The 57,671-nt window shown below is 45.1% G+C and carries 42 protein-coding genes and 1 riboswitch (1 of these 43 running past the window's edge); of the genes, 10 read left to right on the top strand and 32 right to left on the bottom strand.

Annotated features, from left to right (window positions below; genetic code table 11):
* On the top strand, nt 1–276 hold the 3' end of the coding sequence (mgtE, locus tag R7P64_RS20850; protein WP_005381121.1) for a magnesium transporter. 1,083 nt of this gene lie to the left of the window's left edge; 276 of the gene's 1,359 nt are visible here — the last part of the coding sequence; the start codon falls outside the window, past its left edge; its stop codon occupies nt 274–276.
* A 64-nt stretch (nt 277–340) separates the two neighbouring features.
* On the opposite strand, the gene pmbA is transcribed toward mgtE, so the two are convergent.
* Nucleotides 341–1,684 (bottom strand): metalloprotease PmbA, encoded by a 1,344-nt coding sequence (gene pmbA, locus R7P64_RS20845; protein ID WP_054577139.1) that lies wholly within the window; start codon nt 1,682–1,684, stop codon nt 341–343.
* A 110-nt stretch (nt 1,685–1,794) separates the two neighbouring features.
* On the opposite strand from pmbA, the gene yjgA reads away from it, so the two are divergent.
* The gene (gene yjgA / locus R7P64_RS20840) at nt 1,795–2,322 is read left to right on the top strand and encodes a ribosome biogenesis factor YjgA (RefSeq protein ID WP_005381124.1); all 528 of its coding nucleotides are present in this window, start codon (nt 1,795–1,797) and stop codon (nt 2,320–2,322) included.
* 89 nt (nt 2,323–2,411) lie between these two features.
* Here the strand turns inward: yjgA and R7P64_RS20835 are convergent, their stop codons facing one another.
* Together R7P64_RS20835 and R7P64_RS20830 are read right to left on the bottom strand one after the other, a co-directional pair.
* On the bottom strand, nt 2,412–3,374 hold the full coding sequence (locus R7P64_RS20835) for a D-2-hydroxyacid dehydrogenase (protein ID WP_149191737.1): 963 nt from the start codon (nt 3,372–3,374) through the stop codon (nt 2,412–2,414).
* A gap of 103 nt (nt 3,375–3,477) precedes the next feature.
* The gene (locus R7P64_RS20830; protein ID WP_206954741.1) at nt 3,478–4,230 is read right to left on the bottom strand and encodes a pseudouridine synthase; all 753 of its coding nucleotides are present in this window, start codon (nt 4,228–4,230) and stop codon (nt 3,478–3,480) included.
* A 342-nt stretch (nt 4,231–4,572) separates the two neighbouring features.
* Between R7P64_RS20830 and R7P64_RS20825 the strand changes: the two genes are divergently transcribed.
* Nucleotides 4,573–5,838 (top strand): NRAMP family divalent metal transporter, encoded by a 1,266-nt coding sequence (locus R7P64_RS20825; protein ID WP_054575321.1) that lies wholly within the window; start codon nt 4,573–4,575, stop codon nt 5,836–5,838.
* Nucleotides 5,839–5,945: 107 nt separating this feature from the next.
* Here R7P64_RS20825 and rapA read toward each other — a convergent pair whose 3' ends face one another.
* Entirely contained in the window at nt 5,946–8,855 is a 2,910-nt protein-coding gene (rapA, locus tag R7P64_RS20820) for an RNA polymerase-associated protein RapA (RefSeq protein ID WP_025767610.1), read from the bottom strand.
* Between the two features lie 561 nt (nt 8,856–9,416).
* Between rapA and R7P64_RS20815 the strand changes: the two genes are divergently transcribed.
* Entirely contained in the window at nt 9,417–10,793 is a 1,377-nt protein-coding gene (locus tag R7P64_RS20815) for a PhoH family protein (RefSeq protein WP_005381133.1), read from the top strand.
* 66 nt (nt 10,794–10,859) lie between these two features.
* On the opposite strand, the gene tldD is transcribed toward R7P64_RS20815, so the two are convergent.
* From tldD to R7P64_RS20685, 26 genes are all read right to left on the bottom strand, one after another.
* Nucleotides 10,860–12,305 carry a metalloprotease TldD gene (gene tldD, locus R7P64_RS20810; RefSeq protein ID WP_025767609.1) on the bottom strand — a complete coding sequence of 482 codons (1,446 nt, stop codon included), beginning with the start codon at nt 12,303–12,305 and terminating at the stop codon, nt 10,860–10,862.
* Nucleotides 12,306–12,316: 11 nt separating this feature from the next.
* Nucleotides 12,317–13,138: a carbon-nitrogen hydrolase family protein gene (locus R7P64_RS20805; protein WP_318123922.1), complete on the bottom strand. Its 822-nt coding sequence runs from the start codon at nt 13,136–13,138 to the stop codon at nt 12,317–12,319.
* Nucleotides 13,139–13,171: 33 nt separating this feature from the next.
* Nucleotides 13,172–17,053, bottom strand: coding sequence for a YhdP family protein (locus R7P64_RS20800; RefSeq protein ID WP_213973530.1), 3,882 nt, complete (start codon nt 17,051–17,053; stop codon nt 13,172–13,174).
* A 12-nt stretch (nt 17,054–17,065) separates the two neighbouring features.
* Nucleotides 17,066–18,535 (bottom strand): ribonuclease G, encoded by a 1,470-nt coding sequence (gene rng, locus R7P64_RS20795; RefSeq protein WP_005381138.1) that lies wholly within the window; start codon nt 18,533–18,535, stop codon nt 17,066–17,068.
* A gap of 18 nt (nt 18,536–18,553) precedes the next feature.
* A complete protein-coding gene (locus tag R7P64_RS20790; protein WP_005381139.1) occupies nt 18,554–19,123 on the bottom strand; it encodes a Maf family protein in 570 nt (189 codons plus the stop codon).
* A gap of 4 nt (nt 19,124–19,127) precedes the next feature.
* Complete coding sequence (gene mreD, locus R7P64_RS20785; RefSeq protein ID WP_005381141.1) at nt 19,128–19,616, bottom strand: rod shape-determining protein MreD; 489 nt, start codon at nt 19,614–19,616, stop codon at nt 19,128–19,130.
* Complete coding sequence (gene mreC, locus R7P64_RS20780; protein ID WP_005381142.1) at nt 19,606–20,502, bottom strand: rod shape-determining protein MreC; 897 nt, start codon at nt 20,500–20,502, stop codon at nt 19,606–19,608. Before mreC ends, mreD begins: the two co-directional genes overlap by 11 nt.
* Nucleotides 20,503–20,652: 150 nt before the next feature.
* Nucleotides 20,653–21,696: a rod shape-determining protein gene (locus R7P64_RS20775; RefSeq protein ID WP_005381144.1), complete on the bottom strand. Its 1,044-nt coding sequence runs from the start codon at nt 21,694–21,696 to the stop codon at nt 20,653–20,655.
* 151 nt (nt 21,697–21,847) lie between these two features.
* On the bottom strand, nt 21,848–25,990 hold the full coding sequence (locus tag R7P64_RS20770; RefSeq protein WP_044129503.1) for a DUF6701 domain-containing protein: 4,143 nt from the start codon (nt 25,988–25,990) through the stop codon (nt 21,848–21,850).
* Nucleotides 25,991–25,994: 4 nt separating this feature from the next.
* Nucleotides 25,995–26,429 carry a hypothetical protein gene (locus R7P64_RS20765; protein WP_025767605.1) on the bottom strand — a complete coding sequence of 145 codons (435 nt, stop codon included), beginning with the start codon at nt 26,427–26,429 and terminating at the stop codon, nt 25,995–25,997.
* A complete protein-coding gene (locus R7P64_RS20760; protein ID WP_154205003.1) occupies nt 26,419–27,132 on the bottom strand; it encodes a PilW family protein in 714 nt (237 codons plus the stop codon). The genes R7P64_RS20765 and R7P64_RS20760 overlap by 11 nt, the downstream gene beginning before the upstream one ends.
* On the bottom strand, nt 27,132–27,713 hold the full coding sequence (locus tag R7P64_RS20755) for a type II secretion system protein (RefSeq protein ID WP_025767603.1): 582 nt from the start codon (nt 27,711–27,713) through the stop codon (nt 27,132–27,134). Before R7P64_RS20755 ends, R7P64_RS20760 begins: the two co-directional genes overlap by 1 nt.
* Nucleotides 27,710–28,258 carry a type II secretion system protein gene (locus R7P64_RS20750; protein ID WP_213912450.1) on the bottom strand — a complete coding sequence of 183 codons (549 nt, stop codon included), beginning with the start codon at nt 28,256–28,258 and terminating at the stop codon, nt 27,710–27,712. The genes R7P64_RS20755 and R7P64_RS20750 overlap by 4 nt, the downstream gene beginning before the upstream one ends.
* A gap of 115 nt (nt 28,259–28,373) precedes the next feature.
* Nucleotides 28,374–28,607 carry a type II secretion system protein gene (locus R7P64_RS20745; RefSeq protein ID WP_005388453.1) on the bottom strand — a complete coding sequence of 78 codons (234 nt, stop codon included), beginning with the start codon at nt 28,605–28,607 and terminating at the stop codon, nt 28,374–28,376.
* Nucleotides 28,608–28,671: 64 nt separating this feature from the next.
* Nucleotides 28,672–29,178, bottom strand: coding sequence for a type II secretion system protein (locus tag R7P64_RS20740; protein WP_064368799.1), 507 nt, complete (start codon nt 29,176–29,178; stop codon nt 28,672–28,674).
* A gap of 291 nt (nt 29,179–29,469) precedes the next feature.
* Nucleotides 29,470–29,931 (bottom strand): hypothetical protein, encoded by a 462-nt coding sequence (locus tag R7P64_RS20735; RefSeq protein ID WP_031781206.1) that lies wholly within the window; start codon nt 29,929–29,931, stop codon nt 29,470–29,472.
* A gap of 3 nt (nt 29,932–29,934) precedes the next feature.
* Nucleotides 29,935–31,158: a type II secretion system F family protein gene (locus R7P64_RS20730; protein WP_005381186.1), complete on the bottom strand. Its 1,224-nt coding sequence runs from the start codon at nt 31,156–31,158 to the stop codon at nt 29,935–29,937.
* An 8-nt stretch (nt 31,159–31,166) separates the two neighbouring features.
* Nucleotides 31,167–32,891, bottom strand: coding sequence for a GspE/PulE family protein (locus R7P64_RS20725; protein WP_005381188.1), 1,725 nt, complete (start codon nt 32,889–32,891; stop codon nt 31,167–31,169).
* Nucleotides 32,888–33,982 (bottom strand): tetratricopeptide repeat protein, encoded by a 1,095-nt coding sequence (locus R7P64_RS20720; RefSeq protein WP_213973531.1) that lies wholly within the window; start codon nt 33,980–33,982, stop codon nt 32,888–32,890. Before R7P64_RS20720 ends, R7P64_RS20725 begins: the two co-directional genes overlap by 4 nt.
* Nucleotides 33,979–34,824, bottom strand: a complete 846-nt coding sequence (locus tag R7P64_RS20715; protein ID WP_033907419.1) for an ExeA family protein — start codon at nt 34,822–34,824, stop codon at nt 33,979–33,981. Before R7P64_RS20715 ends, R7P64_RS20720 begins: the two co-directional genes overlap by 4 nt.
* Nucleotides 34,825–34,868: 44 nt before the next feature.
* The gene (mshL, locus tag R7P64_RS20710; RefSeq protein ID WP_005388471.1) at nt 34,869–36,509 is read right to left on the bottom strand and encodes a pilus (MSHA type) biogenesis protein MshL; all 1,641 of its coding nucleotides are present in this window, start codon (nt 36,507–36,509) and stop codon (nt 34,869–34,871) included.
* 20 nt (nt 36,510–36,529) lie between these two features.
* A complete protein-coding gene (locus R7P64_RS20705; RefSeq protein WP_005381196.1) occupies nt 36,530–36,862 on the bottom strand; it encodes a hypothetical protein in 333 nt (110 codons plus the stop codon).
* Nucleotides 36,855–37,505: a type II secretion system protein GspM gene (gene gspM, locus R7P64_RS20700; protein WP_005381197.1), complete on the bottom strand. Its 651-nt coding sequence runs from the start codon at nt 37,503–37,505 to the stop codon at nt 36,855–36,857. Before gspM ends, R7P64_RS20705 begins: the two co-directional genes overlap by 8 nt.
* Nucleotides 37,502–38,947, bottom strand: coding sequence for a hypothetical protein (locus R7P64_RS20695; RefSeq protein WP_054579427.1), 1,446 nt, complete (start codon nt 38,945–38,947; stop codon nt 37,502–37,504). Before R7P64_RS20695 ends, gspM begins: the two co-directional genes overlap by 4 nt.
* 11 nt (nt 38,948–38,958) lie before the next feature.
* Nucleotides 38,959–40,968: an RNase E specificity factor CsrD gene (csrD, locus tag R7P64_RS20690; protein WP_213973532.1), complete on the bottom strand. Its 2,010-nt coding sequence runs from the start codon at nt 40,966–40,968 to the stop codon at nt 38,959–38,961.
* A gap of 242 nt (nt 40,969–41,210) precedes the next feature.
* Nucleotides 41,211–41,756: a single-stranded DNA-binding protein gene (locus R7P64_RS20685; protein WP_054579428.1), complete on the bottom strand. Its 546-nt coding sequence runs from the start codon at nt 41,754–41,756 to the stop codon at nt 41,211–41,213.
* Between the two features lie 277 nt (nt 41,757–42,033).
* On the opposite strand from R7P64_RS20685, the gene R7P64_RS20680 reads away from it, so the two are divergent.
* The 4 genes from R7P64_RS20680 (at nt 42,034) to R7P64_RS20665 (ending at nt 48,531) form a co-directional block, all read left to right on the top strand.
* The gene (locus R7P64_RS20680; RefSeq protein WP_005381237.1) at nt 42,034–42,678 is read left to right on the top strand and encodes a LuxR C-terminal-related transcriptional regulator; all 645 of its coding nucleotides are present in this window, start codon (nt 42,034–42,036) and stop codon (nt 42,676–42,678) included.
* A gap of 159 nt (nt 42,679–42,837) precedes the next feature.
* Nucleotides 42,838–43,710 carry a UTP--glucose-1-phosphate uridylyltransferase GalU gene (gene galU, locus R7P64_RS20675; RefSeq protein ID WP_005381239.1) on the top strand — a complete coding sequence of 291 codons (873 nt, stop codon included), beginning with the start codon at nt 42,838–42,840 and terminating at the stop codon, nt 43,708–43,710.
* 149 nt (nt 43,711–43,859) lie between these two features.
* Complete coding sequence (gene uvrA / locus R7P64_RS20670) at nt 43,860–46,682, top strand: excinuclease ABC subunit UvrA (protein WP_005381241.1); 2,823 nt, start codon at nt 43,860–43,862, stop codon at nt 46,680–46,682.
* 67 nt (nt 46,683–46,749) lie between these two features.
* Nucleotides 46,750–48,531 carry a PglL family O-oligosaccharyltransferase gene (locus tag R7P64_RS20665; RefSeq protein WP_318119157.1) on the top strand — a complete coding sequence of 594 codons (1,782 nt, stop codon included), beginning with the start codon at nt 46,750–46,752 and terminating at the stop codon, nt 48,529–48,531.
* Nucleotides 48,532–48,590: 59 nt separating this feature from the next.
* Here R7P64_RS20665 and R7P64_RS20660 read toward each other — a convergent pair whose 3' ends face one another.
* Nucleotides 48,591–49,712 carry an alanine--glyoxylate aminotransferase family protein gene (locus R7P64_RS20660; RefSeq protein WP_318119158.1) on the bottom strand — a complete coding sequence of 374 codons (1,122 nt, stop codon included), beginning with the start codon at nt 49,710–49,712 and terminating at the stop codon, nt 48,591–48,593.
* A gap of 220 nt (nt 49,713–49,932) precedes the next feature.
* Nucleotides 49,933–50,111, top strand: a riboswitch (Lysine riboswitch).
* A 101-nt stretch (nt 50,112–50,212) separates the two neighbouring features.
* On the opposite strand from R7P64_RS20660, the gene lysC reads away from it, so the two are divergent.
* Complete coding sequence (gene lysC, locus R7P64_RS20655) at nt 50,213–51,565, top strand: lysine-sensitive aspartokinase 3 (protein ID WP_258480517.1); 1,353 nt, start codon at nt 50,213–50,215, stop codon at nt 51,563–51,565.
* An 86-nt stretch (nt 51,566–51,651) separates the two neighbouring features.
* Here lysC and metH read toward each other — a convergent pair whose 3' ends face one another.
* The gene (metH, locus tag R7P64_RS20650) at nt 51,652–55,332 is read right to left on the bottom strand and encodes a methionine synthase (RefSeq protein WP_318119159.1); all 3,681 of its coding nucleotides are present in this window, start codon (nt 55,330–55,332) and stop codon (nt 51,652–51,654) included.
* 191 nt (nt 55,333–55,523) lie between these two features.
* Between metH and R7P64_RS20645 the strand changes: the two genes are divergently transcribed.
* On the top strand, nt 55,524–56,855 hold the full coding sequence (locus R7P64_RS20645) for a sodium:proton antiporter (RefSeq protein ID WP_318119160.1): 1,332 nt from the start codon (nt 55,524–55,526) through the stop codon (nt 56,853–56,855).
* Nucleotides 56,856–57,671 lie beyond the last annotated feature (816 nt).

The raw sequence follows: 57,671 nt of genomic DNA, 5'->3' as shown, positions 1-57,671 counted from the left end.
GAAGCCTCGATCGGCTTACTCAACGGTATCATGTGGGCGCTGATTATTGGTGGTATTGTTGTTGCTTGGAAAGGTAACTGGATGCTCGGAGGAATCATTTCCGCCGCCATGCTGACCAACTTATTGGTCGCAGGTATTGCAGGAGTAACGATTCCAATCCTATTGAAAAAAATGAACATCGATCCTGCTTTAGCTGGTGGTATGGCATTAACAACGGTGACGGATGTGATTGGTTTATCTGTCTTCTTAGGGCTTGCCACAATACTGATTACCTAACAGAAAAAACGAAAAAGCCTGATGAACACATCAGGCTTTTTTGATTCTGAATTGCTAGAAAAGCTTATTCACCCGCCACTTTCATGGTATCCAGTAGGATAGAGCCCGTTTGGATTTGTGAGCGCGTTTCAATATCACTACCAACCGCCACAATCTTGGTGAACATGTCTTTTAGATTACCTGCGATGGTAATTTCTGATACTGGGTATTGGATTTCGCCATTCTCAACCCAGAAGCCTGCGGCACCGCGAGAGTAATCCCCCGTTACCACGTTCACACCTTGTCCCATGACTTCTGTCACTAGAAGACCAGTACCGAGCTCTTTAAGCATTTGTTCGAAGTTTTGGCCTGTCGACTTCACGTACCAGTTATGAATCCCACCAGCGTGACCTGTCGGCGTCATCTTCATTTTACGTGCGGCATAACTGGTTAACAGATAAGTTGCTAGCACACCGTCGGTAATGATCTCACGGTCTTGAGTGTACACACCTTCACTATCGAATGGACTTGATGCCAAACCACGCAATACATGCGGACGTTCTGAGATATTGAACCATTCAGGAAGCACTTGTTTGCCTAGATGGTCAAGTAAGAAAGAAGATTTTCGGTACAGGTTACCACCGCTGATCGCCATAACGAGATGGCCAATCAAGCCTGTCGCAACATCAGCCGCAAACATGATTGGGTATTGACCTGTTTTTAGACGCTGCGCATCTAAGCGGTTAACCGTATTCTCTGCCGCCTTACGACCCACCGTTTCTGGGGTCCATAAGTCATCACGATGACGTGCCACGGTGTAGCTGTAATCACGTTCCATCTCGCCGTTTTGACCAACGCCAATTACACAACAGCTAGTACTATGGCGGCTAGACGCATAACTAGCTAATAAGCCATGGCTATTGCCATACACTTTCACGCCGTAATGACTATCATAACTCGCGCCATCACTTTGCTTGATTGCATTGTTATAACTTAGCGCCTCTTTTTCTGCTGCAATCGCCACATTGGCAGCATAGTCTGGATCGGGTGCGTCTGGGTGGAAAAGATCAAGCTCAGGGATCTCTTGCACCATGTATTCTTTTGCTGCAGGGCCTGCAAATGGGTCTTCAGATGTGTAATGTGCAATATCTAGCGCCGCTATAACGGTTTGCTCGATTGCAGCTTCACTTAAATCAGACGTGGAAGCACTGCCTTTGCGTTGACCTCGGTAAACGGTAATGCCCAGCGCACCATCGCTGTTGAACTCGACATTTTCTACTTCACCCATACGAGTTGAAACACTTAAACCAGTGCTTTTAGTAATTGCGACTTCGGCGGCGTCAGATTTTGCCGATGCAAGCTTTAAGGCTCTTGCGACGGCTTGCTCTAGCTCGGTACGTTGCTCAGCAACCTGCTGTTTAATATCCATTGTCTTTCACATCTTGTCTTTGATGAACAATAGGATAACAAGAATTTCGCTTTCTCCCCATGATTCTTGTTAAAATAGTCATAATATTAATCAAAACACAGGCAACTGAAATGGCACGTAAGAATCAAAAAGCGCCATGGGAACCAGAAGAAGAGATCATCTGGGTAAGTAAATCCGAGATGAAGCGAGACATGGAAGAACTGCAAAAGCTAGGTGAGGAGCTTGTCGGCCTCAAACCTTCAGTTCTAGAAAAGTTTCCATTGAGCGAAGATTTGCGAGAAGCAATTGCTGACGCGCAACGCTTTAAAAATGAAGCGCGTCGTCGCCAATTACAACGTATCGGTAAATTGATGCGTTACGAAGATCCAGAGCCAATCCAAGCCGCACTGGATAAAATTCGTAATAAGCACTCTCAATTAACGGCGGTATTCCACAAACTTGAAGCGTTGCGTGATCGCGTTGTGGAAGAAGGTGACAAAGCCATTGATGACGTAATGGAAATGTACCCAGAAGCGGATCGTCAGCGTCTACGCCAACTTGCTCGCCAAGCAGCGAAAGAGAAAAAAGCTGGGAAACCAGCAAAAGCGTACCGCGAAATCTTTCAGATCCTTAAAGGTCTAAACGAAGAAGAGTTTTAATTCGACGGCTCAAGCAATGAGCATTCGATTTAAACGCAAAAAGCAGACGTCAATGTCTGCTTTTTTTATCTTTGGTTTTACTGTCAGCGTTACACTAAGCGATTCACGCGGTCTCCGCGCTCGAAAGCGTTAATGTTCTCAATCAAGATTTCCGCTAAACGTTGGATAGATGAGTCGCTGCCCCATGCAACATGCGGTGTAAGTAACAAATTAGGTAAACTCATATTGGCAATCAGCGGATTGCTCTCATCAGCCGGTTCTTGTGTAAAAACATCAAAACCAGCCGCTGCAATTTCTTGCTGTTTTAAGGCATCCACCAGCGCGCTCTCATCCACCAAACCTCCACGCCCTGTATTAATCAAAATGGCGTTGGACTTCATTTGTTTCAACTCTGCTTGACCAATTAAATTCTGAGTATGATCGTTGAGCGGGCAATGCAAAGTCAGCGCATCGGAGCGTTTTAATACTTCCTCAAACGACACATAACCTGGTCTACATTCTGCCGCCCCTTTACGCTCAGAAAACAAGACGGTCATTCCTAACGCTTGAGCCAGATTCGCCGTCGCTTGCCCTAGTGCCCCACTACCAACAACACCTAACGTGCTACCACCAATATCCCCGATTGGGTGAGTAAAAAAACAAAACTGCTGGTTACGCTGCCACTCACCTGCGGCAATATCTTGGTGGTACCCAAATAAATTCCGTCTTAAAGCGAATAACATTGCCATCACGTGCTCGGGCACCGAACGCGTCGCGTAACCACGTACATTAGCAACCGCAATATCATGATTAGCACAGTAGTTCACATCGACGTTGTTAAAACCAGTTGCGGCAACCGCGATCATCCGTAATTTTGGTAGTTGCTCTAATACATGTTGGTCAAGCAGGACTTTATTGCTAATCACGATATCGGCATCGGCTAACCTTTCTATTACCTGCCCAGGCGCAGTTAGGTCGTACTCACGCCAGTGGTGCGGAAAGCTAGGTCGTGGGATCTCAATATGTTCTGGGATGGTCGCTCGATCTAAAAATACGATGCTTGGCAAAGACATAACAACTCCTTGTTCACGGCTGAAAGACAGGATACATCAACCACAGTAACGAAATAGCCAAAAATAGCGAACTAGAAAGAACCGCTGTTGAGTGCAATTGGCATTAAGGGTGTGGCAACGTTTTATAATCAGGCAATCTACGCTCTGGCGAAAAATAGTTAAAGATCATCGCCTCGGCTTCAGAATAAAAGTCACAGGGTACAAAAATACTGCTCAGCTGATCCGTAGCTGGATGATAAAAACTTAGCTCCGCAGCGTGCAACTCTAAACGTTCTGAAAACTGATACGCCTCTTCGCTTGCATAAAACTCATCACCCACAATCGCATGACCAATCGCCATCAAATGCACGCGTAACTGATGCGATCGACCAGTAATGGGGAGTAACCGCACAACGGTCGTATGGGCGCCATCTGGGTGCACTTCACGCTTCACCACTTGGAATAAAGTTTGAGATGGCTTGCCGTCGTCGAAGCATACTTTTTGTCGTGGACGATTTGGCCAATCACAAATTAATGGAAGATCAATATTCCCTTCTTGCGGCTCAACATGCCCCCAAACACGTGCGTAATACACCTTGTGAGTGAGGCGATATTGGAACTGCTTTTTTAATGCTCGCTCCGCGGGTTTGTTTTTCGCCAGCAACATCAACCCTGATGTCGACATATCCAAGCGATGCACAACTTGAATTTCTGGATGCAACTCTTTGAGGCGGCTCCACATGCTGTCGTAATGCTCTGCAAGGCGACCAGGGACAGACAGCAGCCCTGATGGCTTATTCACTGCCAGAATGTCGTCATCCTCAAAAACGATATCAACCCAAGGGTCGGTGGGAGGGGTATATTCAAGCATTGCCATGGGAGATCTCTACAAAATAAAAACGCCGCGATTATATACCCAAATAGCACCCAGATGCAGGATTCTGAAGAAAAGTTCAACCCAATAAAACAAAGTCAATCCTTTAGCATAAAAACTAAAAATAGCACGTTGTAAATTTAGTTTGACAACAAGACGCATAACTGAATAGAGTGCTAGATGCACACAGCATGGTATTCGCAAAGAATACTTAAAATAAATACACCAAAACACAGCATTTAAAAGACATTACCGTTGCGCAGTATAGGGCGATCGCTCAGCTTGTCATGTACTGCGGTATGTATCTCTTTAGAAAGATACATAAGATAAAAAGGACAATAAGCAATGGACTCCGCCGTTATAGATAAACCCCAATCCAAACTTTCCTTATTTTTTCGTTCGCTAGGCCCCGGCATATTAATGGCATCTGCTGCGGTCGGTGGCTCTCACCTCGTGGCATCAACCAAGGCTGGTGCGATTTATGGTTGGCAATTGGCTGCACTGATTCTGCTCGTAAACCTGTTTAAATACCCTTTTTTCCGAGCGGGCGTACAGTACACCATGGGGACAGGGCTGACCTTGGTTGAGGGCTACGCGAAATTAGGTCGGCCTTATCTATGGCTATTTCTATTTCTGAGCGTGGTATCGGCCGTCATCAATACCGCCGCTTTGTTGATGTTTAGCGCTAGCTTGCTGGGCTACTTCATTCCGTTTTCACTATCAATGGCATCACTCAGTATCATTGTGATTGTCACCTGCCTGATTATATTATTTGCTGGCCATTACAAAGCGCTCGATACGCTATCTAAGGTGATCATGTCGGTGTTAACCATCGCGACTTTACTCGCTGTTTCTATCGCCGTTGGTAACCCTGTTGAGCAAGTAGCCAACTTCGAGCCGCCATCACCTTGGTCTATTGCGGCTATTGGTTTTATCGTCGTGACAATGGGGTGGATGCCTGCACCGATTGAGATCTCCTGTTTAACCTCAGCGTGGCTAAAACGCCAATCAAGCCAGCAAGAAGTAACATACCGCTCTGCTCTATTTGACTTTAATGTCGGTTATATTGGCACGGCGTTTCTTGCCATTATCTTTGTATCGCTAGGCTCTTTGATGCTTTATGGATCTGGCGTTGCGCTTGAAAGTTCTGGTGTTGGCTTCTCCCACCAATTGGTTGGCTTATATGCGGCAACGATTGGCGAATGGTCTCGTTACTTGATCGCGGTAATTGCGTTTTTCTGTATCTTTGGCAGCACGATTACCGTTATTGATGGCTATTCGCGCGTTATTTCGGATTCTCAACGCCTACTGCGCTCGCAACCAGACACTAACCCTAAAACCACTTCAGCGATCATGCTGGTAGTCTCCTTACTTGCATTGGGTATTGTGGTTTTCTGGGCTTCTGCGTTATTGCCTATGCTGAACTTTGCGATGATCCTCGCCTTTATGACCACGCCATTCTTTGCTCTGCTAAATTACACCTTAGTGAGCAAAACTGAGTTACCGGAGCCTTTGGCTGTTGGACCTAAACTAAAGTGGTTATCGATTGCGGGCCTGATTTACTTGTTTGGCTTCTTGGCTGTGTTTATCTGGTGGAAGTGGTTGATGTAAATGAGGTAGCTATCAGTGATTAATGCATTCCGCATAAAGAAACTAAACCGTAAATAAAGAAAAAGGTCTTCAACTGAAGACCTTTTTAATGAGCAATAAATACTTACTTAGTTGTGGCTCACCACAATCAAACGCAGCGAGTCGAGCTGAACCTGAGCTTGGTTGATGTAACCAGTGAGCTCTTTAATTTGTGCGTCGATAGCTTCAATTTCTTCGTCACGAATATTTGGGTTCACCGCTTTCAGTGCTTGCAAACGCTCAAGCTCTGCATTCAAACTGTGCTGCATATCTTGATGAGCTTGTTTGCGTACTTCTTCAACCTTCTCTTCAATAAGAACATCACCGGCTTCAATTAAGCGGTGTACATCTTTCTGTACCGACGTAACCAACTTGCTACCTAAGTGACGGTTTACAGGGCTGAGCTGGCGGTTAAAGCTTTCAAACTCCACTTGAGCAGACAAATCATTACCACGCGAGTCCATCATTAAACGGATTGGCGTTTTCGGTAAGAAGCGCGCGATACCACTGCGTTTTGGCGCTTGCGCATCTACCGCGTAAATCAACTCAAGAAGAATAGTCCCGACTGGTAACGCTTTGTTTTTCAATAGAGATACCGCAGACGTCCCCACCCCTTCACTCATAAGAAGATCGATACCACCCTGGATCATTGGGTGTTCCCAACTGATAAAGTGCATATCTTCACGAGATAACGCTGTATCACGATCAAACGTGATCGTCGCTCCTTCGTATGGCAGACCTGGGTAGCTTGGCACCATCATGTGCTCAGATGGGGTCACAATCAGGGCGTTTTCACCTTTATCGTCTTGATTCAAGCCAATCGTGTCAAAAAGAGAAAGTGCGAAGGTGACCAGATTGGTATCGCCGTCAGTTGATTCAATTTTCTCAACGATTTGTTGTGCTTTTTCTCCGCCATTCGAATGCATTTCTAATAGGCGATCACGGCCTTGCTCCAATTGGGATTTCAGCTCTTTATTCATTTTTGCTGACGCTTCAATGATCTCATCTAGCGTGCTGGTATCACCAGAGGCAAGAATTTCAATCAGATCATCGGAGTACTTATCGTAAACAGCACGGCCTGTTGGGCAGGTTTCCGAAAAAGCGTTCAGGCCTTCATCGAACCAACGTGCTAGGATCGCTTGCGATGTGCCTTTCAGGTAAGGAACATGAATGTCGATATCGCGATTTTGACCGATACGGTCCAAACGACCAATACGTTGCTCAAGCAAGTCTGGGTTAAATGGCAAGTCGAACATGACAAGTTGGTTGGCAAACTGGAAGTTACGACCTTCAGAGCCGATTTCGCTACAGATAAGAACTTGTGCTCCACCTTCTTCTTGCGCAAAGTAAGCCGCCGCTTTATCACGTTCAAGAATCGACATACCTTCGTGGAAAACAGTGGCGCGGATACCTTCACGCTCACGCAGTGCTTGCTCCAATTGCAGCGCGGTACTCGCACGAGAAGCAATCACGAGGATTTTCTCGCTGCGCTTCTCTTTTACTTTTTCAAGCAACCAATTCACACGCGAGTCAAACTGCCACCAGCTCGCGTCATCGCCTTCAAATTCTTGGAAAATTTCTTCCGGGTAAAGGTTCTTCATCGCACGTGCTTCAGAACTCATCTTACCGCCAATCATCCCAGCAACACGCATTGATGTAGTGTATTGCGGTGGAATATCCATTGGCATCAGATGCACGTTACGCGTAGGGAAGCCTTTGATGGCCGCGCGCGTGTTACGGAACAGAACACGCCCTGTACCATGGCGATCCATCAAGTTATCGATCAGCTCTTGGCGTGCCGACGCTTTAGCTTCTTCGTCCGCTTCACTTTCGATAATGCGGAAAAGTGGTTCTACGTCTTGTTCAGACAATAACTCAGTGATCTGGTTTTTTGCTTCATTAGGTAGCTTTTCACCGGAAAAGAGTGAAGTAATCGCATCAGCTACGGGCGCGTATTGCTCTTCTTCCTCAACGAATGCTTCGTAATCATAGAAGCGGTCTGGATCCAACAAACGCAGACGAGCAAAGTGACTCTCACGACCAAGCTGCTCTGGCGTTGCAGTCAGTAGCAACACACCTGGAGTACGTTCAGCCAAGCCTTCTACCACTTGGTATTCACGGCTCGGTTTATCTTGGCTCCATTCAAGGTGATGCGCTTCATCGACAACCAGTAGGTCCCATTCACCTTCCAGTGCTTGTTCAAAACGCTTGCGGCTCTTGCGTAGGAAATCCAAAGAACACAGCACATATTGCTGAGTATCAAATGGGTTTTCTGCATCCGCAAAAGCTTCGATACAGCGCTCTTCGTCAAAGATAGAGAAATGCAGATTGAAACGACGCATCATCTCAACCAGCCATTGATGCTGCAGTGTTTCAGGCACCACAATCAAAATGCGTTCGGCACGACCAGACAGAACTTGTTGGTGGATGATCATACCCGCTTCAATGGTTTTACCCAAACCTACCTCATCCGCCAACAAGACGCGTGGCGCGTGACGACGGCCAACTTCGTGCGCGATGTAAAGCTGATGAGGTATCAAACCTGCACGCATACCGCATAGGCCACGCATTGGGCTCTTATGCTGCTCAAACTGGTTGGTTAGCGCACGGTAACGCAGAACAAAGTTGTCCATACGGTCGATTTGACCGGCGTACAACTTATCTTGAGGTTTGTTAAAACGAATTTGGTTGCTAAGGAAAATCTCACGCAGAACAACAGCGGTTTCTTGCGTGTCTTCACGAGTACCGAAATAGGTGTAAAGACCTTCATCTTCCAGTACTTCTTCTACTTTTAGAGACCAACCTTCTTGGCAATCGATGACATCCCCAACATTAAAGGTGACTCGGGTAACAGGTGCATCGTTACGTGCGTAAACTCGGTTTTCCTCTGACGCTGCAAACATCAATGTCACAGTACGAGCATCCATTGCTACAACGGTACCTAAACCTAAATCGCTTTCCGTATCGCTAATCCAGCGCTGCCCCAAAGCAAATGTCATGAATTGACTACCTCGTTATTAGTTCTTGATTCGTATTTCTTGTTGGTCTACTCATGCCCGTGGGCATGGATAATAGTTTAGATCTGATTCTGGCTTCTGCTATGCCGATAGCATTCGTCATTTCAGTATGAACTGAGTATTTTTTAAGCCAGCTCAACATGATAAATCGGACGTAGCCTATACGCAGAAAAAGGTCGCTAATCTTACTTGAAGCTGTGATTTAGGTCACGCCGAAACCGCACCAAGCAGAAACTTTTTTTCCCAAACTCTAAATGCAATCAAATTGTAAAATACTCATGCCAATTATTAAGTTGTAGAACGTAAATATTACGTATACTTCTAATGAGGGGCGTTTAAAACCATTGCATATGATTTAAGCGCGTTAGTACACGATTAGGATCAACACGGGTTTGCAGTAAGTTGTCTTGCTACTCGGTTGCACACTAGCCGACATCAGCCCGACAACCTCTATTGCAAGCAATCAGAGTTAGGTCACTTCACACCTATTTGGAAACGACCTAACAACTCGCATGCAGAGCCGTACTACGGCAAGGAGACGCTATGGGCGATACCGATCGGAAACTGTTTGTACTCGATACCAACATTCTTCTTCATGAACCCTTTGCCATCTTCTCTTTCCAAGAACACGATGTCGTTATCCCCATGACCGTGTTGGAAGAACTCGACCGAATCAAAGACAGCAAGCGCGACGTTGCAAGAGATGCGCGCGTGGCTATTCGCACCTTGGAAGATTTGTTTAAAGAAGCAACGCCAGATGAAATCTCTGAAGGCATTCCTGTTTCTAAAGACAACCCCGACCAAGGTACTATTTCCATTTTGGCGGATTTTGAACTGCAGGAAACCGTCAAAGCCTTCGCCGACAAAGCCGGTGACAACCGTATTCTCAACGCGGTGCTTTATCTGCAAAATAAACGTGCACCACGTGAAGTGGTACTGATCACGAAAGACATCAACATGCGTCTGCGAGCCAAAGGGGCTGGTGTACGCTTTGTTGAGGACTATAGAACCGACCAACTGATTGACGACATTCAATACCTAACCAAAGGCTTTCAATTGCGTGAAGGTGATTTCTGGAGCGGTATTGAGGAAGTAGAAAGCTATGCACTGGGCGGAAAAACTTACCACAAACTCAGTCGCGAACCCTTCGACCCAACCTTTATCAACCAATACGTTATTGATGAAGACAGTGACTTTGCTGGTCGCGTAGAAACCATCAATGAAGACAAGCTAACGCTTCTCGACCTGAGCCGCGAACGCCTAATGCATCGCAAGGCTTGGGACATCACACCTAAAAATATCTACCAGGGAATGGCGTTAGATGCCTTACTCGATCCAGAAATTGACTTGGTGATTCTAACGGGTGCGGCGGGTAGTGGTAAGACATTACTGGCAATGGCTGCAGCATTGGAACAAACCATTGAAAAAAGCATGTTCGATAAAATTATCGTAACACGCAACACGCCAGATATCGGTGAATCCATCGGCTTCTTACCCGGCTCCGAAGAGGAGAAAATGATGCCGTGGTTAGCGGCGGTGACCGATACCTTGGAAGCACTACATAAACACGATCACTGCACTGAAGGCTCATTGAAGTACATCTGCGATAAAGCCAACATTCAATTTAAATCGATCAACTTTATGCGTGGCCGTTCGATTCAAAATGCGTTTGTACTGCTTGATGAGTGTCAAAACCTCACTGCATCACAAATCAAAACCATCATTACCCGCTGTGGCGAAGGAACCAAAATCGTCTGCTCCGGTAACTTGGCGCAGATTGACTCTCATTACCTCACCCCAGTGACATCAGGATTGACGTACATGGTTGAGCGCTTCAAGAACTTTGAAGGCAGCGCAAATATTCACCTCAACGGCGTGGTTCGTAGCCGCTTGGCGGAATTTGCTGAAGAAAACCTGTAATTGACACCGACTCACAAAGCAAAAGAGCGCTCTAATGAGCGCTCTTTTTATAACGATTCGACTGAGTTACTCAGTGCCACCCACTGTCAGTGAGTCCAGCTTCAAGGTCGGCTGACCAACACCAACTGGCACACTTTGACCTGCTTTACCACATACGCCAACGCCCTTGTCGATACTTAGGTCGTTACCGACCATAGAGACTTGCTGCATTGCTTCGATACCTGAGCCAATCAACGTCGCACCTTTAACAGGGCGCGTAATTTTACCGTTTTCAATCAAGTACGCTTCCGATGCAGAGAACACAAACTTACCCGAAGTAATGTCCACCTGGCCGCCACCAAAGTTTGGCGCATACAACCCTTTCTCGACCGTCGAGATAATTTCTTCTGGCGTATGTTCACCTGGAAGCATGTAGGTGTTGGTCATACGAGGCATTGGCAAGTGTGCATACGATTCACGACGACCGTTACCCGTTGGATTTACACCCATTAGCCGCGCGTTTAGCTTGTCTTGCATATAGCCTTTCAGCACACCATTCTCGATAAGCGTGTTGTACTGGCCGTTTACCCCTTCATCATCCACATTCAATGAACCACGAAGGTCTTTTAACGTGCCATCATCGACGATGGTACATAGTGAAGACGTCACTTGTTGACCCATTTTGCCAGAGAAAACCGAAGATTCCTTCCGGTTAAAATCACCTTCTAGGCCATGACCTACCGCTTCGTGTAGCAACACGCCAGGCCAGCCAGAACCCAATACCACTGGCATCATGCCAGCTGGTGCTGCTTCTGCTTCAAGGTTGATTAACGCCATGCGAATCGCTTCGTCTGCGTAATGAAAAGCTTGTTTCACACCATTGCTTTCCGTTAAAAAGAAATCGTAACCGAAACGGCCGCCGCCCCCCGCACTACCGCGTTCACGTCGTTCGCCTTTTTGTGCAAGCACACTAATAGACAAACGCACCAAAGGACGAATGTCGCCTGCATAAGTACCGTCTGTTGCCGCAACAAGCATCTGCTCATGCACACCGCTGATGCTAATCGAAACTTCTTTAATCAATGGTTCTTTAGTGCGGATGTAAGCATCTAGAGATTTGAGCAATTCTGTTTTTTGCTGCTTTTCCCATTCAGCTAGTGGATTCACAGCGGCGTAGTACGCTTGGTTTTCGGTGCGTTTAAACGCTTGGACTTTACCATTCTGCCCTTGCTGAGCAATACCGCGCGCCGCGATTGCACTCTGCTTCAGGCCTTCAGGCTGGATTTGATCAGAGTAGGCAAAGCCGGTTTTCTCGCCAGTTACTGCACGGACACCAACACCACAATCAATGTTAAAAGAGCCATCTTTGATGATGCTGTCTTCTAGAACCAGAGACTCATGCCAGCTGGACTGAAAGTAAATGTCCGCATAATCGATCTGGCGCGTAGCAATGCTGGCAAGCGTGTCAGCAATGTCTTGTTCTGTCAGACCATTTGGGGCAAGGAGTGCCTGTTCTATTTGGTTTGTGCTCATAGTTAGCTCTTTTATTTCCGTCTCAATTCATTTTGAAAGCGACTGTGTTGAGTCAGCGGCATATTCTGCCTTACTTGTTGGCTTTGTGACAAATCTATCTCTGTCACCAATAAGCCTACTTCATCCTGAAGCTGTTTATGGATACGTCCCCAAGGGTCAACGACCATTGAGTGTCCCCATGTTTTTCGTCCACATGGATGCGTTCCAGTTTGTCCGCTTGCCAAAATCCAACATTGTGTCTCAATCGCTCTAGCTCGCAATAGTATTTCCCAGTGAGCTTGCCCCGTCACAGCGGTAAACGCAGCGGGCACCACAATGATATCCGCCCCTTCTTGACGCAATACTTTATAAAGTTCTGGGAAACGTAAATCATAACAAATACTCAATCCAACACTGCCGATATCAGTTTCCGCAACGACTATTTGATTACCCGCCATAAACGTATCCGACTCACGATAACTACCATAACCATCGGCTACGTCGACATCAAACATATGCAGTTTGTCATAGTGAGCAATGCATTTACCGTGCGGCGGCAATACAAGTGTTGTTGTCGTGACACCTTTTGCGGTTTGAATGGGCATGCTTCCGACAATCAGTGTTAACTGGTTCTTTCTTGCGATTTCACAGAGCCGCTGTTGAATCATGCCACTGCTAAGTGGCTCTGCATGTTGATGATAAGCTTCGCGACTGGCAAATAGCACTGTATTTTCAGGAGTAAGGACAAGTTTGGCACCTTGCTTGCTCGCTAAAGCACACTGTTTTTCGATGAAGTCCAAATTCGCGTTAATATCCGGACCCGAAGTCATTTGAATAATGCCAACACGTTCCATGTGTTTCCTCCCTATTCCATTATATTCGGTGAATTATTTGGCCTGTTCACGCAGTTTTTCTGGTAGCTTGTATTCACCTTTACTTCGCGAAATTTCTTTCACCGTTGGTGAATCTAGTGGGCCTTTCACTTCATAATTGACTTGAGTGAAGACCTCAACCACCGGAGATATCACCGTAGAGATGGCCAAGACATACAAAGCAGTTTGAGGCGCAACGGCAAACGCAGTCAGCATTGGTAAGCCTGATGTGATGTCTGGTGTGAATTTCACTTCCGCATCAACCATTCTGCTGTTCATATTAGCGATACCGCGGATTTGCATTTCCCCTGCTAACGCATCCATTACGATATCATTGGTGATAAACACACCGTCTTGGATTTTGCCCGTTCCCGTGATCGAGTTGAATGCCATGCCTTTATCGAATACATCGGTAAAGTCGAGCTGCATCTTACGGATGATAGAATCCAAGCTGAACAAGCCTAACAAGCGTGCCGCACCACTAACTTCACTGATCACGCCTTTACCAAATTCCGTTGAGACGTTTCCTTGCAAGGTTTGTGTCTTCATTGACCAAGGTGCGCCGTCCCATTCCATATTGGCATTGATCTCAAATGGTGCTTGTTGAATGCCTGATGTAATACCAAAGCGCTCCATAAGATCGGTGTTGTTATCACCTTTCATTTTCATGGTTAAGTTGGAATGGCTACTCTCTTTCGTCAGGTCCCACCAACCACTCATATCAATGCGGTTTTTGCCGCTACTAAAGGTGATATTTTTCCACTCCAAGCGGTTCTCGCGACGCTGCAAATCAACATTCACTTTGCCCACTTTGTAGCCTTGCAGCCAAAAATCATCAATGTTCAAAGTTAAGTTTGGCATCTCAGCGTGAAACTTGCGGTCAAAATTGGTAATCAAAGGTGCGTTTTGATCTTCACTCGCAAAGATTGAGCTGCGCTCTTTGGTCATCTCTTCAAACCCTGGGATGTACAGATGCAAGTGCTCTAAAGAGACCGATAGATCATAGGGTTTCAGATAGTTAGCTTTCCCTTTAACCTCTTGACTGTCCACATCGAGTTGCCAACTCAAATTTTTCTTGCTTGCTGAAAAATCCACATCATGAAACTCAATCCCACCGAACTGTAAGTTTGGCGTTTCAACTTCAATGCGTGTCGGCAATGGAATGGTCGGCGTTTTCATGCTTGCCAAAACAGACGATGAAGGCTTGCTCTCAGAGACCTGCGCAAGCTCAGCCCATTGGTCTAAATTCAGTTCTTCGACACGCACCGAAGCATCGTGCCCGACAATAGGACTAATCCGGAAGCCACCTTTGCCAACCATTAAATGAGTCGCAGTCAGAACCGGGACATCGCCAGCGATATCTATCTCAGTTTGATACTTCACATTTGGGATCTGTAGTCTTGCTGAAATACTCTCTTGATTGCCAGATGCTTGCAGTTTCGCTTGTCCAGACTCGCCAATTTGTTTCGCTAAAGGATAAGGATATTGACTAGCCAGACGATTTAGCTGCGCCAGCACTTCAAGCTGATAAGTGAAACCAACATCATTGAGTTGCAAGTCAATGTCCATTTGCCACGGCGCATGGCCAGAAACAAGGTTTAACCAACGCTCACCGACATAGGGTTTGAGAGGCTCGACATCCCAATCTCCTAGTGTATTAATTGTCACGTTGTAGCCTTGCTCCGCACTCTCTCCATGGAAATCAAGAGAGATAGGCTGTTGTAATAATTCGGCCGACAAACCCGATGTGGTAACCACATCATTGTCGAAGGTGATACGCCCTGTGGCGTTTTCAAGCGTCATTGGCGGCGCTTCAATATCAACACGATTTTCTGTTAAATCGGCATAACCCCAAGCGCGAGACTCTTTATCAAAATCAAACGGTATATTGAGTTGAAACTCAGAGTAAACGGGACCACTCACTTGCAGCGCTGTCAATGCGGCACCGACTGAATCCACTAATGGCGTCGCCATCATGTAGTCACGGACTTCATTACCCGGCGCGCTTGCTTTCGCTTCAATCTCGATGTGCCCACCTTCTGCCAACTCAGGGATTCGCCCAGTGATACGCTTGGCATGAACGCCATTTAGTGTGGCTGATTTTGAATCCAAATACATGGCATCATTTTCAAACAGCAAGTCTAGCTGCAAATCCGTGATGGTTGGCCATGCAGTATCAAAGCTAAATTTCGCATCTTTTAATCCAACCCAAGCTTGGAACATGCCATTATGTTCTTTGTAAGGAAAATCACCTAACTCGCCATACCACAACAATTTTGCTGTGTTCACTTTACCGCCCTGAATCGCGGTCGAAAGATAGTCGGTCAAGTCTTGTCCAAGTGCCAGAGTCGGTAGATAGCGCCATGTTTCACCCGCGTTGTAGAGATCCGCTTCGGCATAAAACGATAAAAATGGGCTTTGTTCTTTTGGAAAATCAAGACGGAATGCCCCCAAGACTTGAAGATCAGGCGTTGCTGCCGTCACTTTATCCGCCCACAAACGCCAACCCGCATCATCTTGCTGCCAGATAATATCGACTTCACCTTGTTTGATATTCAGCGGAGCTTGGAATACATCGCCGTACGGAAAGACATCATCAATGACGGTGACTTTTGCTTTAGCTTGATTCACATCCCCCGATACGCTGCCCTGTACGTGATGAAACCCGGGTAGGAGCTCCCATTGTGTCATCGCGAGTTCATCCAGTTCAGCCGAGTAGCGTAAGGTGTCTAAACCACCGTTCATTGACAATCGGACATCTTCGACCCGACCTTTCGGTGCTAGTTTGTTAATAAGGTCACTGGTCGACTCTGACTCTGGAGCCAGCTTGATGAGCGGAATGAGTGCTTCGATGTCGAGCTGAGAGAGATTAAGCATCCAGCCGTTTGGTTGCCAATCAAACGCGACGTCTAGCTCTGGCCAAGGGGTATTATCGGTTCTGATCTGAAGTGAGTGGCCATTTACTTTCCAGCCTTGTTTATCTGGTCGAAGATTGAAAATTCCAGACTCAATAAACAGCTCATGATGTCCATCTTCATTCCACACCAACTCGGAAGGCAGCAATTCAACATAAGCATCATGCGGTTGGCTATGTTTGAGCGTTAGCCAAGTATTTAAGCTGACTTTACCCGACTCTGCTCCTGACTCTTCTTGCATGTAAGTGGTCAGCCAAGGTGTGACCGAGACATCTTGAGCACTCACGTAAAACTCACCAGATACATCGCGCAACGAGCCATGATCTTTAAAGTTAGCGCTTACTAACAATGAGTTCAGGCGAACATCGGCAATGCTAACCGTGCCTTCGGCTACGTGACGTTTCCCTTGATTGCTCCAACGAAGCTGCTCAATATCTAAACGGCGAGTTTCACCTGACACAGACTTATACCAAATCCGTGAATCGCTAATAGTGAAGTCTTCGAACTGACGTAAAAGAAGTGAGTCGAGTTGGTCAATGAGTTTCACTTCGCTCTTATCCACTTCAGGCTTCGGATCTTGACGATGAGAAGTCGGCAGAATGTCTACCGTGTGAATGTCTAAAGCGAGGTTATGAATGGTAAGGTCTGCAACTACAGGTTTAAGTTGAAAAAGAGATTGAATAAGGTCGAACTCAATTTGGACTTCTTCAACAGCGAAGCGTGCATCTTGCACGTTTGGTAGATTTGCCTCTAAACCCAGTAACGCAATTGAGGGATGATTATTGCGCCACGTCCCTGCGACATTGGCAATAGAAACGTCAAAACCTGTGCCTTGTTTGACCCAGGTTTTGATCTCATCTTGGAAATGGTTAAGTTGCGGCAGTGTGACGCGAAGCGTGGTTACTAATATGGCTAATAACACCAATACAGTAACTAAACTCCACGCACAAAAACGCCCAAAACGGTTAACACCAGAATTCACAAATGTTCCAAATTACATCATTACGACGTCAAACTGTTCCTGAATGTACAGGGGTTCAGCCTGAACTCGCACTTGCTTGCCAATAAATACTTCGAGCTCAGCCAACGCATGAGACTCATCGCCCAATAGCGCTTCAGCAACAAACGGCGATGCGTACACGACAAAATTATCGGCGTCGTAAGCACGGTTCACACGAGTAATCTCGCGTAATATCTCAAAGCATACAGTTTCGACCGTTTTCACGCTGCCACGGCCTTCACAAGTAGGACAGCCAGAACACAAGATATGTTCAATACTTTCTCGTGTGCGCTTACGTGTCATTTCAACTAAGCCAAGCTGGGTAAAGCCGTTGATGTTGGTTTTTACTCGGTCTTTCGCCAGCGCCGTTTCCAGTGAGGTAAGTACTCGCTGACGATGCTCTTCGGATGCCATATCGATAAAATCAATAATGATGATACCGCCGAGGTTACGTAAACGTAGCTGACGCGCAATAGCTTGCGTTGCCTCTATATTGGTATTGAAGATAGTCTCTTCGAGATTACGACGACCAACAAATGCACCCGTGTTGATGTCGATGGTGGTCATGGCTTCGGTTTGATCGATGATCAAATAGCCGCCCGATTTTAGCTCGACCTTGCGCTCTAAAGAACGCTGAATTTCGTTTTCGGTGTCGTACATGTCAAAGATTGGCTTGTCACCTTCGTAAAGCTCAAGCTTATCTGTTAACTCCGGTACATACTCAGAAGTGAATTCTTTCAGGTTTTCATATTCAAGGCGGGAGTCGACCATGATCTTATCGAGCTCTGTGCCAACAAAGTCACGCAGAATGCGTTGAGCTAAGCCGAGTTCACCGTAAAGTGTTGAACGCGTTTTGTATTTTGAGCGACGCTCCATGACTTTTAGCCACAAACGCTTTAGAAATGCCGCATCTTGAGAGAGCTCTTTTTCATCAGCGCCTTCTGCCGCGGTACGAATGATAAAACCACCGTGCTCATCGCAGTAATGGTTCACCACCTTTTTCAAACGCTCACGCTCTTTCTCACTTTCAATACGCTGCGAAACACCGACATGGCTGGCCCCCGGCATAAAAACAAGATAACGCGAAGGTAAGGTGATATCCGTCGTTAAACGTGCACCTTTCGTGCCGAGCGGATCTTTGACCACTTGCACAACAATGTCTTGTCCCTGGCGTACCAGCTCAGAGATATCACGGACTTGAAACTGCTGTTTTTCGTTTTCTGCCACACATTCGGTATGAGGAACAATATCTGACGCATGTAAAAACGCCGCTTTATCTAAACCAATGTCGACGAAAGCCGCCTGCATACCTGGTAACACTCGGCTTACTTTGCCTTTGTATATATTGCCCACAATACCGCGACGCGATTCGCGCTCGATATGTATTTCTTGTAGTACTCCACCTTCAATCATGGCCACACGAGTTTCACTCGGGGTCACGTTAAGCAGCAATTCTGCACTCATGTGCACACCTCAAAACAATTATAAAAATTCTTGAATTAGCTGATCGGTTTCGAACAAAGGTAAGCCTACTACAGCGTGATAACTGCCTTCGATTCGGGTGACAAATCGCCCTCCGAGTCCCTGAATACCATAACTTCCAGCTTTATCGCATGGCTCTCCTGACTGCCAATATTGTTCGATTTCTTCGTGAGTCAGTGGTTTGAACCACACGTCAGTGGTAACGACCACTGAATGTTGTTGTTCCGATGATACAACGCTCACCGCAGTCATCACTTGATGGCGACGACCGGATAAGTCAGTAAGCATACGCTTTGAATCTTCAAAACTTTTTGGTTTTTCTAGCACACGGTCATCGCATACTACGACCGTATCAGAGCCCAATACAACGGAATCAGGCTTAGCCAACGCTAAGCCTGCCTGAGCTTTTTCCAAAGAAAGACGCAACACGTAATCTCGTGCTTGCTCATGAGCCTGTTTGGCTTCCTCAATATCAGGCAATACGATCTCAAAATCATAACCCAGTTGAGCAAGCAGCTCTTTTCTTCTCGGAGAACCCGATGCGAGAACGAGAGATAAGCTTTTCTTCACCGCTTTACCTTACGTGCCATGCACGACGAACTCGTCGCATTAATAAAAACATCCATGGCCAAAGTATACAGTTTATTGCCGCCGTCCACAGAGATAATGGATTAAATACTACGTCCTGGTTCAAATATTCCCCACAGAATATCAAAACTTCCAATAACGCAGTAAAAAAGGCAATTAAAATCGACTGTTGCCACAATGCCATGTTGCGAATCAACAGGAAATTCAGCGCCACAAGGTAGATAACGATCGACATCATCATGCCACGAATTCCAAGCGTTGAGCCGATCAAAATGTCCCATAATAAGCCCAACACTAGCGCAGTTCCGACGTTTACTCGGTGCGGTAGTGCCAACACCCAATAACACGTGACAAGGAACAACCATGAAGGGCGTAACACATCTAACACACCTGGCCATGGAATGGTTTGCAGTACCAGCGCAACGAAGAAACTGACGCCAATCACCATTCGGCTACTCAATACATTATTGGCCATCGGTTACCTCTTGTTCTTGCTCTAACCCTTCATCTACATTGGACCGCAGTACTTTGTGTTGACGGTCTTCATTCGGCCAAATCAGCAGTAGGTAGCGTAAGCGATCAAACTCCACAACCGGCTCAGCCTTGATTGAGGCGAACTCTTGACGCGTATCGTGATCCACATTGGTAACCGTCGCGACTGGATATCCCTCAGGGTAAATGCCACCTAAACCGGATGTCACCAATAAATCACCAACCTGAATATCTGTGCTGGTTGGAATGTGCTCCAGTTGGATTTCATCCATTTCACCATTGCCCGATGCGATCACTCGGATATCATTGCGGATCACCTGGACAGGAATTGCATTTTTCGCGTCCGTTAGCAGCAGAACACGTGCGTTGTGCGCTGCGACAAACGTGACCTGACCAACGATGCCTTTCTCATTGATAACAGGCTGACCAACGTAAACACCATCAATACGGCCTTTATCGATCACCACTTGATGACGATAAGGTGAAGTATCAACCGCCATTACTTCTGTCACGACTTTCTTTTCATCACGGACAAATGAAGATCCTAACAACTTACGTAAGCGTTGGTTTTCTTCTTTATATTGGTCGAGCAAGATAAGCTCGCTTTTCAGGCGTAGCACTTCTCGCTTTAAGCTGCGATTGCCTTCAACCAATGCCTGATGAGAATTAAAACGTTCAAATACTCCATCGAACATACTACGAGGTAAATTCGCTGCGTACTGAATCGGTGCAACCATACTGTTTAGTAGGTATCGAACGTTGGAAAACGTATCTAGACGACTATCGGCCAGCATTAAGCTCGCCGACACGATGACAGCAAAAAACAGACGTAATTGCAGAGACGGACCTCTGCCGAAAATCGGTTTCATCTTGTTTTTGACCTGATTGCTTCCATGATTATTGAGCCTTACTTGGCAACCTAAAAATACTTAACTAAATACTTTTAGGTATGGAGCATGTTTGAATTACAGAGAGAGCAGAAATGAAGGTGAAGCCCGACATGAGCTTCACCTAAACCTTTATTCTTCAGAGAACAGATCGCCACCGTGCATGTCGATCATTTCTAGAGCTTTACCGCCACCACGAGCCACACACGTTAGTGGATCTTCCGCGATAACCACAGGAATACCAGTTTCTTCCATTAGCAGACGGTCTAGGTCTTTAAGTAGTGCACCACCACCGGTTAGTACCATACCGTTTTCAGAAATGTCTGAAGCAAGCTCTGGTGGGCACTGTTCTAGTGCAACCATGACTGCTGATACGATGCCAGATAGCGGCTCTTGAAGCGCTTCTAGGATCTCGTTTGAGTTCAAGCTAAAGCTTCGTGGCACACCCTCTGCAAGGTTACGACCGCGAACTTCAATCTCTTGAACTTCATCACCTGGGTAAGCAGAACCGATTTCGTGTTTGATCTTTTCAGCCGTTGCTTCACCAATCAAGCTGCCGTAGTTACGACGTACGTAGTTGATCACAGCTTCATCAAAGCGGTCACCACCGATACGTACAGACGATGAGTAAACCACACCGTTTAGAGAGATAACGGCAACTTCAGTTGTACCACCACCGATATCGACCACCATTGAACCTGTCGGCTCAGATACGCGTAAACCAGCACCAATTGCCGCCGCCATTGGCTCGTCGATTAGGTAAACTTCACGGGCACCAGCACCAAGTGCTGATTCACGAATTGCGCGACGCTCAACTTGGGTAGAACCACAAGGAACACAAACAAGAACACGTGGGCTTGGCTTTAGGATGCTGTTATCGTGCACTTGCTTGATAAAGTGCTGAAGCATTTTTTCGGTTACGTAGAAGTCAGCGATTACGCCGTCTTTCATTGGGCGGATAGCGGAAATGTTGCCAGGTGTACGACCAAGCATCTGTTTTGCTGCGTGACCGACTGCAGCAACGCTTTTTGCAGAACCTACACGATCTTGACGAATAGCAACTACAGAAGGTTCATCAAGGACAATTCCTTGCCCTTTTACGTAAATTAGAGTGTTGGCTGTACCTAAATCGATAGATAGATCGTTAGAAAACATGCCACGAAGTTTCTTAAACATACTCTTCGCTCATCCTGCAAAAATATAGAAGACAAAAATTGCTCTAAATGTACCAATGCCTCGCTGTCACAGCAAGGTATTGGTACACAAACATGAGCAGAAAGCCTCAATTTCTTGCAGTTTCCTAACTTAAGGGCAAAAACCTAAGTTGTTACTGTCCGGTTAACCCTGGCTCACCACGGTAAATCACACGGTCATTACCTCGGTGAATACCGAAGGTGACGACGGAGGATGGGTTTTCTTCGGAGCCATCATTGTCCCAGTCGTATTTGAGCCAAGGGAGGTTGTTACCACTAGGGTCGAGATTAAGCCAAACTTCAGCTTGTTGACGTCCACAGTCTGCGCGCTCTTGCTTAGCAATAAGTTCACGCATGGCACCATCGTTAACCGTCGTTCTGACGCCTTCAAGTAAAATGTCGCAGTCGGAGCCATCATCAGGCCAAACTGGCTCCTGGCTTTTTAGAGTTGGGGACACTGTTGTCCCGTTATCCTTACTGTTTAAAACGAATCGGGTATCTCTCCAATACTCCACTCTAAGGGGGATATTAACAGATTTACCCTGATTCACTCCCACATCATCCAGAGCTATGCGACCAAACCTGACATCAGGTTGCGATAGTAGCTGTTGCGAAACCATTCTATCTTCAGTGCTATTTTGCCCTTCTTTTAAGAACATCGTAGGATCAACATAGCCAGATACTTTAGTTCCATTATTATTAAGTGAAAGCGAAATAGACGTTTCGATGGAACTATCCTTGTCTGCCGGTAGTTTTGAATTAAATGGACCATCGGGACTCGGCAAAGATAAATCTTTACGCCAATAAACTGAGTTATCCCAAGTTTTGCTCCACACAGCTCCCGACCAGTTATCACTAGTCAAATCGGAATCCAAAATGCTAAGTCTATCTGAGTAACCACCAGCCAAATACAAATCTGCTTTTAAAGAATTGGCAAAACCACCATAATTTTGAGTTGTGTAACCGTTAGCGTTATATGCTGTGACTTCAAACTTAACCGATTCAAAATTCTGTCCCATATATACAGATTGATTCTGATTATCAGGGTAGGTCCACTCTGTCCCGGTGACTTTAAAGTAATCCGGATAGAAGCGCCCAATGGTTGACTTACCATCGGCTATTTTAAATGCATTACTACCAAGATATAGAGATGTGCCAATATCATCGCCATTTTCATCTTTAGCAACTGGTGCCTCAGCAATAAGCTCGAAAACACCGACTTCTGAAACCGATTGATCAAACGTCACACTGCCACGAGACCATTTACTTGATTCTGGTAGCTTCTCATTTAGAAGTTTGGCTAATGAACCATTAGACGGGTACTTCACTTTATTACTAACCGTAATAGTCTTCTCTTGATAGTTCTCAGCAACCGTATCATCATCTTGCAATGCCGAGATGGTTAACTCAAAAACTTCACCAGCAGCAACAAACCCCGAAGAGCAGCCATTTTTACTGTTGGTGCACTCTCCGCTCTTATCACCACTCTTTGCAGTAACTTTCAGTTTTGAAGGAAAACTAACGAAGCTGCCGAATCCATCCGAGTCATCAACACCTTCAACACTGGCTTTAAGTTTGACCTTTCCAGCTTCAGAGTATCTCAACTTAAAGAATGCCTTGCCTTCATCATCAAAATAAACATTAGGCAGGTATTTATTAGCTCTGGTTAGCTCGACATTTGAACTCCATTCCACAGCCTGATCTTTCACTTTTTTCTTGTAAGAAATCACGACAGGTTGAGAGCTATCGATCGGTGCCACTTCATAATCAATCGACATATTAACACCGCGAGATTCACCGCCGTCTTCAGTTCGAGTTGAACAAAACGATAGGTAGTCCTCCCCCGTAGTTTCGCGACTAGCAACTACATCATTAACATTCACCGCAAGCACATTTGAAGCGAAGGTTACATTACAGTTGTTAGCAGATAGTGGCCCGCCATTAATTCGACATCGTGCCCCTTCAAAGCCAAACTGTGGTACGGAACTTTGATCGATACCCAAAGTAATATCGCCAGCTCTTGAACCTTGCAGCTCAAGCTGAGTTTCATTCTCAAACTGTACATTTGTACCACCAACCCAGTTGGCAACATTATTGCCAGTAGATGGAAGTAAAGTGACAGAGAGAGGCGTTAAGCTGCCATCATCGTATGCATCTCTAGGATATTGCTCAGAACAACTTTCATTCATACAAGCTCTAAGTGTCACATCAGAAGCCTGACACGTACTGCCTGAGCCTGAGTAGTCAAACTCGAAATGATGAATACCATCTGTTAATCGCGAGTACTTGTCCGCACAGACTCGGAAGTTATCAATATCATGCGTATTGGTAAGCATACCTGTGGATGCCGTTACCGACAGACGGAAGTTATCTGGAATATAGTTAAAACCACCTTTTTTCAAAACGTTAAACTCTTCGATAACAGGATCCCATCCGCCATTTTTTCCGACTTTTCGAAATACAGCCAGCGTTATCGTATCGGTGTTACGCGAATTTAAAACTACTTTATAACGATGCAGTTTCTCTTTACCTTTTCGATTATCCAACGAGCTGCTGTATTTTTTGCCAGTGATATACGGATAACCTTTCAACCACTTACCATTCGCATCTTGGACGCCCTGTCCACGCACCCCAACATTATCAGCAACACTATTTGAAACGATTTTCTCGCTCCCTTCACGAATGTAGTTACCAAACTCATCAATACCAATACCTAGCCAACCACCAGCAAAGCCTTCTACATCTTTGGAGACTTCAGGGTAGTGATTCTTTAGAAGCTTCATCCCGTAACCAAGCGGACCACCAAATGCCCCGGTTTGAGGAGGGACACTCGCATCAGAAATCACCAGCGCAACACCGTCAGCACCATTCCCACCATATGCATTGTGATCAAACTCAATCTCTAAATAGTTCTGATCTGACGGAAAAATATAGTTATATGCAGAGGCTGTTGCCTGCTCTGGTTTATTTGAGTTTAAGATGAAACGTCCATCAGAGATATGGGGCTCGTCACTGGTACCAAAGCCCATCACCGACCAGTTTGACAATGAACCTGAATTGAAGTTTTCTTCTGGTAATAGTGAACATTGCTGTGTTGGAGGAATAACAGGAACTAATTCAGGACAAAGTGAGGCTACAGCCTCTATTGGGCACTCTCCGGTCTGGGGGGGCTGACAGTTGGGATCATCTACACCACAATAAATGTCACTATCATTGTACTCGTAAGAATGTGATTTTGAGTTAACAGAACCACAGACGGTCGAGCTTTTTACTGTGGCTTTCCCGTGGGACTGAATCGCTTCACTAAGAGTATAAACACCTCGATTTTGATCGAGTTTAGAGTTAGTCAACGATACTTCGCTACCTGTTGATTCTACCCGGCCACAAACCAATGAGTTTTTAATATCGACTTTATGTAGAGCGAGAATATTTCCGTGTACTTGGTTATGGCTCTCTAGGATCACCTCGTGACCTTCACTAGTTACATCCCCAGTAACTTTCGTTTGTTTTAAAGTAACTTTGCTTCGTGCCCAAACATCACCTTGAATTTCATTTTCATTTGATTCTGTCTTTACTTCACCGCCTTGACTTGTAACTTTCCCCTCGACAACCGTCTTCTTCAACGTTATATCACCATGCGCTATAACATCACCATGAATCCTGTTACCATTGCTCTCCGTTTTAATTTGTCCACCCGTACTCGTAACATTGCCATTCACTGTTACTTTCGAGAGAGTTACGTCTTTAGCCCCCTCAACACTGCCATTAATGACATTCCTTTTACCTTTTATCTCAATACCATCAGAGTAACTGGTAACATTGCCTTGTACTTCTGCATCTTCAAGAAGCACCTTTCCGTGGGATACGTAGATTAAACCGTGAACCTTAATATCGTTCTTGAGTTCAACTGCACCGAAAGACTCCACACGCCCAAAAATTTCAATGTCATTTTTACCTTTGAAATCGCTGTTCTTGGATAGGATATTGATCGAATGTTCACTGCTTCCTAAAGTATTTTTTCCTTTAAGTTCAACACCACCATAAACATGAATGTTGATATCACGGTAAGCGTTGACTGACTGGCCTACATTCATTGTAAGACCATTGGGACAAATATAGTTGCCAAAATCATAATAATACCCACCACAGAAGCTCCCTCTGGCTTTCATTTTCCCCTGACTAATCGACCAATATGGAGTCATATCATTTGGAACAGCAGAAAAACTTTCAGAAGAAAACAAACTGACGAATAAAGCAGTAATTATTATTCTTTTCATTATCCTAATCCCTAACCCAAACTTCTTGCTGACGCTGTACCTGTATAACCCCAGAACCACACGTTGCCGTGGCCTGCACCTTAAAAAGAGATTCAGCGTCAGGGGTACCCTCATTGAAAGTACCTATATTTGTACATGCCATCGCATTAACCTTGCACCCACTTCCCACAGCTACCGGCGGAACGGCACCGCTAACCTCCCCACTGCATACGGTCTCGATATCTGTTGTACTTGTATCTAACGGATACATCTTGGTCAGTGCCCACTCATTGGCGGACTGAGCAACAAACCAAGCTTTTGTTCCCAAAAACTCTCTTGTTAATCCGCTTTGATTCGACCATGTAACTTTCATTAAAGAGGAAGCCAAATATCCCATTACAATAATGACGAATAACACGATGATTAGTACATTTCCGCTGGAGTTTCTTTTACGGGACATTGAGCACCTGCACATCTTGTTGATACACACTACGTTCACCATCCTGCTCAAACTCTAGATTAATATGAACTAAACCACCTCGTTGCAGAGTAGACTCTAGATAACGCATACCACTTACGGACGTATCGACACTATCCGCAACTGTAATACCATTTCGCGTAACTCGCTTGGTATCAAAACAGTAGCGAACCTCCGACTTCTCTTGATAAATATAAAGACGGCTAGAAACAGAGGATCCCGTAATCGTACTTGCCCCCCCACTAACAACAAAAACCTTACCTGTTTTAGCTAAACCACCAATGGCTATATTTCGCGAAGAAGTTGATTGTAAATCTTCATATCGGCTCGGATTTATCACCATCCTGCGATTCGTAGGAATAGGATTAAGCGTTGAGTCATTACCTAGCAAAAACTCTAAGTCATTATTCTTAAACGTGTAAAAACCAGAATATTCAATCGGCACAAACTCTAGACAATTAGTTGTTCCTTTTGGCACATGAAAACTATTAGGTACAGCATGGCGGATTTCACGCGTCATCTTTTCTAAAACAAACTGAGCTTGTGTTTGTATTCGTTGGCGGTCGATAGTATCAGCGTACCCTTTCATTCCTAACTGGACATACCCAGCTATACCCAACATGATGAAGCTGCCGATCACAATCGTAACTATCATTTCCATTAAGGTGAAACCACGAGCTTTCATCAGTAGTTCCCTTTAATAGCGGTTAAAGTAAGGGGCTGCGTGTTCCCCGCAAAAATCCGTAATGTTACTTTTTTGTATTCGGTTATTTCATCGGGAGCTTTATCCGTCAGATCATCATAGGCAACGCTAATTTCTAATCTAAAGTTTTTGTACTGCTCAGTACTGTCCGCACCAAGTACATCACTAATATTCCCTCTAGGGATACCATCACACTGAGAAGCCGTTGTAGATGTGCTCCAACACCCGATATAGTCATCGACATCATTGAAATCACTAGGCGTTGTTTCCAAGGAACCGTCTAGTTTTTTATCCGCACCTAATTTATTTACGTCAGTGCAGCTCACTCCATTCTCACCACACCGAACGGTGCCACCATCAAAGTCGCTGTTTTCATCGAAGCCTCGCGCCAATATCTGAGACATGAAACCTTGGCCTAATGCGGCCGCGCGGGTTTGATAATGAGGGATGGCGGAATCTCGAATTTGAGGGACAAGAAAAGAAGTAAACGCCACCATCGCAATGCCCATTAAAACAATCGCGATGATCATTTCTATCAAAGTCATGCCACTAGATTTCTTCATGAGCATGTACCTTTAGAAACATAGCCTTGAGTATTAATTTCAACTTGGCAGCGGCTTCGACCATGCTTATCTTCAATCAGGATTGAAACCCCACCACTCGCTGAGTTTATTGGATTACCCAATAAATCAAACTCGATTGGATTAGTTACAGCATTGGTCAGTGAAAACTTTGCGGATTTATCAACAACCATGTCACTACGAGTGTCTTGTTCCTTGCTAGCCAGGCCGCATGCAGCACTAGACCCGATGCAAGAGCTTGTAATCGACAAACAAAAATTAGTGTAGCTAGAGTCCTCTCCAGCTTTGTAGCTACTAGGTAGGCACCTTTCAGGATAAGACTTGTTTGGGATGCTGATATTCGACTGCATACGATTCACCTGCACTTGGCGAATCACAGAAATCACGCGTTCTTGTAATGCATATGCAGAAAAACTGCCTGAGCCCATAAAACGGCTGGCTGCAAAAAGTGAAAGGATAGAGAGGAGAACAATCACGAGGATTAACTCCATTAACGTGAACCCTAATGCAGAGCTGCGAATTTTCATAACCCAACCTTAGGCTTAGAACAAGCGAAATAAGTATACGATGAAATTATGAGATTAATGATAGGTTTGTAACTTTTCGATTCGAAGTGTGAACAGACGAACAAACAACCAATGTCTAGTTATTTTGCCCTTTTGAACGGCCAATCTCTTCTTCAATTCGATCGTAAGTTTCTTTATTGCTCAGCGTTTCAGAAACGTGTTCAGCGGTCTGCTTGGTTTGCTCCCACTTCGCTTCGTAAGTTTCTGGCTCGAAGCTGATAAATCTTGGTAATACCACATAACCGATCACCCCCAAGATAATCAGCACAACCACAAACTCTATTGCACTAAGACCTGATGATTTACGCATATGAACTATTCCGAGATTCATCAAAATAAGGAGATAAAGGCCAGACTAGCTGGCCTTTGAATTCTTATGGTTTCTTACAACCATCAGTGACAGTCGCTTTATCATTAGCTACTACTTTAATTACAGCCGCAGCTCCAGACGTTGCTTGTTTATATTCAACACACGTAGAGTCATATTTAGGAATACCAAAATATGCGTACGTATCATTACCTTTAGATTTATTTTCTTTCTTCATTTCAAAATCACTGTCAGTGCCAATACCGTCAACAATTTTCGAAATATCATCTTCTGTTGCTAAAGGGTAGCCATAGATTGTTTTTATCTTAGTGCCATCCCCCAAGTCTAACTCAGTACCGTCAGCCTCAGCAGCGGTCTCAATACCAGCAATAGCAGACTTGCCATATACAATGCCGGATGCACCTTGGATAGCACCTTTTAAGCCTTCAAGTGTTGCATTACGAGCATCATCTTGCAGGTTAAGGAAACGTGGTGCTGCAGTTACCGCTAGAATACCTAGGATTACAATTACCACTACCAATTCGATAAGGGTGAAACCACCTTGTCTTTTCATTGTTTACTCTCTCTATGTAAGCATGCAGTACAACTGCAAAGTTTTGTTTAGGTCACGCGACCATTTTGGATATTGTCAAAACGGTTTGGGGCAGCAACGTTCACTAAAACTGACCGTGAAGTGGATACTGTATCTACCGCTTGAGCAGAATGACGATTCGCCATTATTCAGTTCATGCTGCAATGAGAAAAACACATTATTGTTTACCCACGATTACAGCCTGTTACTTATGGTAATGATTGCATTATACCGACTTTCATTACCAATTATAGTGATTAGGTGTCAAAAAATTCACTCCGCCGACATTTCGACGTCTATTTTCAGTTGATTAGCAGTTGAGATAACTACAATCGACTGACCATTTTCATAAGTGTAGTGACAGACATAACGATCAGTTTTGATGGCTCCACTGATATCTATTAACTTGTTGGTCATTATTTTACGTTGGGGGTAATGCACCGCTAGCCAATAACCACAATCTAATACACCTTGCTGAGTAAAGGGAGACACTAACCCGTCCTCAGTCATAGTAAGGTTAAAACCATCCATCAGCATATGTTCTGGCTCGCCTTGTACTAGCCAAGCTTGACGATAACGCTGAACACTGTCTTGCATCCAAACTCTCGCTAACTTCGCTCCAGTTACTTGTGCTTGCTCGGTAACAGGACGTAATTTGACCGCCAAACCCACCGCCATAATCGTAGCAATAACCCCAAACACAATAAGCGTTGCTCGGCTTTGATTTTCAACCACCTATTAGCCGCCTTTGATGATGTCGAGCATTCCCCACATTGGTAAGAAGATACCCAATGCCAGCACCATGACCATGCCTGCGACAATCACCAAAAGTAATGGTTCTATTCTTGCGGTCAGCGTTTTTAGATCGTAATCGACTTCTCGATCGTAAAAGTCCGACACCTCCAGCAGCAACTCATCAATACGACCAGTTTCTTCACCTACTGCAATCATCTGAATCACCAATGGGGTGAATATTTTACTGTTGATGGCCGTCACTGAAATGGTGCTACCCGCTTCAATTGCGGACTTCATCTCAAGAATTCGGTTTTCTAAAAAACGGTTCCCTAAGGCTTCCCCGGCCAAAGCCAAAGACTGGTTAAGTGGCACACCTGATTTCAGCATCAACGAAAAGGTTCTGGCAAAACGAGAAAGCTGCGCACGATTAACGATATCGCCTACAATTGGCAGCCGAAGCCGAAACTTATCGAACTTCTCCCGACCATCAGCCGTCGCCACCCACGCTCTGAACACCGTAAACGCGCCAATCATTGCCACAACTAGCAACACCCAATAATTAACAAAGAAATTAGAAGTCGCGATCAAAATACGCGTCGGCAATGGTAGCTCAACACCAAAGCGCGTGAACATCGATGCAAACTCAGGGATCACCAAGATATTCAATACAAACATGGCGATGGTGATAAAGATAATGACAAACGTTGGATAACGCATCGCCGCTTTAATGCGTTTGCGAGTCTCAAGTTCCTGTTCGTAGTAATTCGCCAGTTGCAATAGCGCTTGGTCAAGCCGACCCGTATTCTCACCGACGTTGATCATAGAAACGAACAGTGGGCTGAATACTTTACTGTGTTGCTGCATCGCAGAAGACAAACCTCGGCCATTACTCAGTTCAGAAACGACATCTTCTAGCGCCTCTTTGAGCTGTTTGTTTTCGCAATTTTGCAACAAGCCACGCATAGAGCGCAGCAAAGGTACGCCAGCTTTAGTCAAACTAAACAACTGGCGAGAGAAAAGAATAATTACTTCCAACGGAATAGCAGGCACAAACAGCTTAGATAAGCTCACTTGGCTTTTTGCCGACTCTTTCTCTAACCGTACATTGAGCGGGATGACCCCTTTATTCATCAAAGCTTCCGCCGCAGCTTCTGAGTTCACTGCTTCGATTTTGCCGTTAGTGGATGAGCCGTCTAGCGTGCGGCCTTGATAACGAAAAGTTGGCATTCACTTACCTATATGAAAATGGGATCAGTCTTACCAGAAGCATCACCCTCACCTAGGGTCATCACTTCATCCAAACTGACGGTGCCTTGTAGCGCCAGTTCCATTGCAGAAGCAAGCAGTGGCTTATAGTTTTCTGAGCGGCGCGCGGCTTGCGCAAAGCCAACCGCATCATTGGCGCGCAATTTATCCATCATCTCTTGCTCAAGTTCGAGCATTTCAAACACACCGATTCGGCCTCGATAACCAGTCAAGTTACAGTTTTGGCAACCTGCGCCTTTATAAAAAATGGTGCTAACTTGATTTGGGAAACGCCCAGCTAACCACTGCTGGCGAGACTCATCTAAGTGGTCTTCTGTTTTACAATCTGGGCAAACTCGGCGCACAAGACGCTGCGCCACCACGGCTCTGACTGCACTAGCAACCAAGTAACCCGGCGCTCCCATATCGATCATACGTAACGCACTGTCGACAGCATCGTTGGTGTGGAGAGTACTCAATACTAAGTGACCCGTTAGTGCCGCTCGCAGACCAATTTCTACCGTCTCTTGGTCACGCATCTCACCAACAAGAATGATGTCTGGGTCTTGACGTAAAAAGGTTCTAAGAACACGCGAGAAAGTTAGATCGATCTTACTGTTAACCTGTACCTGAGTGATACGAGGCAGACGATATTCAACCGGGTCCTCTGCTGTAATGATCTTTTTCCCAGGTTCGTTGAGCTCACTCAATGCGCCGTAAAGCGTGGTGGTTTTACCGGAACCTGTCGGCCCGGTAACCAAAATCATGCCATGCGGACGCGCCAACTGTCGACGTAAGCGAGCAAGCAAGTCTGGCGGCAAGCCCGACTCTTCTAACGGACGCAAACCAGCGGACTGGTTAAGCAGACGCATTACTACAGATTCTCCGTACTGCGTTGGTAACGTCGACATACGAATATCAATTGATTGGCCACGAACTTTGATATTGAATCGGCCATCTTGCGGCAAGCGCTTTTCAGAAATATCTAGGTGTGCCATCAACTTCAGTCGAAGAACCAAAGCCGATGCAATATTCACTTCATTTAAGAGCGTTTCATGCAATACGCCATCAATACGCTGGCGCAAACGCAATACTTGATCGTCTGGCTCAATATGAATATCCGAAGCTCCAACCTGTACCGCATCTTCAAACATGGAATTAACCAGCTTTACAACGGTAACCTCTTCACTATCGGCTTCATCAATACCGTAATCAAAGCTTTGTACATCTTTATGCTCTTCATGCAGCTGTTCAGCAAAGGAGGCTATCTCTTTAGTACGGCGGTAATAACGGTCAAAGCTTGAAATAAGCTGACGCTCTGAAGCAACAATGAACTCAAGGTTGTATTGACCTAACAAGTTCATCAATGATTCTTGGATGAACAAGTCCGCAGGGTCACTCATAGCAACGCGCAGTGTGTCCCCATTTCGAGCAACGACCATCGCACGTAAGCGACGTGCGTGTACCTCAGGTAAAATCTGCACGGCTTCGGCATCCACAGGCGCACGACCAAGATCGATCAGTGGCAAACCAAGCTGCTGAGACAAGAAGTCCAACATTTGCTTTTCGGTAATAAAGCCAAGGTCAATTAACGCATCCCCTAGCTTCTGCCCGGTACTGCGTTGTGCGTTTAGTGCTTGCTGGATTTGTTCTTCAGAGACGATACCTTCCTCAACCAGAAGATCGCCCAAGCGTTTTCTCAACTGAATTTTCATTGTGCGCTCTCCAACTCTTTCAAGATGCTCAAACGGTCACGGATAAATGCTTGCGATTGATTCGAAATGCCAACTTTACCCAGAGCTTGGTTGTAAGAGTTGATCGCGGTAGTAAAAGCCAGAGCACGCTCTTGTTGAATAGCCAAACCTAACCACCAGCGCGCGTTTTCCGGTTCACGCTGAGTGAGGAGTTGATAGCTCTCAAGCGCAATGTCATTTTGCTTGTGTTTTTGTGCCAATGCCGCACGCATCGCCAAGTAATCTCGACTTGGTACTGGAGGCAAATGAACAAGCGGGCTCAGCGCCGCTTCAGGTTGATTAGCTTTCACTAACAACTTAGACAAGGCCAAGCGGAGTACTTGGTTGTTCGTATCTAGGTTGATGCCTTCTTGAATAATCTCATATGCTTTACGCGTGTCACCTTTACCAAAGTACAACGCTGATAACTTTTGACGCGTGTCTGCATTCATTGGCTCATAACGCAACGCCTCGGCATAAGCCGATAACGCCGTTTGCATATCGTTAGCATCCAGTGCTTTTTCCGCTCGGCTAACCGCTTTAAGAGATAATTGACGATGTGTAAGCTCAACCTGCTCAATACGCATTGAGCTGTTTTCTGATGTCGTGCGGGTTACGTGATCGTATTGCTCCTCGCTCGGCATCGTTGCTAACTGCGCGAGTAAAACTTCATCTTCAGAGGCGATATTTATCTCAGATCTTAGCGTGAACCTATCAGTCTCTTGCATGTGAGGCTGTTGCGCTACCGGCTGTGTGGCTGGTTTGGTGTAAACCACTTGAGTTGTATCGGGCGTCATTTTACTCGTTGGCGAGTGAGTGCGCTCCGATGAAACAATTGGTGAGACATTCACAGACGACAGTGGCATAGCGTCGGTTTGAAACTGTGATAGCTCGCCTGAAGGGACAGGACCGCGAGAGACCGCCCAGCTACCAACCGCAAGGCTTAACGAAAAACCGGCGACAAGCCAAAGCCAAGGTTTACTGCGTGAGACTCTTGGAATCTCCGCACGAGTAAGCTCTGACGGCGATGTTTTTTCAGCAAGTTCTGATAATGCTTTATTGATGGCACTCAAGGTTGACTCCATCCCCAAAATACGGGTGTTTTAAACTTAGGTTTACGGGCATCAAACGTATCGTGCATAGCGGCGTAAACGTGATGATTTTTCAATAGTGTGCAACGCTCATTAAATGCAGCAAGCAACGACTTGTGGCTAATTTGGTTTATCAAGCGCGGAATCCCCATGGATGAACGCCAAATCGCTTTTTTCTGTTCAATAGAAAAAATGTGCGCCCCATTGCCTGCTTTATCTAAACGATTATTGATGTAAGCCACGCCTTCATCGATAGAGAGAGGACGTAACTGGCAGCTAAACGTAATGCGTTGACGAAACTGCCTTAGCTCATGGTTAGCCAATCTTTCATCCAACTCAGGTTGTCCGAATAACACCAATTGAATGAGCTTATCTTGTTCCGTTTCTAGGTTGCCAAATAGACGCAATGTTTCTAAAGCTTGTGGGGAAAGAGCTTGCGCTTCATCAACGATCAAGACGGTTTTCTTTCCCAAGGCATGTACTTGAATCAAGTGCTCTTGAATGAGGGAAACGATGCGCAGCGGATCATCGTTCTCGATACCCAACTCTCTGGCGACAGCAAACTGCAACTGTTCCCCATTCAACACTGGATTGGGTAAGTAAATAAGCTCAACTTCAGATTCAATCTGCTCGATCAGCTTACGGCATACCATGGTTTTTCCAGTGCCGACTTCTCCCGTCACCTTAATCACCCCTTCTCCCATTTGCACGGCAGCTAGGATGGTTTGGATCGCCTCATAGTGAGGGACTAACCCCAAGAACATTTCTGTATTTGGGGTTAACGAAAAAGGCTGAACTCGGAACCCAAAGTGTGACAAGTACATACTCGAATCACAAACCTATTGAAAAACAGAACCTTTCCCAGCGCTTATTGCGCATCTGGGAACCACTCTTGCAGCAGATCACGAGAGCGCTCTAGCTCTTTCTGCCAAGAGTTCACGCCAACTACGGTCGGTTTTAGCAAGATGACCAATTCTGTTTTCTCAGTTACGTTATTCACGTTGCGGAACAAATGCCCCAGTGCTGGTACATCGCCCAAAAATGGGACTTTAGAAACAAGCTCACGATTTTGCTGTTTCATCAACCCGCCGATAACCACAACATCGCCATCTTTAGCACGAATAACCGAGTCTGATTCACGAATAGAGCTTTTCGCTAATGGCAGTTGGATGTTTTGGAAATCTCCGCCCAAGTTCAATTGCTTCACTTCTTCCGTGACTTCAATAACTGCGGGGTGAACATGCAGGAACACATTGCCTTTGTTATCAATTTGCGGAGTCACATCGAGGGAAATACCCGAGAAGAATGGCGTCAGTTCCACTTCAGGAACTGCATTTGAGTTTTCACCGTTGCCTGCATTGCTCGATAGCTCGGTAACAAAGTACTCATCGGTACCCACTTTGATGACAGATTTTTGGTTGTTGGCAGCGGTAATACGAGGGCTCGAAAGGACGTTCAAGTCACCTTGCGTAGACATGAAGCTCAACACTGCATTGAAGTTACCATCCGAAATAGTCACGTTAGTTTGACCGCCCAATAGCGTGCCAATCGCATCCAATGGTGGTAATGTCGACGCAGGGCGGTTGACTACGATACTACCCGAGTTACCAATTGACGCCGATAAGTTTGACCAGTTGATGCCTTGTTGGTAGCCATCATTCAACGTCACTTCTAGGATTTTAGCTTCAAGAATGACCTGGCGCTGCATGCGCTCCTGCGATACACCTAAGAACTCGCGTACTTCGCGAATATCATCTGGAAATGCTCGAACCGTAATAACTCCCGCTTGTGGCGTTACAACCACACTTTGCCCTTTGCCTGAACCAATTAGATTCGCAACAGCTTGCTGCAGCATAGGCCAGAAGTCACTTTCAGTGATGGTTTCAATGCGTGTACCACCCGTAGATGTGGTCGAGCTATCGTTGTTGTTTCCATTGTTAGAGTCTGACGAGTCAGAACTGTCTGAGCTACCACCAGAATTAGACGTACCAGCCGAGGTTACAGAGCCCGTAACAATGCTGGTTAATGAGCGACCAGAACGCTTGAACTGCAGGTAATCGACTGGAATGGTCACAGTACGCATACCTGCTGGGTAGATTTGAATAACTTTGCCAGACTTCACCACGTCATAGCCATACATATTCTGTACGACATTCAGAACTTCATCCAATGTCACATCTGACAAGTTGACAGTGATATTACCTTGTACCGACGGGTGAATCGCCACGCTGTACTCTGTGCCTTTCACCAACGAGGCGAAAAAGCTTCTTGCATCGACCGCATTCGCTTGAATACGAAAACGCTTCGAGGTGCCTTGCTCTGATGCAACGTTCGAGTCTAAATTTGGCATCAAGTCTGCCTCAACAGAAGAAGGGATTTCTTCCAATGTGCGGCTGTTCGCTTGATTGATCGATTCATTGAGCGCTTCTTTAACTTCCACTGGATTCCGATGACCCATTGAACATCCCATTAAAGAAGCAATCGTTATTCCTACAACTAATTTGCGCATATCTGATCGGGCTCTGGTTATTATTGTTTTACGTTTAAATCAAAAAGCTCTAGGTCCCACTGACGGTTACCACGCTTTAAAGTTACAAATTCACTATTAATGCTCGCGACGCGATAACCCTTAAATAGCTCGCCTTTTTCGACAAGTTTGTTATCCATAATCGCGATACAATCAGTACTTGGCTTACACACAATACTGTTGAGCTTAGGCAGTCGATACCGTTTAACTTTTGGTTTCGCTGACGTTTCAACCGCTGGCTTTTCCCAACCAAGTGGGGCCGTTGGGTCCTGGTTTGCCCAAGCGGTTCCTGCCGCTGCCATAACAAGCAATGAGATGATGAGTTTGTTAACCACCAATAAACTCCTCTCTAGATCCTAGTGTGTAGACTTCTAACACAAGCTTCGCTTTCGGGTACTCTTCGACTTTATAACTAAAGCTGCGCCAGTAATAACTCGCAGGAAGGCTCTCCAATTTATTCAGATAATTAGCAATAGAAAAATAGTCACCAGTCAGTTCCATACGAACAGGATGCACGTAGTAACCAGAGTATTGCGATGCTTCTTTATCTTCCGTTATTGGCTCAGATGGCAAGGTTTGCAGAGACAAAAGGTGAATGCCACTTTGCTGCTCCAACACATTTTCAAGCAGCTCAGCCATTTGCGAAGGTGTAATAAGATGCTCGATGATCTCCGCTAATTGCATCGAAAGATGCTGACTCTCAGCTAACAGATTAGATATCGCGCGATCAATCTCAGCATTTGGATCTTTCTTAAGTTGCGCCTGAATACGTAGCGTATCGATTTCAATCTTTTGATTGGCTTGCTTTAAATTACTTAGTTGCCTCTCATTACTGATGATCTCGTTAAGCTTTGGCTCCAATACCAGCGTAAAGAGCAACATGATCACGACAACTAAACCGCACAATGCGGTGAGCACTTTTTCACGCGTACTCATTTCGCCAAAGCGCCCTTCTAATGAGAGCCAGAATTCGTTCATTTCTCTTTATCCTCGCGCGTTTTTAGTTCAAACGTCACAATATCCTTATCATTTCGACCTATTTTGACGTCGTCAAACGTTCGGCCAACCAAGCTAATTTCATTTTTAAATTGGCTGACCCAATTTGGCACTGAGCTCGGTTTTTTCGCTAGTCCCTTCAGGTCTAAGGTATGGGTATTGATTCGAATTTCGGACAAAGAAATTTCTTGGTTTCCTAGCTTCGCTAATGATTGCATCACGCCAGAGTAACCCGTGCGTTGCGAGTCATCGTATTTCCCGACAGCTTTAAGCGAGTCTCGCTTCGCCTTGACTTCACGCTCTAAGCGGGCTTTAGCTGCCAGCTTATTATTGTCAGGTTGATGCTTACGTAGCTTGACTTGATAACGTTCAAGCTCTGACTTCATGATATCGCCTTTACTTTTTACAATAGCAATCTCATCTTCCAAACCGCTGCTCTGCCAAGTGACATAACCGTAAGAAAATAGAATTGCAGCCGCCGCAACGCCCCAAGATAACGCGATATTTTTTAGCGTCAGGAGCTCTTTTTTCGGCTTTAAGTAATCGGGATATAAGTTGACGCGTCGAGTATTTGAAGTAGCCGCAGTGTCAGCCAAAACATGTCCTGATAGCTCATGTTCTGGTGGTAATAACGGTGAAACCTTAGTACTTAAACGGTAGTTCAGAGCCTGAACAAGCTCGCTCTCATCCTCTTCATCGCAGCACACTTTCAATTGATGTAATTGCACGTGGCGTAACTGAGATGAAAGATAATCAATCGAACGTTGCAGTTCTAACGACAGACTGTCCATCTGTAAATCGCTAGACGGAACCCCCGTTAACGGTGGCGTCACACTGCGAATAGAGCGGTGGAACGCAATAGTATTTTCAACAAAAGCGCTTATACGGAAATGACCACGCACACTGCGTTGTAATAATAGGAAGTTTCCTAGTTCACCCGCAGTCTCTCCCCAAATATCGTCTTCAGGAAGAATGGCTTCTAATGGTAACTGGGCTCGGCTGGCCAGTAACACAATCTTATCCAATATTTTTCGCGATAAGACGTATGCTTGCACTTTGGTTGAATTCGGTAACTCGACCGCATCGGCAATAATGTCGATGGCACGCTCAGAGATCAGTTCTTTCAACAAAAACGGTAATGCAGCTGGCCATTCTTGACGCGGCATGACTGGTTTGTCGATTTGGTACATCTGGTAATAGTTATGAGAAAGAATAACCGTTAATGAATCATACGCACTCGCTGCAACGCTCAATGCTTGCTCAACGGCTTTTTCCCAATTGGACTCAGAAATATCAAATTGGTATGGACGACTACTTTTGATTGAAGATGATAAATAAACGGCGTCTGGCTGAATAACCAAAAAGCAGGAGCGACCACCACTAGATGATCGCTTAAGCTTGTCGAATAGTGCTTTGAAATCCATGATTATTATCTTTATTTTTTCCGCCAGCGATTTCGTCTTCCCAATTTAACTTGGGATTCTGATTGAGAATTCGGCAACGCTTGGGGACGAGGAAGAAACTGCTGCTCCGCAGAAAAGTAACGCCCTTGCCCACCATAAACCCCGAGCTCAATTAATGTGTTGAGCTCGTTCTGATTCTCAATTCCCACTGCTATAATTTTAGTTTTACTGTTTGCCGCCGCACCTAGCATACTGCGGACAAATAGCTGGTTTTCATGTCGTTGGTCGATTTTTGCTACTAAACTGCGATGAAGTTTAAGGTAACGAATGTCCACTTCTTTTAAATAGTGAGTGCTAACGATGGTACGCCCAGCCTGCCCAACCATTAAGTGGCACCCTAAACCGGCCAGCATTTTAGCGACTGGTCGCATAAAGTCTAAGTGTCTTACAAATTGTGCTTCAACAAACTCAAAACTGAGACACTTTCTCTGCTCACGTGACAACTGTAAGAGTTCATCACGAAACCATTTAAAGTACTCTCGGTTAGAAAATGGCGTTACATTCAAATTGAGCGCATACGATCTTGAGTTATCAAAATGACCCTTAAACTCTCTTAAGAATTTATTAATAACCGACTTATCCATTTGCGCTTCATAACCAACCTGTCTGATCGCAGAAATGAACCGAGACGCTTTAACAATCCCATTCTCAGGATCGCGAATCCGACATGTTAACTCTTCATATAATGATTTTTTATGCGTCGCGTCACTTATTGGGTGCACAGATTGTGCGTAGAGTATCACACTTTCAGGTGTAAGTGCTGTGTCAAATAACGTTCTCCACCTCACACTTCCGCGAGCTTCTTCATCGTGGTTCCATTTTTTGAAGCGACTCCAATTATTGTTATTTTGTAGTTGCGCACTACGCAAAGCAGTCTCGGCTTCATCAATGATTTGGCTGTGTCGCTCACCTTCTTTATAAGTGGTGATGCCAATATGGCACCAGTTGTCTGGATCAAGTGGCTCTGGCGGCATTAACTTTTCTAACTGGCGAATGCATTGCGAGGCGAGGTTAGCCACATCTTTCGCACTTTGGTGCGGTAGAAAAAGCGCAAAATCAGCATCGTAATAACGGGAAAATACAACATCTGGGTATCGTTGAACTAAATTGGACAATAAACTCCCAACTTCAACAATAAACTCATCCGTAATTTGCTTATCTTGCTCTTCTTCAACCAGTTTCCAGTCTTGAATACGCACTAGCAACACGGCGCCGCGAGCCCCACTTTCTAGTAACGCCGATTCCAACTTGCTATCAAATAACACTCGGTTAGCGGTACCGGTTAGCTTATCAAGGAAGGTTTGAGTTCGAATAAAGGTATCAAATCGGCTTCGCTCTTGACGCGCATCTTGTAACTCTTCGATTAATACATCGAGCGCTTCACTGGCGGTGTAAGGCCATTCTTTTTTGTCACCTTTGGCATACTGCTCTACCCTACCAGCCAGGATCATTCTGCCTCGCTCTTCGAGCATTTCGGAGCCTTCTAACTGTTCCTTAAGCCATGCCACGCCGCGCATTAAGCAGAAGATGATCAATATAACGGCAAGCGTGATCGACCAAAGCGCCTGCATTGAGTAGCTGTAACCTAAGTAAGGGGGAATTGCTTTAAAGTGAATCGTGTAATCTTGATTGTGAGTCAGCTGGTACTCAGCCTCAAACAAGACTGACGCTTCCATTTGATGAGAAGTATCTTTGAAGCGATAAACAACGGCGTTGTTGGTCGACAACGTCATTTCGACAATATTGGAAGCCTGCAGCATCTTCGGCATCCAGCGCTGCATAGAATAAGCGGCGTCAGGATCTTCCATCTCCTTGTCGACCACCTCTACGATCCCTTCTAAATAATGGGTGAGATATTCCTGCCCAAGACGTTTAAAAGAGAGGGTGCCACCGACAAACAAGATAAACATGGCGCAGATAACGATCATGGTGACAAAGGCCACCAGCCGTGTGCTTAACTTAAGAGTTGGGGTATACCTCATGAATACCAAATTCCTTTTTTATTCATCATATACCTTATTGAAATATTTATACTTGATAAGAGTTCATCAAACAATCGGATTAGTCTGATAGTGAGAGGCTGGAGCATAAAGAAAATCACACTCATTGATAAGTTTTATTGTTACGCCTAACCTTGCCAAGATAAGCCTGTGAGATCATTAGATTGCGACAATAAAAAAGGCCGCGATATTCGCGGCCTTTTCGATTCAAGCATAAGCAGAATTTAGAACGGGATATCGTCGTCAAAATCCATTGGTGGCTCATTGTACTGCTGCTGTGATTGCTGCGGAGCCTGTTGTTGTGGTTGCTGTTGCTGTTGCTGAGGCGCATTGTACTGCTGCTGAGCTGGCTGTTGAGGCTGACCCCATCCACCTTGCTGCTGCTGTTGACCGCCCATAGGTGCGCCGCCACCTTGAGCACGACCGCCAAGCATTTGCATCACACCATTGAAGCCTTGAACAACGACTTCAGTTGAGTAGCGATCTTGACCACTTTGATCTTGCCATTTGCGAGTTTGCAGTTGCCCTTCAATGTAAACTTGAGAGCCTTTACGCAAATACTCACCTGCTACTTCCGCAAGTTTGCCGAACAACACAACACGGTGCCATTCCGTTTTTTCGCGCTGTTCGCCAGTCGCTTTATCACGCCATGAATCAGAAGTCGCAATAGTAATGTTTGCTACTGCACCGCCATTCGGCATGTAACGAATTTCAGGGTCGTTACCTAGATTCCCCACCAAAATAACTTTGTTAATTCCACGGCTGGCCATGATGTGCTCCGTTTCACTCTGGATATATAAAATTTTAGCGCATTAGAATAGCACGCTTTAATGTTTTGATTAAAGTCTAATACCATTGTGATCTATTGAGTCATCCTCTAGAACCCAAATCGTATTTCAACTTACGTGTGTAGCATTTTTGATTCGCGTTGCAGACATCGTTTCGTGAAGCTTTGAATTCGAACGCATTTATTCAGTAAAGCGATGGTTATGGCCTCTCTTTAATGCCAGTTTATGGCTTCTATCGAACCCAGGGAGATTGGAACACGTGAGAAAGTCGGCTTACGCAAGAAAGCTATTTCTGATCAGTATGGAAGATAATGCGCAAAAAAAAGTGGCGGCACTCGAAAAGTACGTTGATATGAGCATCCCGGTGATTTCAACCGCAGCACTCATGGAAGCCAAGCCACAACACCGTAATAAAATTCTACTGATCGACTTCAGTGAACATAAATCACTTGTTCAATCGATCAAAAACTTGCCTCTTGTATGGAAAAACTTTGAAACCGTTGTCTTCAACGTGCCTAAAAGACTAACCACAGATGAACTTCTTTCATTTGGTCAATTAAAAGGTGTGTTTTATTCTGAAGATACGCTAGAGCAAATTGGAGAAGGGTTAAAAGGCATTGTTAACGGTCAAAACTGGCTGCCGCGTAATGTAACCAGTCAACTTTTACACTATTACCGCAATGTCATTAATACTCATACTGCACCAGCTACGGTAGACCTAACCATTCGTGAGCTACAAGTACTGCGTTGCCTACAAGCTGGCGCCTCGAACAGTCAGATGGCCGAGGAGTTATTCGTCAGTGAATTCACCATCAAATCGCACTTGTATCAGATATTCAAAAAGCTATCCGTAAAGAACCGAGTACAGGCAATCGCCTGGGCAGACCAAAACTTAATGTCATGATGCAATGTGAGCGGCTCTGATAACTGAAATGACGAGTCGCTCATCTTTTTTCCGCACCGAGTCTCACATTTTTTCCTACTTTATTCATGATTCATTGATACCTCTCGTGTTAAAGTTATGCGCAGATTCTTGATAAAAACGAGATAGGATATTCCCCCAATGATAAAAAAATGTCTGTTCCCTGCTGCAGGCTATGGCACTCGCTTCCTACCGGCAACGAAATCTATGCCAAAAGAGATGATGCCAGTCGTGAACAAACCGCTTATTGAATACGGTGTCGAAGAAGCAATCCAAGCTGGTATGAACGGCATGTGTATTGTGACAGGTCGTGGCAAGCACTCGATCATGGACCACTTTGATAAGAACTACGAACTGGAACATCAGATTAGCGGTACCAACAAAGAAGAGCTGTTGGTAGATATCCGTGAAATCATTGAATCTGCAAACTTCACTTATATACGTCAACGCGAAATGAAAGGCTTGGGCCACGCGATTCTAACTGGACGAGAATTGGTAGGCGATGAGCCATTTGCTGTTGTTCTTGCAGATGACCTTTGTGTGAACGAGCAAGAGGGCGTACTGGCTCAGATGGTGGCACTATTTAAGCAGTTCCGCTGTTCTATCGTTGCAGTGCAAGAAGTACCAGCCGAAGAAACGCACAAATACGGCGTTATCTCTGGTGAAATGATCAAAGACGACATCTACCGCGTAGACGACATGGTAGAAAAACCAGAGAAAGGCACGGCGCCTAGCAACCTTGCTATCATTGGCCGCTACATCCTGACTCCCGATATTTTTGAACTGATCGAAAACACTGAACCAGGTAAAGGTGGTGAAATTCAAATCACTGACGCGCTGCTAAAACAAGCAAAAGCGGGCTGTGTATTGGCTTACAAATTCAAGGGCAAACGCTTTGACTGTGGTAGCGTTGAAGGTTACATCGAAGCAACTAACTATTGTTTTGAAAACCTGTATCTAAAAGATGAAAAAACCTCTGAGCTAGGTAAGCACGCAACACAAAAAGCAGTATAAAGCATCGTCTTAGTACGAAATTACTGTATCGAAAGCCCAGCACAACGCTGGGCTTTTTACTTTACTGTTTTTTTATCCAGTAATTTTCTTTGCACATTTCTCACACTATGTAATACTTGCCCCACTTGGTTATACATAGAGCAAAAACGATGGATAAAATAGAAGTTCGCGGTGCCCGAACCCATAACCTTAAAGACATTAATCTTACAATCCCTCGCGATAAACTGATTGTCATTACTGGACTAAGTGGCTCCGGTAAATCCTCTCTCGCTTTCGATACATTGTATGCAGAAGGCCAACGACGCTACGTAGAGTCTCTCTCTGCCTACGCTCGTCAGTTTTTGTCTCTGATGGAAAAACCCGATGTCGACCACATTGAAGGGTTATCACCTGCGATTTCTATTGAACAGAAATCTACTTCTCATAACCCGCGTTCAACCGTCGGTACAATTACCGAAGTCTACGACTACTTACGTCTATTGTATGCTCGTGTGGGCGAACCCCGCTGTCCAACGCATCATGCCCCTCTTGCCGCGCAAACCATCAGCCAAATGGTGGACAAAGTCCTAGAGATGCCGGAAGGCAGCAAAATGATGCTATTGGCGCCTATTGTCAAAGAACGTAAAGGTGAGCATGTTAAAACGCTTGAGAACTTAGCGGCTCAAGGCTTTATTCGTGCGCGTATTGATGGAGAAACTTGCGATCTTTCCGATCCTCCAACCCTTGAACTACATAAAAAGCACACCATTGAAGTTGTGGTAGACCGCTTTAAAGTTCGTCCAGACTTACAACAGCGCTTGGCCGAATCTTTCGAGACAACACTCGAATTATCAGGCGGAATTGCGGTTGTCGCGCCAATGGATGGCGATGGTGAAGAGATTATTTTCTCCGCCAACTTCGCTTGTCCACAATGTGGTTACAGCATGCAAGAGTTAGAGCCGCGACTTTTCTCATTCAACAACCCTGCTGGTGCATGTGGCACTTGTGATGGTTTGGGTGTTCAACAATACTTCGATCCAAGTCGAGTCATTCAAGATGATTCATTAAGCTTGGCACAAGGTGCGATTCGCGGTTGGGATCAAAAGAACTACTACTACTTCCAAATGCTCACCTCATTGGCCGATCATTATGGTTTTGACCTCCATGCCCCTTTTAATTCTCTGCCAAAGAAAACGCAAGATGTCATTCTAAAGGGCTCAGGTCGTACTGAGATTGAGTTTAAATACATCAACGATCGTGGCGATATTCGCGTTAAGCGCCATCCATTCGAAGGTATTCTGAATACCCTAGAACGTCGCTATCGTGATACAGAATCCAACTCTGTCCGTGAAGAGCTTGCGAAATACATCTCCACTAAATCTTGTTCAAGCTGTGGCGGTACTCGTCTACGCCTTGAAGCACGTAACGTGTTTATTGCTGATACGACACTACCTGAGATTGTTGAACTCAGCATTGCTGATGCATTGGAATTCTTCCATTCCTTGAAACTGGAAGGTCAACGCGCCCAAATCGCTGAAAAAGTGATGAAGGAAATCAACGACCGCCTGCAATTCTTAGTTAATGTCGGTTTGAACTACCTAAACTTATCACGCAGTGCGGAAACCTTATCAGGCGGTGAAGCTCAACGTATTCGTTTAGCAAGCCAAATTGGTGCAGGTCTTGTTGGTGTGATGTATGTTCTGGATGAACCGTCGATTGGCCTCCACCAGCGTGATAATGAACGACTCCTAAAAACACTGACTCATTTGCGCGATTTAGGTAATACCGTACTTGTGGTAGAACACGATGAAGATGCGATTCGCTGTGCAGATCATGTCATAGATATTGGTCCTGGTGCTGGCGTACATGGTGGTAATGTTGTTGCGGAAGGCACCATGGAAGAGATAGTCGCGAATCCGAATTCTCTGACAGGTCAGTACTTAAGTGGTGTTAAAGAAATCGCAGTACCGAAAGATCGCACGCCGCGAGATCCGAAAAAAACGGTTGAGCTATTAGGCGCAACAGGTAATAACCTTAAAAACGTTAACCTTTCAATTCCTGTTGGGTTATTCAGCTGTATTACAGGAGTATCTGGCTCAGGTAAATCAACGCTGATTAATGATACTTTCTTTAAAATTGCGCATACCCAACTTAACGGAGCGACAACGGCTCAGCCTTCACCTTATAAATCGATTAAAGGTCTAGAGCACTTCGATAAAGTCATCGATATCGATCAAAGCCCAATTGGCCGTACACCTCGCTCTAACCCTGCAACCTATACGGGGATCTTTACACCAATCCGTGAACTGTTTGCAGGCACACAGGAGTCGCGTTCTCGCGGTTACAAACCGGGCCGTTTTAGTTTTAACGTACGCGGTGGTCGTTGTGAGGCCTGTCAGGGTGACGGTGTTATCAAAGTAGAAATGCACTTCCTACCAGATGTTTATGTGCCATGTGATGTGTGTAAAGGTAAACGCTACAACCGTGAAACGCTCGAAGTACGTTACAAAGGTAAAACTATTGATGAAGTGCTAGAAATGACGGTCGAAGATGCACGCACCTTCTTCGATCCAGTTCCTGCCATCGCTCGCAAACTACAAACACTGATGGATGTGGGTTTGTCGTACATACGATTGGGTCAAGCGGCAACAACACTCTCCGGTGGTGAAGCACAGCGTGTGAAACTGGCGCGAGAGCTATCCAAACGTGATACAGGAAAAACCTTGTACATTTTGGATGAACCAACAACCGGCTTGCACTTCCATGATATCCAGCAGTTGCTCACTGTACTGCACAGACTTCGCGACCACGGAAACACTGTCGTGGTGATCGAGCATAACCTGGACGTCATTAAGACTGCGGACTGGATTATCGATCTTGGTCCTGAAGGGGGTCAAGGTGGCGGCGAGATAATCGCTCAAGGCACTCCGGAAGATGTGTCGCAAATCGAGGGTTCGCACACAGCTCACTTCCTCAAGCCTATGTTGAAGTAGAAAAAACAGGTAAAGTATCGAGACCAGCAAGTGCTGGTCTTTTTTCATTCAAAACAACGCAATAACTATGGCTACTATACATGTAAGTGGAACAAAGCTTTCTCCCGAAAAAGTACAGGTTCCCCTCAATCGCAAGTTTCTCATTGCCTTGGCAACACTATTTGTGTTGGCAATGCACTTTTTCATGCCCAACCCCGGCGGTTCGGGGCTTTCGCTTTCGTTCAATGCGACAACTTGGATTGCTTTTAGCTTTGCATTAGGCATTGGGTGTTACCAACTAGCGAATAATCGAGTGCTACGTTACTCAAAACTAACCATCGGCTTGTTCATTAGTGCTCTTATCATGACAGTGCCCATTCTGTACCCAAATGCGAATAGCAGCTTGGCAGCCAATAAGCTTATTGGCCTGTGGTGTGGTGTCCTGTTCTTTATTGTTTTACAACAATTTCATTTCAGTAATAAACATCGCCAACGCCTATTATGGTTCATTGTCCTTGCGGTTGTTATCGAAGCCATTTTTGGTCTGACACAATATCTGTATCTCAAACCAGGTAATCCGTTTGGTTACGACACGGTGGCCAATCGTCCTTATGGTATTTTCCAACAGCCCAATGTAATGGCCAGCTTTCTTGCGACAGGGTTGGTGATTGCCAGCTATTTACTTGCACGTCAGCCCTACAAATACGACCGTAAGTTAAGCGATGTTTACCTTCTCTATGCCGTGCCAGTTTTAACTTTACCACTAATTGTGGCGTTGGCTTCACGCACTGGTTGGTTAGCCTCGGTCATCGCCGTGTTGTTGGTCATTCCATACATGTACCGTTTTGCAACCAAAGGGCGCTTTATCCGCTGGGTTGTGTCACTTGTAAGTGGGCTCTTATTCTCCGTCGTTGTCATGCATCTTGCCTTTCCTGATGGAGGTGGGTTAGCCGCAGAAAAAGTAAATATGGAGTCTCCTCGAGCGTATACTTTTCCGCAAACATTAGACATGGTGATTGAAAAGCCTTTTACTGGTTATGGATATGGTAAGTTTGAATCTGAGTACATGCTGTATACGGCTCGTCAACATGCCCTAAATGAGAATTACCCAGCTGGTTTGCCAGCCATGGATCATCCGCATAACGAGCTGCTTTACTGGGGAGTAGAAGGTGGCTTGCTGCCAATACTCGGCATCTTCTTAGCGATGGCACTGGTACTGTATCGAATCTATCAAGCCAAACGCGGAACTCGTCTTGCGTTGCTGGCCTTGTTTATACCTATCGCATTGCACTCACAACTGGAATACCCTTTCTACCACTCTCTCGTGCATTGGTTGATCTTCGTTATCCTACTGTACTGGGTCGATAAGCGCGTCTCTCGTTATCGACAAGTCGGCTTTAGTAATGTAACCAAAAGCTTGCTGCGTGTTTTTAGTTTGGTACTTCCCGTTGCGTTTACGTTTTACATGGTAAGCGCATTACATACGAATTATGTATTGACGAAGTTTGAGACCACTAGACCAACTAACCCTGATATTCTGAATCAAGTCAGTAACCCTGTAGTTTGGAAAGACAGGTTTGATTGGGATGTCTATAGCACGTTTTTAAACCTTGGGCTGTACCAACAAGACGCAACCTTGATTCAGCCTTATATCGATTGGTCGCTAAAAATCATCAAAGATAAGCCTCGCCCTGCATTTTATAATAATTTGATTTTGGCCTACCAAGGCTTAGATGACTCAAGTAAAGCGGAGCAAATTAGAGCTGAAGCGCAGTTTTTGTTCCCGAAGATTGATTTCAGTGACGTCAATTACCAGCCACCTTCTCAAGCAATATCTGCCTCACCAGCCCCCACTTCAGGAGCTGAGTAATAAATACCAAAAAGCGAAGGGATGACCTTCGCTTTTCTTTATCTCATTGCTGTATGATTTTATTCAGTGAGTGACTCTTCTAACGCTTTTAAGCACAGCGCAACGTTTTCAGATCGAGCGCCGTAACCCATTAAGCCAATACGCCACGCTTTACCAGCTAATGCCCCAAGGCCTGCACCAATTTCTAGGTTATAGGTTTCTAGCAAGTGAGCACGAACTTTTGCTTCATCAACTCCTTCAGGCACGTAAATCGCATTTAATTGTGGCAACCGATGGGCTTCGTCCACAACAAATTCAAATCCTAACTTTTGTAAGCCATTTTTGAGTTTTTCATGCATCAGTTGGTGACGAGCCCAAGCGTTTTCTAATCCTTCATTTTTCAGTATCAATAAAGCTTCATGAAGCGCATACAAGCTATTAACTGGCGCCGTATGATGGTAACTACGCTTGCCTTCTCCACTCCAATACCCCAAAACTAAACTCTGATCGAGGAACCAACTCTGTACTGGTGTTGTTCTTGCTTGAATCTTTTCAATCGCGGCAGGAGAAAACGTCACTGGTGAGAGTCCAGGTACACATGACAAACACTTTTGACTACCAGAGTAAACCGCATCCAGTTGCCATTCATCCACTTTTAACGGCACACCACCAAACGATGTCACCGCATCAACAATAGATAATGCATTATGCTGTTTCGCGAGCTTACCCAATGCTTGAGCATCACTGACTGCACCAGTTGAGGTTTCCGCATGCACAAAAGCAAGAATTTTTGTGTCTGGGTGCTGTTCGAGTGCTTGCTCGACTTTATCAATGGAAACAGGCGTCCCCCATTCATCATCGACGATAACAACTTCACCACCAGCACGGACGACATTTTCGCGCATGCGTTCACCAAATACACCATTACGGCAAACGATTACTTTATCGCCTTTCTCGATCAAGTTTACAAAGCAGGTTTCCATCCCTGCACTACCTGGCGCTGAAACCGCAATAGTGAACTCATTGTCAGTTTGAAAGGCATACTTCAATAGCTGCTTGAGCTCATCCATCATACCGATAAACAGAGGATCAAGGTGACCTACAGTAGGACGGCTTAGTGCTTGTAACACTTGAGGATAAATATCAGAAGGACCAGGTCCCATTAAAATACGGTGAGGAGGAATAAAGCTTTGGATCGACATGTCAGCTCCTTGATTATCTTTTATCCTGAGCATTCTAAAAGTTCTATTCAATAACATGGCTCAGGTGTAGGGTTCTCCACCCTAATAGATTTTTCCTCTATCAGCAATTAGCCGTAAGTATGGAGGTCAAACCAGTGTCACAAAATCGTTAATAAAAAACACCATAAAGGTTGAAATATTGATTGACATTAAGGCCTCAAAACCGTTCAATGTTTGAGCTTTATGTAGAAGAGGAGCGCTACCCAGGTAGATGATTTGTGGAACCGCAATTCCAACACCAATCATTGAGGGGGAGTAGTGCCGAGGTAAGTCAAAGTTGCAGGATTTGACTTGTCGGTTGAATTGGGCTGAATCCCATCAACTGTCATCAGCGCAGTCTGATGAAGGGCTTCTGAGGGTAAATTTTTCAAATAGCATTCTAAATACCTCTCTTTTTGCTCTGTTCCTTTTCTCACTAAACATTGGATGTACAATTTTTTAGGAAGTCGTGGGAGAACGCAGTGAGCGCATTTAACGTAGCTAAATTCGGTGGAACCAGTGTTGCCAACTTTGAGGCAATGAGTCGTTGCGCCACCATTATCGAAAACAATCCAAATACTCGCCTGGTCGTGAGCAGCGCTTGCTCTGGCGTCACCAACCTATTGGTAGAACTCGCCAACGGTGTTCAGGATCAAACGCACCGTACTGAGCTGCTGCAAAATCTGGCCAACATTCATGACGCCATTTTAACTCAGCTCGAAGACAGCACGAAAACTACTGCCGAGGTGTATGGCATATTAGATACCGTAACCAGCCTGGCCGAGGCTGCATCTATCCAAGCTAGTGCGAAGTTAACCGATCATTTAGTCGCATGTGGCGAACTCATGTCGACGCATATTCTAACTCAGTTAATGTGTGAGCGAGGCATTCAAGCAGTGCGCTTTGATATCCGCGATGTGCTGCGTACTGATGACAACTTTGGTCGCGCGGAGCCAAACATTGAAGCAATTTCGACGCTTGCGCAAGATAAACTCGTACCACTTTGCCAACAATCCGTTGTTGTTACTCAAGGCTTCATAGGATCTGACGAAGCCGGTAATACAACAACATTAGGTCGAGGGGGCAGCGATTACAGCGCCGCCTTAATTGCTGAGAGCGTTAAAGCGGCAGGGCTAGAAATCTGGACTGATGTTCCGGGAATCTACACAACAGACCCGCGAATTGCACCAAAAGCCTCACCAATTCCCGAGATCAGCTTTAGTGAAGCTTCAGAAATGGCTAACTTTGGCGCTAAAATCCTTCACCCTTCTACGCTAGTACCTGCATTGCGCCACGACATTCCGGTATTTGTAGGGTCATCGAAAGAGCCAGAAAAAGGGGGAACTTGGATTCGCCACCAAGTCGAAAGCTCACCGTTATTCCGTGCGCTAGCTTTGCGTTGTAACCAAACCATGGTAACGCTACGCAGCGCCAATATGTTCCACGCATACGGTTTTTTAGCAAAGGTCTTTGAGATCCTTGCAAAGCATAAGATCTCTGTCGATTTGATCACGACATCTGAAATCAGTGTATCGTTAACACTTGATCAAACTGATACCTCTGGCGGAGCACCACAGCTGCCGCAAGCTGCACGAGAAGAGTTAGAAGAGTTATGTAAGGTAGAAGTTGAACATGACCTATGCCTCGTTGCTCTCATTGGAAACAACATGAGTGAGAGTAAAGGCTACGCGAAACAGGTTTTTGGCACGCTAGAAGATTTTAACCTACGCATGATTTGTTATGGCGCTAGCCCTCACAACTTATGCTTCTTGCTCCATGAATCGGTATCGAAACAAGCCATACAAAAACTCCACACTGAGTTGTTTGAGAAGTAAGTTCAACTCAATAAAACAAAGGGCTGCGTATTTGCAGCCCTTTGTCGTTTCATTAGTTGTTACATTTGGACGAGGTAAACATCAATTTAACCGTTAATGTTTGGCCCTAACCATTTTTCAGCCTCGATCCTATCCCACCCCTTACGATCGGCGTAACTCTCTAGCTGATCTTCTTGGATCTGTGCGATCGCAAAGTAACGTGAGTCAGGATGAGAGAAATACCAACCAGAGACTGACGCGCCCGGATACATTGCATAGCTGGAGGTTAGAGTCATACCAATGTTCTCTTCCACATTAAGTAACTCCCAAAGCGGTCCTTTTTCAGTATGTTCAGGACACGCGGGATAACCCGGCGCAGGGCGAATACCTTGGTATTTTTCACGAATGAGATCATCGTTAGATAAATCTTCATCAGCTGCATAACCCCAAATTTCTTTACGGACACGCTCATGCAAATACTCAGCAAACGCTTCGGCTAGGCGATCCGCCACCGCTTGAATCATAATTGCGTTGTAATCATCTCCCTGTGCTTTGTATTCATCAGCAAGCTCTCGTTCACCAATACCACCAGTGACAGCAAATGCCCCTATCCAATCATGTTTACCCGACTCTTTAGGTGCGATGTAGTCGGATAAACAATAGTTGAATCCTTTTGGTTTCTCGGTCTGTTGTCGCAAGTTACGTAATACTTTCACAACGTCGGTACGAGTTTCATCAGCATAAACTTCAATGTCGTCCCCCACGTTCGCAGCAGGGAATAAGCCACACATTCCACGCGCTTTTAACAGGCCTTCTCGCTCAACTCGATCAAGTAACTCGTTGGCATCTTCGAATAAACGTTTTGCTTCTTCACCAACTTCTTCATGTTGGAAAATTGTTGGATACTTACCCACAAGTGACCAAGTCATAAAGAATGGTGTCCAATCGATGTATTGACGTAATATAGCCACATCAAAATCATCGAAGATATGAATGCCAGGCTTAACAGGCACTGGAGGGGTGTAAGCTTCCCAATCGATAGCAACTTTATTCGCTCGAGCAGCTTCTAATGTCACTGGTTTGGTTCTCGGTTTCTTTCGATTATGTTGATCACGTACTCGTTCGTAATCAGCTTCAAGTTTTTCAACAAACTCAGGGCGACGTTCATCTGACAGAAGAGAAGTACATACGCCCACTGCACGTGAGGCGTTGTTCACGTAAACCACTGGATGCTTGTAATTTTGCTCAATCTTAACTGCTGTATGGGCTTTTGACGTTGTTGCGCCACCGATGAGAAGAGGTAAGTTAAAGTCGAGACGCTCCATCTCTTTTGCAACATGCACCATTTCGTCTAATGAAGGCGTGATCAACCCTGATAAACCAATAATATCGACGTTTTCTTCTTGCGCTACTTTTAAGATCTTTTCGCAAGGAACCATGACACCAAGATCGATAATTTCGTAGTTATTGCACTGCAATACAACGCCAACGATATTTTTCCCGATATCATGTACATCACCTTTGACCGTCGCTAGCAAAATCTTACCGTTTGTTTGTCCCACCTGCTTTTCTGCATTGATGTAGGGCTCGAGATGCGCGACTGCTTGCTTCATCACTCGGGCAGATTTTACGACCTGAGGAAGGAACATTTTACCTTCACCAAACAAGTCTCCGACGACGTTCATCCCATCCATTAGTGGGCCTTCAATCACCTCTAATGGCTTTGAAGCGTTGACACGAGCCTCTTCGGTATCATCAACGATGAACTCAGTTATTCCTTTCACTAACGCGTGCTCTAAGCGCTTTTCAACAGGCCAAGTTCTCCACTCAAGTGCAGAGGCATCCTCCTCTTTACCTACCCCTTTGCCTGCATATTCCGCCGCGATATCTAACAATCTCTCAGTGGCGTCATCACGACGGTTAAGAACGACATCTTCCACAGCCTCACGCAATTTTTCAGGCACGTTATCGTAGATTTCTAACTGACCCGCATTCACAATCCCCATATCCATACCATTTTTAAAACAGTGGTAGAGGAACACCGCGTGAATCGCTTCACGTACATAGTTATTGCCACGGAAAGAGAATGAGACGTTAGAAACACCACCCGAGATCATCGCATGTGGTAAATCACGTTTGATATCGCCAACGGCTTCAATGAAATCCACCGCGTAGTTATTATGCTCCTCGATCCCCGTAGCAATGGCAAAAATGTTGGGGTCAAAAATGATGTCTTCTGGTGGAAAGCCCACTTCATCAACAAGAATTCGGTAAGCGTTGGTACAAATTTCTACTTTGCGCTCACGTGTATCTGCTTGCCCAATCTCATCAAACGCCATCACAATCACAGCCGCACCGTAACGGCGGATCAACTTAGCTTGTTCAACGAATTTCTCTTTGCCTTCTTTGAGAGAGATCGAGTTAACAATGCCTTTTCCTTGGATGCACTTAAGACCGGCTTCAATAACCTCCCACTTGGAAGAGTCAACCATGATTGGTACTTTTGAGATTTCAGGTTCTGACGCACAAAGGTTTAAAAAGCGAACCATACAAGCTTGTGCATCCAACATGCCTTCATCCATGTTGATATCGATAATTTGAGCGCCATTTTCAACTTGTTGACGAGCCACATCGAGCGCTTCATCGTACAGCTCTTCTTTAATCAAGCGCTTAAAACGCGCAGAACCGGTTACATTCGTACGCTCACCGACATTGATAAATAAAGAGTCTTTATCAATCGCGAGCGGCTCTAAGCCAGACAAGCGACAAGCAACGGGAAGTTCAGGTAATTGACGAGGGGCGATATTTTCAACCGCGAGTGCCATTTGGCGAATGTGCTCAGGAGTTGTACCACAACACCCACCAATCAAGTTTAAAAAGCCACTTTGAGCCCACTCTTTAACATGCTTAGCCATATCTTCTGGCGACAAATCGTATTCGCCGAATGCATTCGGAAGCCCAGCATTTGGGTGAGCGGAAACAAAAGATTCTGATATACGAGAGAGCTCTTCAACATAAGGACGCAGCTCATCTGGACCAAGTGCACAGTTCAAACCAAACGAAATCGGTTTAACATGACGTAATGAGTTGTAAAACGCTTCTGTGGTTTGACCGGATAATGTCCGACCGGAAGCATCAGTAATAGTCCCCGAGATCATCACAGGTAACTCAATACCCATCTCTTCAAACACACTTTCAACAGCAAATGAACAAGCCTTAGCGTTAAGCGTATCGAAGATGGTCTCGATAAGAATAAGGTCAGAACCACCTTTAATTAGAGCACGAGTCGATTCAGAGTAAGCCTCAACTAACTCGTCGAAAGAAACATTTCGATATCCGGGGTCATTTACATCAGGAGAAATAGAACAAGTTCGGTTCGTCGGCCCTAAAACCCCTGCGACATAACGCGGTTTATCGGGTGTTTTTGCGGTCCATTCGTCTGCAACTTCACGTGCAAGCTTGGCAGCTGCAAAGTTAATTTCTTCACTTAGGCTTTCCATCTCGTAGTCAGCCATCGCAATGGTTGTTGCGTTAAAAGTGTTGGTCTCAAGAATATCTGCACCCGCTTCTAAATATGCAGCGTGAATTTCCTTGATAAGTTGAGGCTGACTTAGAACCAACAGGTCGTTGTTACCTTTTAGATCACAATGCCAATCCGCAAAGCGCGTTCCTCGATAGTCTTGCTCTTCAAGTTTGTACCCTTGAATCATGGTTCCCATACCACCATCAATCAAAAGAATACGTTGCTTCAATTGAGCTTCAATCTGTTGTCTTACGTTACTTCCCACAGTACAGCCTCATTCCTTTAGTTATCTTTCCATCCTATCACACAAGCTTCAGGAGTCTAGACGTCTAAACGTAGAATTAATGATTATTTTATATCCTTCTTAACTTGCAAAATAATCACGAAAAAATGTTTGCTATTTAAGCAGCATCAGCCGAGAATTCCATTCATAAAATGTTACAAATAGAGAGCTCTATGTCGGTCTATCATACTTTATGTTTTCTATCCGCAGCTGCGATGCTAATTGCTTTTGTAAACAGCAAGATAGGAAAGATGCAAACCACCATTGCGATTACCGCAGGTTCAATGGTGCTTTCACTTCTAATCTTAATTGCGGGTCAAAACAACTGGTTCCATCTCACCGAAATTGCGACGGAGACGGTCACAAGGATTAACTTCGAAGATTTCTTGCTCAAAGGCATTCTTGGCTTCTTACTATTTGCTGGTGGACTAGGCATCAAACTCCCGAACCTTAAAGATCAAAAGTGGGAGATCACTGTTTTAGCCCTTGGAGCTACACTGTTTTCTACGTTCTTTATTGGATTTGCGCTGTATGGGTTTTGTCAGTTAATTGGCATCCAATTTGATTTGGTCTACTGCTTACTATTTGGTGCTCTAATATCGCCAACTGACCCAATCGCTGTATTGGCTATTGTGAAAAAACTAGATGCACCTAAACGTATCTCCACTCAGATTGAAGGAGAATCGCTCTTCAATGATGGCTTCGGTTTGGTTATCTTCGTCACTCTATTTACGATTGCATTTGGCACTGAGACACCAACTGTAGGTAGTGTCACCTTACTCTTCATCCAAGAAGCTATCGGTGGTATCACATATGGTTTCGTCCTCGGTTTGCTATTTCACTACTTGATCAGTGCCACCGATGATCACTCAATGGAATTGTTACTTACCATTGGTGTCCCAACAGCAGGTTACGCATTTGCTGAATACATCCATGTATCAGGCCCACTCGCGATGGTTGTATCCGGTATTATGATTGGCAACTGGACACGCTTTATTGGCTTTTCAAAAGAGAGTGAAGATCACCTTGACCATTTTTGGGAGCTTGTTGATGAGTTCTTGAATGGCGTGTTATTCCTACTGATCGGCATGTCGATGCTGCTATTTGAATTCCACAAAGAAGACTGGATCATGATGGCTATTTCAGTCCCTCTTGTACTAGCAGCTCGCTATCTAAGTGTATTTCTTTCTTACATAGGCTTTAAACGTTACAGAAAATATAATCCATGGTCAGTGCGTATTTTGACGTGGGGCGGTTTACGCGGAGGCCTAGCACTAGCGATGGCACTTTCTATTCCATCTGGTATTTGGGTGATTCAAGATAAGTTAATCGATGTAAAAGAGATTATTCTTGTAATGACCTACTCCGTCGTTGTTTTCTCTATCCTCATTCAAGGCTCAACAATCACTCCAATGATTGAAAAAGCAAAAGCAGAAGAGAAGAAGATGGAAGAGAACAACCAAGCAATAACCACTCCGGAACATACGGAGCCAGTGGACTCTTAAAGACACGTAACTTAATAAATAAAAAGCAGCTACCTAGCTGCTTTTTTCATAACTAATTTTCAGACTCCCCTTCAAGGACGAATGCTCCTTATTCTTTGATATACCTTCAAATATACTAAGAATCGCTACGCTACATTTTCATAGATACTAACTATTGCCGATAGATAGTATTCATAGACGAGCCTTTTAATTTACCCATTTTCATCTGTATCCTTCTCTTCCCTTGGCAATATAGGCTCCTCGCAAATATCAAAGCTAAACTTCCACAATACTTAGCAATGAGCGAGTTTGTATTTTTATGAGAAAGAGACATTTAGGGTGAGTGCGTTCAGAACCCAAACGGGTTGGAAACCTCACCGAGATAAAACTGAGCTGGCACTCAGGTAGCAAAGCCTTAACGGAAGTTTAAATCCCTCCCTCTTGAACTCAGTGAGACTAAACTTGTATTCAAAGTCCTCCTGTTTTCAAATTAGAAACAAGCGACAACTCAAACAATTAAGCTCTGTCATATAACTAGATTTTCTAATATCGAATAAAAGGAGCTTTGGTTAGAGCTTGGTATCGGAATAAGGCTAAGACTAAGGCACAGAGTTACATGCTAGCTCGTTCACGACGATATTAAAACCATGTGAAGAGGGTAGTGTACCTCTAGATGCAAGGTTTCAATATGAACGTGGGTTTAAGGTAAGTCGGGGGAACCAGAACGAAAAAAGCCTCAGTCTTTCGACTGAGGCTTAATATAAGTGGCGGAGTGGACGGGACTCGAACCCGCGACCCCCGGCGTGACAGGCCGGTATTCTAACCAACTGAACTACC

It is taken from the genome of Vibrio sp. 2304, assembly GCF_033339475.1.
GTDB classification, from domain to species: domain Bacteria; phylum Pseudomonadota; class Gammaproteobacteria; order Enterobacterales; family Vibrionaceae; genus Vibrio; species Vibrio alginolyticus.
The sequence above is the reverse complement of the archived record's forward strand: the minus strand, read 5'-3'. Positions and strand labels throughout refer to the sequence as shown.

Excerpts from the sequence above, each read along its gene's own strand:
- pmbA (WP_054577139.1), bottom strand. The coding sequence starts at position 1,684 with ATGGATATTAAACAGCAGGTTGCTGAGCAACGTACCGAGCTAGAGCAA.
- yjgA (WP_005381124.1), top strand. The coding sequence starts at position 1,795 with ATGGCACGTAAGAATCAAAAAGCGCCATGGGAACCAGAAGAAGAGATC.
- R7P64_RS20835 (WP_149191737.1), bottom strand. The coding sequence starts at position 3,374 with ATGTCTTTGCCAAGCATCGTATTTTTAGATCGAGCGACCATCCCAGAA.
- R7P64_RS20830 (WP_206954741.1), bottom strand. The coding sequence starts at position 4,230 with ATGGCAATGCTTGAATATACCCCTCCCACCGACCCTTGGGTTGATATC.
- R7P64_RS20825 (WP_054575321.1), top strand. The coding sequence starts at position 4,573 with ATGGACTCCGCCGTTATAGATAAACCCCAATCCAAACTTTCCTTATTT.
- rapA (WP_025767610.1), bottom strand. The coding sequence starts at position 8,855 with ATGACATTTGCTTTGGGGCAGCGCTGGATTAGCGATACGGAAAGCGAT.
- R7P64_RS20815 (WP_005381133.1), top strand. The coding sequence starts at position 9,417 with ATGGGCGATACCGATCGGAAACTGTTTGTACTCGATACCAACATTCTT.
- tldD (WP_025767609.1), bottom strand. The coding sequence starts at position 12,305 with ATGAGCACAAACCAAATAGAACAGGCACTCCTTGCCCCAAATGGTCTG.
- R7P64_RS20805 (WP_318123922.1), bottom strand. The coding sequence starts at position 13,138 with ATGGAACGTGTTGGCATTATTCAAATGACTTCGGGTCCGGATATTAAC.
- rng (WP_005381138.1), bottom strand. The coding sequence starts at position 18,535 with ATGAGTGCAGAATTGCTGCTTAACGTGACCCCGAGTGAAACTCGTGTG.
- mreD (WP_005381141.1), bottom strand. The coding sequence starts at position 19,616 with ATGGCCAATAATGTATTGAGTAGCCGAATGGTGATTGGCGTCAGTTTC.
- mreC (WP_005381142.1), bottom strand. The coding sequence starts at position 20,502 with ATGAAACCGATTTTCGGCAGAGGTCCGTCTCTGCAATTACGTCTGTTT.
- R7P64_RS20775 (WP_005381144.1), bottom strand. The coding sequence starts at position 21,696 with ATGTTTAAGAAACTTCGTGGCATGTTTTCTAACGATCTATCTATCGAT.
- R7P64_RS20770 (WP_044129503.1), bottom strand. The coding sequence starts at position 25,990 with ATGAAAAGAATAATAATTACTGCTTTATTCGTCAGTTTGTTTTCTTCT.
- R7P64_RS20765 (WP_025767605.1), bottom strand. The coding sequence starts at position 26,429 with ATGTCCCGTAAAAGAAACTCCAGCGGAAATGTACTAATCATCGTGTTA.
- R7P64_RS20760 (WP_154205003.1), bottom strand. The coding sequence starts at position 27,132 with ATGAAAGCTCGTGGTTTCACCTTAATGGAAATGATAGTTACGATTGTG.
- R7P64_RS20755 (WP_025767603.1), bottom strand. The coding sequence starts at position 27,713 with ATGAAGAAATCTAGTGGCATGACTTTGATAGAAATGATCATCGCGATT.
- R7P64_RS20750 (WP_213912450.1), bottom strand. The coding sequence starts at position 28,258 with ATGAAAATTCGCAGCTCTGCATTAGGGTTCACGTTAATGGAGTTAATC.
- R7P64_RS20745 (WP_005388453.1), bottom strand. The coding sequence starts at position 28,607 with ATGCGTAAATCATCAGGTCTTAGTGCAATAGAGTTTGTGGTTGTGCTG.
- R7P64_RS20740 (WP_064368799.1), bottom strand. The coding sequence starts at position 29,178 with ATGAAAAGACAAGGTGGTTTCACCCTTATCGAATTGGTAGTGGTAATT.
- R7P64_RS20730 (WP_005381186.1), bottom strand. The coding sequence starts at position 31,158 with ATGCCAACTTTTCGTTATCAAGGCCGCACGCTAGACGGCTCATCCACT.
- R7P64_RS20725 (WP_005381188.1), bottom strand. The coding sequence starts at position 32,891 with ATGAAAATTCAGTTGAGAAAACGCTTGGGCGATCTTCTGGTTGAGGAA.
- R7P64_RS20715 (WP_033907419.1), bottom strand. The coding sequence starts at position 34,824 with ATGTACTTGTCACACTTTGGGTTCCGAGTTCAGCCTTTTTCGTTAACC.
- mshL (WP_005388471.1), bottom strand. The coding sequence starts at position 36,509 with ATGCGCAAATTAGTTGTAGGAATAACGATTGCTTCTTTAATGGGATGT.
- gspM (WP_005381197.1), bottom strand. The coding sequence starts at position 37,505 with ATGAACGAATTCTGGCTCTCATTAGAAGGGCGCTTTGGCGAAATGAGT.
- R7P64_RS20695 (WP_054579427.1), bottom strand. The coding sequence starts at position 38,947 with ATGGATTTCAAAGCACTATTCGACAAGCTTAAGCGATCATCTAGTGGT.
- csrD (WP_213973532.1), bottom strand. The coding sequence starts at position 40,968 with ATGAGGTATACCCCAACTCTTAAGTTAAGCACACGGCTGGTGGCCTTT.
- R7P64_RS20685 (WP_054579428.1), bottom strand. The coding sequence starts at position 41,756 with ATGGCCAGCCGTGGAATTAACAAAGTTATTTTGGTGGGGAATCTAGGT.
- galU (WP_005381239.1), top strand. The coding sequence starts at position 42,838 with ATGATAAAAAAATGTCTGTTCCCTGCTGCAGGCTATGGCACTCGCTTC.
- uvrA (WP_005381241.1), top strand. The coding sequence starts at position 43,860 with ATGGATAAAATAGAAGTTCGCGGTGCCCGAACCCATAACCTTAAAGAC.
- R7P64_RS20665 (WP_318119157.1), top strand. The coding sequence starts at position 46,750 with ATGGCTACTATACATGTAAGTGGAACAAAGCTTTCTCCCGAAAAAGTA.
- R7P64_RS20660 (WP_318119158.1), bottom strand. The coding sequence starts at position 49,712 with ATGTCGATCCAAAGCTTTATTCCTCCTCACCGTATTTTAATGGGACCT.
- R7P64_RS20645 (WP_318119160.1), top strand. The coding sequence starts at position 55,524 with ATGTCGGTCTATCATACTTTATGTTTTCTATCCGCAGCTGCGATGCTA.